We start from the raw sequence: 54,722 nt of genomic DNA on the forward strand, positions 1-54,722 counted from the left end.
CTCGGCTACCGCTCGCCCGTCGTCTACGAGCAGGAGACTGCGTCAGAACTGCCGATCGAGACCCTGCTCAGCCAAGCCCCCTGAACCGTCCACAAAAACGGGGCAATCCCAAATTGGTCCTTGCAACTCCACGGGCAGCGGATTGCCGTGCAGGTCAAGACGTTCAAGCAGGTGCACGTAGGCACCAAGAACGATGTGGTCTCTGGCGCCGCCGCCAGTTCGCCAGACTCGATCTCTCGTCATGCCAATCCAATGATCGTACGGCGAGAACCGGTTGTTGAAATCTTGGGGGCGATATGGATCGTAGAGGGCCTCTAGGGGGTCGACGAGGAGGAACCGTTCCTCTCGATTCCAGTAGCAGGGACTCCAAATCAGCGCCTCGATAGCCCCTTCTCTCGCGAACCGCACTTCCTTCAAGATGCGTTTCTGGCGGTCTGGAAGGAGCATCTGAGCGCGGATTGAATCATTTAGAGGCGCGAGTTGAAATACGGGGTGGGTAGCAAGCGCGGCGATCCCGTTGGGTACGCGGCCAACCCACATCTCACGCGTTGGCAAGCCTGCGTCAGCGTGGCGAGGCCCGGGATGGTAGTAGGCAAGGGCACGGACTTGGCGGCTGGGCATGTCCCGATCTTACCAACCTCCATTACCGCACCGTCAACGTGGCCTCGGCCGTGCCTCACGCACGGACCCTGCCAAGTCGATGTTTAACCGCGAGCCCGAACATCGCTAGGTGCGAAAAAGGCGGGGCCCAGAGTTTCCTCAACGCACCCCAGCTCCTGGTATAACCTCCACCCTCGAGTTGCGGCATCGGCCTCGCTTGCCTTCATGCCCCGCTCGACTAGGACTTTCTTGCCCTTGAGGGCGATGTCGTGAAGCTCCCGCGGCGCGCCGGTGATAGTGCTGAGGACGTGGCGCTCCTCCTGGAGCTGGAGTAAGGCGTCAACGAGGGCGCCGTCGATCGCGAACCTGCGTTCCCGGCGCTGGCGCCACTGCCGAGAGCGGGCTGCGGATTTACGGGCCCAGCGGGCGACGAGTTGGCGCTTCGTTTCGGGCGGGGGATCGGCGGTCACATGCCTGGGCATGGCGGGGGCTCCTGCGTTCGACACGCAAGGTCGTATCCCGCCATGCCAGGAACAAACCCAGCCAGACGCCCGCCCAGGCCGTTCGCCGGGCCCGGAGGAACCGAGTACCCCTCGGCCGTCCGCGAGCCCTCGCGGGACAACCTCGGCTGCCTGCGGGCCGTCACCGTCCGCCACCGGGCCCGGCGGATCCCTTTATCGTCACCTTGGCGCGAAGCGCCCCAAGGAGGCCCCCTTCACGGCACCCCCGGGATTTCGCGGACGGAGCGGCCCGCTTGCGGGACGCGACGGGAGCCGAGACGACCGACCCCTCCCCGGGGACGGCGCCCCGCGCGCGAAAGAAGGCTTCGCCTGGAAACGCATCCCCCCTATAGTCCCCCCTTCATTTCAACGACAGTCGCGCGCAAGTGGTTGATGGCGCTTCGGTAAGCTTGATTATCTCGTGTCGGAGTGGTTCCATGCCCACATGAGGCACCCGAAGCCCCGCCCGCTGCCCATCTCAAGGGAGATCGCCACCTCCCTCGTCATCGCGTCTGCCCCGAGGAAGGAGGGGGCCGACGCGACGGCCGGGGCCATCCACGCGCTGCTCGTCGTCCTGTCCCGGATCGCCACGATCGTCGACGATCGGGGGGCGATGGAGGAGCTGGCGCGCGACGAGGCCCGCGAGGAGCACGACGACGAGGTGCTGGCGAAGGGCGGCGCGGCCACCGACACGATCCACGTCGCCGGGCGCGAGCTGATGCGGGACCTCGGCGTCACCCCGGCCGGCCTGGCGGCGGCGTGGGCGCGAATTGGCAGGATCCGCGCCTTCCTTGCGGGGCGCCGCCGCGGCATGCCGATCCGGCCGGCCCAGGGCGACGTGATCCGCGGCCGGGCCAAGCCGACGATGCCGGTTCGGATCGACAGGACGCTCGCCTTCGCCGCCCATGCCTACGGCGATCCCGGCGGCGACGCCGAGAGCGCGATCGTGTGGTGGGACACCGCGGCCGTCGCCCGGATGCGGAGCCGTTACGCGCCCGTGGCCTACCTGCGCGCCCTGGCCTGGATCGGCTGGCCGGAGATGCTGCCGGAGGAGGACTGGAACGTGCGCCGGACGGCGGCCGGGGCCCTGGCCATGGACATCCCGATCGCGGAGGCGCGCGACGCGCTCGGGGTCGACGGCTACGAACACCCGAGCGAACTCGATCGGCAGGTCGTGAAGGCCGTGCGGCTGGACCTCGCCCGCGCCGGGATCCGGTGGGACGGCAGGCTCGTGCGCAACCGCCGCGGCGAGGCCCAGGCCCTGCGACTGCTGATCGCCCAGGACGAGGCGGTGATCCCGGACGCGACGAAGCGGCCCCGGGTTTCCCGAGGCCGCATGTCGCCGGAGGAGCGAGCCCGTCGCCGGGACGCGGTTAGGCCCCGACGCCTCCCGCCGGCTCCGGACGGGACGCCGGTGCCTGAGCCTGATTCTGGCTTCGGGCGGCTCGTCGTTGCGCTCGACGGGCGGCGCGAGCCTCGCGTTCCTCGGCCGCCGCGTCGCAGGCGGCCTCCGGGCTCCACCCGGCCCCGATGAGGATCGCCTCGACCTCGATGGGGTCGTAGTAGACGTCGCGCGGCGGGCGCTCGCCCTCCATCTCGAAGACCTCGCCGAGGTCCTCTCCGAGCCGGGGCGGGACCACGGCGCGGGCCTTGGCGCGGGCCTCGCGCTCGGCCTGCCGGCGCTCGTCGCGCGAGCCGATCTCCCCGTCGAGGGCGTCGGGCGCCCGGACCTGCGAGGGCACCGGGACGGCGCCTCGCAACACTAGGCGCGTCCGCTCCATCCGGATGTCGCTCCGGTCGTAGGCCTCGACCGCGGCCGAGATCGCGTCCCCGGCCGAGGCCGGGATCATGACCTCGCGCTCCTCGACCCGGCGCTCGCCGGTGCGGGGATCGTCGCGGCTGACGCGGACCACGTGCTTATCGAGGCCGCGCGCGGCCGGGGCCGCGTTGCCGTCCCGGGCGATGCCGGTCCGGCCGATCGCCTTCAGCACGTGCGGCCACAGCTCGGGGGCTTGGTCCTTGATCAGGGCCTGATCGAGCACCCCGACGCGACGCACCGCCTCGTGGATGTCCGCGGCCCCCTTGAGGGTCGCCAGGGTGTCGACGGTCGTCACCGCATCGACGACGATGCCCTCCGGGAACACCGACGACACCGCCACCCAGACCGGGGCCTCGCCGTCGCGGTAGACTGGGCGGAGGCGCCCGCCGCACTGCCGCTGCTCCTCCTCGCGCATTTGATTCTGCACCGCCCGGCCCCAAGCGCCGGGCATCTCCGGCACGCGGTAGGCCAGGTCCCGGCCGTCGCGCAGCATCAGCGTGCGGTCGACCATCTCCATCTCGACGCCGTCGCCGGTGCCGAAGACGTCAAGCGGCGGCTCCGGCTTCTCGTCGTCGTACGTCAGCGCCGCGGCGTAGGCGTCGTAAATCCAAGTAGGGAATTCCAACCGCCCGACGGTGATCACGGCGGCATGGTCCTTGGCGAAGTCGAGTCCGCGGACCGCCCCGTAATGACCGGTATCGACGTTGTCGGGCTCCTCGTGGGCCGTGCGCAGGGACCGGCGCACGCGCTTCGGCGCGAACGTGGCGACGCGGCCCCAGCCATGGACGCCGGCGATCGTGGTCTCCAGGCGCCGGATCTTCGCGATGTCGCGCGAGATCGCGGCCGCGTCCTTGTCGTCCTTGGCGCACCCGACGTCGAGGCCCGTGGACACCCATGGCCTGTCGAGGCAGACGATCGTCCGCATGTGCAGGTATGCCGAGATCTCGACGGAGCGCACCGCCCGGCCGCCCCATAGTTTGGCGATGATAGCCTCGTCGGCCGAGGCGTCGAGGAGGAGGGTTGGGACCTCAGGAAGATTCGGCGAGGTGCGCCAGGAGAGGCGGATCATGTCCTCGTCCACGCCCCAGATCGCTCCCTTCCGGAGGACCTGGACGCGGGCGTCGTGGTCGCCCCTCGCTTGCCAGGCGCGCCCCTTCGCCGTCAGCCCGCTCTCCTCGATGAGGCGGCGCTGAAGGTGGTCGGCCTTGAGCAGCTCGATCCGGTCCGCGACGAGGGACCAGAATCGATGCTCCTGGACGATGGCGGTCCGCTCGGCAACCTGGAACAGGTCGGCGAGCTTCTCCATGCTGATGTTCGGCTTGATCCCGAAGCTGCGCTGCCCCCGGCCGCAGACCCGGATGGCGCTCTCGACGCAGCCGACGAGCTGCTCGTCCCGGTAGAAGGCCTGGGCGACGTCCCGCCCTGCGGCGATCGCCTGGAGCGCCTCGCGCACGGCGTGGTCGCGCTCGATCGCCCAACCCTCGGCCTCCAGGCCCTGCGCCTTCTCCTTGGCGGTCAGCGCCGGGGCGGCGCGGTTGCCGGGGACGAGGACGGAGAGCGGCAGGAGCGAGAAGCTCATCAGCTCGAACAGGCAGCGCTCGTCGACGATGAGCCCGGAGACGGCGTCGGCGAGCCCCTCCGGCAGGGCGTTCGTCAGGAAGACCGTGGGGGCGAAGACGAGATCGGCCTGCGCGAGCTCGCGCCGGGCGAGGATCACCGGGCACGCGCCGGGGGCGCCGCCGTCGGTGGCGGGGTGGTCGGGGTGGTGCCGGCACCACGTCTCCTCGTAGACGGGCTCGGCGTCCTCGGGCGCGCCCGGGACGAACAGGCGCTCCTTCAGGTGGCACAGCGCCGAGGCCGGCTGGTTTTTCTCCCGGAGGAACGCCAACTGCGGGCCCATGAGGCAACCGCCCCTTTCCTTACCGGTCAGGATCGCGACCTTCAGGCCCCGGGCCCGGGCCTCGTTCGCGGCCGCGGTGGCCATGGCCAGGTACTCGGTTGAGGGCTTGGCCTTCCGGCCCGATCTCGCCCGGGCAACAACCTCATCGATATTGTTATACGAGGGCAGCAGGAAGAGCTTCGGGCCGCTCGGCCCGTGCCGCTCGACGTCCTGGGAGAGCAGCTCGACCGCCAGCGAGGTCTTGCCCGCACCGGTCGGCGCCTTCGCGATCGTGACCGGCGAGACGCCCTTCTTGCCGCCGTGATAGGCACGGGCCTCGGCGGCGAACCCGGTGATCGTGTCGCGTAGTGCCCGGGCGACGCGCTCCTGCCCGGCCTCGCGCGTGGCCTGGTCGGTCACGATCGCGCGCTCCCGGCGCTTGCGGTCCTGCTCGGCGACCGCGATGGAGCTGACCGAGACGCGCGACAGGGCGTCGTCGCCGAGCCAGGCGAGGGCCTCGTCCTTCGGCGCCGCGACCGCGACCTTCGTGACGAGGGAGACCCGGCCCCGCTCGTCGCGGCCGACGCGATCCGCCCAGTCGGACCGGTTCGACATCGTCGCGTAGGCCGACTCGACGCGGGCCCGCGCCGCGCTCAAGACGTCCGTGTCACCCTGGCCGCCGTGCCAGGAAACGAAGTGATCGCCGAGACCGTCGAATAGCTCGCTCGCCTCCTTCGCCAGCGCGCCCGCCAGGGCGTGGCGCCCGGTGGCGGCAAGGGCGAGGCCGGCGTTGCGGGTGACGTAGAGCCACGCTCTGTTGCGGATGAACTGCTCGCGCCCGTCGACGACCTTGCCGGCCGCGCTCCACGAGACGTCGCGGACCGACTTAACGTTGCCGGGGATCACGAGGCCGTCGGTGTCGACCCGGGCGCCCTCGACGGCGCCCTCCTCGAAGACTACCTCGCGGCCCTGGTACGACTGCAACTTGCCGAGGAGGACGATCTCCTCGGAGACGCGCTCAAGGAAGGCCTGCAGCTGCGTCTGCGTGACCGAGGCGGCGGCGGTGGGGCGGTCCCGCAGCGGATGGAGGCCCCGGTACTGGAACGACGATCCCGTCTTCCAGTGGCGGCCGAGGATCGTGAACGCGGCGCTGTTCGAGAGGATCTCGACGGCCTGGGACGTCGGCTTCCCGTCCCGGCTCAGGACCGGATAGGATCGCTTAAGGCAAACGGGGCCGGTCGCCGGGTCGGTCGAGTAGATGAGCGCGAGCTTGCCCCCGCTCTGCGTGTACTCGCGGACGAAGGGGACGCCGAGGACCTCACGCGCGAGGCGGTGAATCCGATCGGTGACCGTGACGTCCTTCACGTCGATGTCGATGACGAAGGCCCGGTTCGCCGCGCTCATCACGGCGGCGACGTTCAGGGCCGCCGCGGAGCGCGTCATGGCGACGACCTCGCGCAACGTCTGCGCGCGCTCTGCCCACTGCTTGTACCGGATGCCCTTCCCCGGCTTGCGGTTGCCGTCTCGCTCCTGCGGGAACGTCACCCAGCCGTTCCGCCAGCAGCGTTCGGCGGTGTTGCTGTACGGCCGTCTGGCCTCGGGGGTCTCGGCGATGCGGCGCTGCCCCTCAGCGAGCTCGTCCACGGGATCGACGAGGACGGCGCCGGGGAGGCGCGCCAGCACCGTCGCGATGAGCGGGGCGGCCTCGGGGAAGCGCTCCAGGACCGAGGCGGTCTCGGGGAAGAGCGCCAGAACCGCGTTGGGTGTCAGGTTGTCAGCCACGGATGCCTCGGGTCGAAAGCGATGCCAGGTGGCTGTCCGTCGTTGTGCGCCGAAAACGAATCCGACGTGCGGGCCTGCCTGACGGAATTCGAACACTCGGACTGGCGTCCCACAAGAGGAGATCGGCGGGTTTACGAACAGAACGTGAATCGCTAGGTGGGGCTTCGCCTTCGGCATCGTGCCGGTCGGATGGTCGACCTGGGTCGCCCAGAACGTCCTGGACGACGCGAAGAGCGCGGGCGGGCTCCAGGTCGCTACCGTACAGGTCGCGAACACCGTCGGCGCGGGGCTGGGCGGCCTCGTCCTCGACATCGGGGGCGCGGCGGCGCCGGTCGTGGCTGCGGGGGCGCTCCTTGGCCTGACAGGCCTGATCGTGTCCGCACTCGAAGTCGGGTATCAGCCGGTCCGTGAGCCCGATCAACTCGATGTTGCGCTGGCTCTCACTCTGCGAAAGCGCTACGCCGACGAGGGCTGAACAGCACCGAGGCCGGCGCAGACCAGCGCGCCCAGACGGCATCACGAGAGGATGACGCGCGCCCATCCCTGAGGCGCGCAACAACGGTGCGCTCTACCGGAGATGCGCCGATGGCAAAGATCCTGTGCGTCCTGTACCCGGACCCGATCGGCGGCTACCCGCGAGTCTACCCTCGCGACGAGATCCCCATCATCTCGGCCTATGACAACGGGCAATCGACTCCGACGCCGAAGGCCGTCGATTTCAAGCCCGACGAGTTGTTGGGCTGCGTCTCGGGCGAACTCGGACTACGCGGCCTCCTCGAAGGCCAAGGCCAAGAGTTCATCGTGACGTCCGATAAGGACGGTGCCGGTTCGAAGGCTGGAGGTGCCCGGCGACTACCGATAGTTCACCTGATGGACGGGTCCGGTGCGGCCGAGACGGCCGTCCGTGCGAGCTGCGCTTCCCTCGCTTTGCGCTTGCGGGATTCCCATATAGGAACATAACAGGAACAAACCTGCCAAGGGTCGTGTCGGACGAGCACTCGGATATCCGCTTCCGGGTTCATGGAAGAAGCCGACCCGGCCGGCTGGCCTCGACACGGTTCCGCCGTCATGATCCCGTGGTGCTTCAACGGCATGGGCGGTCGAGACGGCTTCCGGCAGGCGTATGTGATCGGAACCCCGTAGCCATGCAGCTTAGGATCCTTATCGCGGCAGCCATCTATCTGGGCTCCTACCTGCCCCTGAGCCTGATCCTGCTCGCGCAGGACCTCGACCTGGAGGCGGTGAAGCGGGATATCTGCCCGGTCGGGTCGATGGTCACCCTTTCCTGCGCCAGCCCCCTCAAGAACCCGTTGTGGTCGCTTGCCGCCTTCGCCGTCTGCCTCGTGGGCATGGTCGTCACCTTTGTCGCGCTTCGTATCGTGCGCACCCCGCAGCGCGTGAAGGTGTCTGAAAGCAAGCACATACCCGCGGACCTGATCAATTACGTGATCCCGTACGTCGTCTCGTTCATCAGCCTGGACTTCGAGCAAGGCACCAAGCTTATCGGATTCGCGGTCTTCCTCGTCTGGATTTTCTGGATCACGTACAGGTCTGGCCAGATCGTGCTCAATCCCATCCTTGCGGCGTTCGGCTGGAAGCTGTTTGAGGTGAAGTACACCTATCCCGCAGGAAGCGGAATTTTCGTGGGTCGGATGCTGTCGAAGCTCGATATCGAGCCTGACCGTACCTACCTTCAGGGGCACCTGCAGGACGTGATGGTCGTTCGGGGCGAAGAGGGGGATGCCAGTCGATGACCACGCTTCCGGACCTGAAGGCTTTCGATCTGGCCGGGTCGGACGTGACGGTATGGGTGTTCAGGACTTCGCCCGGCAGGGACGGCAAGCCGAGGTTCTCCGGCCGATGGGTCGGGATCACCGAGGAGCTGGCGGGCAGGCTCAAGGAAGCGGTCGGCGGCGCGCTTGGCGTGATTACCGAAGTCATCGAGTACGATGTCTTGGAGCAGAACAACGAGGGCAGCGCCCTCACGATCCAGAGCGATGAGACTTACGTGCACCTCATCGCCGCTGAGGTGGCGAACGAGACGCCTGGACGGAAGGCCCGCAACGCCAAGGACTTGGGCAATAGCAAGTTCTGCATCATCAAGTTCGTCCGCGACGACAAAGCCATGCTCGCCGTGAGCAAGACCGACACGAGCTGGTCGACCCGGAAGACGGCCGGGGTCATCCGCGCGGTCTTCTCCGACAATGAGCTGGACGTCGAGGAGGCGCCCGTCTTTACGATCCGCCCGACCTTCGATTTCTTCGTGTTCGGCGAACGCATCTTTATCAAGAGCAAGCCGAATTTCGAGTCGGTGCTGGTCTACAAGGCGGGGCACGAGCAGGCGTTCACGACCCTGAAGCAGGAGGCCAAGTTTCTCGCACTCTTCTCGGATCTCGGCCCGCTCGACGAGTTCGTTGGGTCCAACAAGATCCAGCTTCGTCGGGCCATCGCGATTCAGACGAAGGGTCATTACAAGGACGAGACTTTTATGGCTCGCCTCCAGGCGGAGTGCAAGAACATGAGCCTCAACATCGCCTTTGACGATCAGGGGCGGATCGTGCCCACCGCCGAGACTTGTCGCGACATCTTCCAGGCGCTACTGAACCATCGGCTCGAATCACGGCTCGACTCGAAATTTTACGACGTGCCAAGCACGGCACCGGTCGCCTGATTACCGTGCGCCGCTCCGCGCGCATATGATTTGGCGGTGGACGGGACCTTTACGCGCCTTTCCCCCGGGTTGCCTCAGGGCGGGGCCGCCTTCGCGGCCGGCTACGAGAGCGTACCGCAGTTCACGCGCGAGTACGGCTGCATATGTTCGGATTGTCGCCGGTCCGGGATGCGAAGGCCCCCCGAAGCCTCGCGGCGGCGGCCTGAGCAGGAAGCCCAACGGTCGGTGTGCAGCCAGCTAGGCTCGCCGCTGTACGAGCCGCTCATCGACATCCGGAGGCGCACCGATCAGGCCGCGCGCGAACTCCTGACCCAAAGCGGGCGCTGGGGAGGTACGCTTTTGGGCAGACGGATTAAAGCTGTTCGACCGAATCTGGCCGATTGCGACACGTCCGCTTCGGGGTTCCCGGCCTCGGTAAGCCGACGTTGAGGCCGCGGGAGCGCGGCTGCTCTACGTCCCGCCTTACGGCCGCGAGTCCAGCCCGGTTGAGCAAGCCTTCGCAAAGCTGAAGGTGGGACCTACGCCATGCGTCAATCCGCACGATCCCGGGTCTCCAGGCGGTAACCCGACCGACCTTCACGCGCGTTACCCTGCAAGAGTGCCGCAACTACCTCGCCGCAGCTTGGTACGCGGACGACTTGGCTGCAGCTAACTGACTGGGAACAGCGCTAGCTACCCTGAGGGAGCGCCATCGCAGTCGCGGCCGCTGCACCGACTTCGATGATTGTGCCCACCAGCGGCATGTGGACGAAGAGGCCTCCACACACCGCTCCGGTCGCCGTGGCAACAGCCTGCGCGTAGGCGGCGAGCTGAGGTGCTGCTCCGACAGCGCGATCTTCCCATTGTTCGAGGCGGCCTGGGAAGCTCTTGTGATCGATGATGGCAAACGTGTCGCCCCAGTCTAAGAGGAGGTCGATGCAGCCAACGGTGAACTGCCCCGCCACCGGAGCGAATACTGGAACCTCGCGCCGCAAACGCGCGTCGGGAAATCGGTGGGCTAAAAACTGCCAGAGGCGATCGGCACATTCGACGAGGCCTCGTGGATCGAGCTGGCCTGCCACGTTCCAACGCTCCAGTACGTGCAGGGCTCGGTGATGGCGCCTTTCGAGCTTTTGGTCCTCTCGATCCACGGCCAAGAAATTGTGCACAGCTTGGCCGAGCACGTCCATCTCTGGGTTACCCGAGAGCGGCGTGCGGCTGCCGAGAGGCGTCCGTGCGAGCACACCGAATGCAGCCGGATCGACAGCGCAACTCGGCCTCAACCTCAGTGGTGGGTGGACCATTCGCTGCCGTGCGATGCCAAGGAACGTTGTGTCTGCGACCTTCGTATCGGCTGACTCCGACGGTGTCGCGAGGAGTTCGAACCGTGCAGGATGCTTGGCTCCGGCGGCCACGACGGAGAAGCCGTCGTGCATGGGCAGGATCACTTGCGGATCCTCCCCTTCGTTGAGCGTGCCGAGCCAGGTGGCGGGTGCGACATTCCTCGCGAAGACCAAATGGTCCCGGGCGCGCGTCGCCCCCACATACAACAGACGCACCGCCTCGTCGCGAGCCTCACCAGCAGTCTTCCGGCCGATTGTGCTTGCTGCTGCTGCAGCATCGAGGGGGATGCCTGCCGATTGTGCGCCATACGGCCAAGGCCAAAATCGGATCCAGCGGCCGGCGAGCGGCGCTTGCCAGTCAAGCGTGCCGACGACTTCGGCTACCGGAGCGAATAGTTCCGTGCGCGGCGCGCTTTCGAGCTGCGCTAGGACGACGACTGGCCACTCAAGACCTTTCGCCGAATGATAGGTCATGACATGGACGGCGTCCTCATGGCTGCGCGGGCAACGCACCTCTTGACTCGGGAGCCAAGCAACAAGCCCGCCGAGCGTAGCGGGTCGACGCAATCTGGCGCACTCGCCCTCGTAAGAGCAGGCGATGCCGCGGAACGCCTCCAGAGCATGCAGCCGTGATGCGGCCTGCCCCCAGCGGCAAGCGAGATCCACCACGTCCGTCGCGAGGATCACGGCATCGACGATCTCACATGGCGTCATCGCAAGCTGGCGGGAGCGGAGGTCCTGCAGAGTGCCTGCGAAGGGGAGGCGAGATTGCAGAGCCTCATCCGGGTCGTCGACGCCCAGTGCATCGAGCCAGCCCTGGGGCTCGTCTTCGCCTCCGGCCAGCCGCACGAGTTCGGCGAGCGAGAGCCGATCGCTGGGATCCGCCGTCCAGCGCAAAGCCGCCATCGCCAGCTCAACCTCCGGTGTGGCGAACAGATTTCCGCGCTCGACTGCCACCCTGACCCCAAGCCTGGTCAGAGCCGAGGCAAGGTCCCCAACATCGGAGTTATAGCGGCAGAGAACCGCGATGTCGGAGGGACGCAGATCGCGCACGGTGGAACCCGAGCGCGACCGGACCGGCCAGCGCGCCGGTTCGGACAGGGCCGCTGCGATGCCTCCAGCCAGGCTCGCGCTGCGGTCGGCCTTGGTTTTCCCGTTCGCGTGCCAGACGGAGAGCGGCGGGTGCGTGAGGCCTGCGTCGTCGCAGGCCCAGTCGGTGAACCGGGACGCCTCAGCGGGTAGACCCATCCGCTCAAAAGCCGGCAGGAACGCATCGTTGACGAAGGCGCAGAGCCCAGGCCGGCTACGCCAGGACTTCGACAGGACCTCGGAGGTTCCCCCGGTGCCGGCCGCGATGCCCTGCGCTGCGGCAAGCGTGAGGTTCGTGTCGGTGTTGCGGAAGCCGTAGATGGCCTGCTTCGGATCGCCTACCCAAACGCTGTGGGCGGCTATGCGCGCCAGTTCGGTGAAGATGGCGACTTGTAGGGGGCTAGCGTCCTGCACCTCGTCGACCAACACGACGCCGATGCTCTCCCTCAGCCGTTCCTGTGTGTCAGGCCGCTGCAGGATCTCCAGCGCCAGCACTTCCTGGTCCGTGAAGTCGAGGAGACCGCGTTCGGCCTTGTAGGCCTGGAAAGCCGTGGCGCACTGCGCGGCACAGTCGAAGACGAGATGGATGAACCGCTCGAGTTCCTGCCGTAGCCCGGGATGGCGGGAGTGAGCCGCCGCGGCGTCGGCGACGTTTGCGAAGAGAGGAGCATCGGCTTTGGAGGCCTTCGGCTTGCTCAGCTTGGCCCAGAGCGACCAGGGCAGCAACTCGCCACGGTCCAGAATGCTGGCCGCGAGCTTCACGGCGCTGGCGGCCTTGGCTCCCTCGCCCTTCAATGACCGGCCGTCCAGGGCTTCCTGCGCCTCTTGGATCGCTGCGCGGAGGGCCGCGTCGAGGTCTTCCGCCGACCGGATGGGATCCGGCTCCGGAAGAAGGACGAGCAATCCGTCTCGTGATCGCTCCGCGGAATGGGCGAGTCCAGCCTCGTCAATGCCATTTGCGCGGACCAGTTCGATGATGCGCCGAACGAGCCCCCGCCAGTCCGTATCCTGGTCGGCGAGGCCGAACTTCTCGCTCAGTGCATTCAAGGCCGGCGCGAAGGCCGTCAGTGTCTCGTCGGTCGCGGTCGCGAAGAGCAGAGCCGCGCTGCCGTCGGGGATGACCTCGCCGCCGGGTGGGCGCCCGAGCTCGAACGCGAAGTCCTCGACCAAGCGTCCGCAGACCGCGTTGACCGTACCCATGCGTGCTCCGAGGAGCGCTGCGGCGTCCTCGCTGCGACCCAGTTCGATCAGGTGGGCGCGTGCGCGCTCGACCAGTTCCTCAGCCGCCTTCTTCGTGAACGTTGTCGCGAGAATGCGGTCCGGCGCGATACCAGCATCGAGGAAGCGCGTCAGTTGGCCAACGAGTGCGGTCGTTTTGCCAGTGCCGGCTGACGCCAGTGTGGTGTCGACCCGATTGAGGGGAGATGCGTGCATCGGGGGCCTATCCTACGGACACGGAGCGGCAGAGGCGGGTCATGTCGCAGTACGCGCAGACTTTGGGGCTTGGCGTGAGGGCGAGGTCTTCTGGCAGGTGCTCGGTCGCGCCGGGGACTCCAGCGGCGATCCCACGTCCGGACTGGGCCAGCGCGGCGAGTCGGCTGCTGTCCTGAACGACCACGTCCCAGGTCTCCGCCAAGCCGCGGGACACGCTGATTTCCTCGTGAGCCAGCGGTGAGGCCTCCTCCGCGAGAAGGCGCTGTTGTCTGAGCAGGAAGTATCCGGCGGGGGCGGCCGCTCCGTTGGGTTCGACCAAGCGACTGTAGGTGGCGAGCTGGACTGCCCTCCCCTCGGCGAGCTTGGCTTGGTGCGCGGTCGCGCCGCTCTCCGTCCATTTCAGATCGACCACGGCCCGGCCCCTATCGGGACCACGCACCACGAGGTCGATACGGCTTGCCACCTTGACGGTTCCGAAGTCGTGTTCGTGCTCGACCTCGAGGCCCTCGATCGCGAAGCCACCCCGCGCCAGGATGGCGGAGAGGCTCGCGAGCGCGTCAGGAACGCGCTGCCGCGCGAAGGCCAGCTCTCGCGCGTATCCCGGCAGCAGGAGGGGAGCGGCGATGAGCGGGAGCAAGCCGTCAAGCGCCGTCACGGCCCGCATCCTCACCACCTCGGCGTCTGGGATCTCTCCCGGCTGGAAGGCTGCCTCGGCCACTGCATGTGCGAGGTTGCCGAAGAGGCGCTCCGGCTTTGGGATCTCGCGCGTGCCGCCCTTCCTCAAACCGGCGACGTGCTGCAGGACCCAGCGCAACTGGCAGGTGAGAAGGTCCTCCAAGCTCGTCGCGCTCTCCCGGCGTTCGGTATCCTGCGCGCGTGCCGCGAGCGCGGGCGGAAGGTCCCAGGCGGATCGCGCGCGAGGTAGGTCGACAGCAACGCTCGACGAACGCACCACCTCGCGTGCGGCGAGGGGAACTCGCTCCTCGACGAAAAGGCGCTCAGCTTCGGATCGGACCGAGGGCGCATTCTGCGCCTGATTGAGGAGAGGGTGGAGCTGCTGGCTGAAGGGGTGCGGAGCGGCCTCGGTCCCGCGGTCTAGCCTGGGCCGGACAAGGAAGAGCGATCGCGCGTTCAATGCCGCGGCTTGCCAGTGCGCGGCCTCACGACGGTTCGCTGTTTGGGCAGGCTCCGGGCAGCACCCGGCCTCTTCAAGCGCGGTGCGCTCCTTCAGGCTCCACGGAAACCGTGCCGCGGATGATGCCGATCCGGCGAAGTCCCACCAGACCACGCGATGCGCGCTCCCCCATAAGCCGCCAGGACTGCTCACGGCGCGCAGGCGGCCTGCCTGCGCGTGGCAGTTCGGATCGGGCAGGCCGTCCGCGATGGCCTGATCGATCATCCGGTCGATCTGGAGGGCGGTGACCGGTGAGTGGCCGAGCGCATCCAGTGCGGACGTGAGGGCGCGCGCCGCACCGACGACGCACAGCAGCAACGGATCGCGTCCGCCCGCATCGAGTTCGACCGCCCATTCGAGAACGCGGCGGCAGAGGACGATCGCGTCCGGTGCAGGCATACCTGCCTTCCGGTCGTGTTGCCCGAGGCTGGTCCAGGCGCGCCACCGGTCGCGTGTCCGGGCGACCTCTGCCGCGGCTTGCCGGGCGTCCTTGCCCTCGTCCGCGTGCATCGATTCCTCATGCAGGCGAGCCTCGATCTGCTCCCAAGCGCGTTGCCATGCGGGCCCGCCGATACCGGGCTCCTTGGCGAGCGCGCGCGCCAACGTGCGAGCTGCCCAACGACGCATGGGCGGCCGGGGGAGAAGCAGAAGTTCGAGGAGCTTGCTCGGATCCACCGGGGTCCAAGCCAACGCGAAGCTCAGCGACAGCACCTGAAGCGCGCCGCGGAAAGAGGAGGCTGGGGAGAGACCCAGCTGCGGCAGGCCACGGCGGGAGAGGGCTTGGTCGAGGAGGCTGCTGTCACCGTCGGGCACGATCACGACCGTGTCGCCTGCAGCGCCGGCCTCATTTTCACAGGCGAGCCACTCGGCCACACATTCGGCAGCCGCGATTGCCGAGGTGGCCGAGAGGTCGCAGACGGTTCCGTCGCCGGTCAGCGGAGTGCGCAGACCGGTGCGCAGGTAGACGTGCAGCCGACCGATGTCGGAGGCGACGTCGACCGGCGTGAAGCTCTTCACGAGACGCACGACTGTTCCGGCCGTTTCCATGGCGTCGACCAGCTGGCGCCAACCGGGCGGCAGGAGCTCGGAAGGCTCCGCGAGCTCCAGGAGATCGATATCGAGCGGAGCACCGCCCTCGATGGTGGTGATCACCTCACGGAGGAGATCGGCGCGCCCGCGCGGCACGACAGGATCGGCCTGCTCAGCGGCGGCGAGGTCGGCCAAGCGTACCGGGGGATCTACGAGCCGCGTCGGTGACCAGCCCGCCTCGACCAGGACATCGCGCCACGACAGCACCTGTCGCGCCGTCGCCCACCCGTCGGACGCCAGCGAAGCCGTCCAGAACCGCGGCGCGTCTCGACCGGCGGCTTCCAACTTCCTCTGCCATGTCGCGATGCGTACGACCGGCGGCACCTGAGGGCCGCCGAGGCCCAGGCGCGTTGCGAGGATATCGAGAAGTCCGGCCGGACCGACCACCGCACCGTCAACGCAGCCTGTCTCCCCGCCAGGATGCTCGGGATAGACTCGACCGTCGGCGGTCGTCGCGAAGACGAGGTGCATGCGCGCTCCACTGCCAAGGGGGCGACCTCAAATAGATCAGGCCGACCGAGGGCAAGGATTGAACGCAATCTACAGTTAAGAACACCTTACGCGCCTCACGCGTATGCACAGGGAGCACAGTGCGCGACCGAACGCACGGCCGTCTGGGAGGGTGCGATCGTCAGCTTGACGCTTGGCTAAGCCCCCCTGTTAACGTGGGGTTGTGACAACGGGGAGCGGATCCTGCCCGGAACCCGTAGAGTAGATGCCAGGTCCCAGCGCTGGCCAGCTTCGACCCCGAGGAAGTGCATGCGGTCTGGACCAAGGCCCTCGCACGCCGGACCTCCGACCCCGAGGGCGCCATCACCGTCGCGCGCACTCTGGTTGAAGCGGTGTGCAAGCACATCCTGAATGGGCTCGGCATCTCCTACGGCCCAAAGGACGATCTGCCGAAGCTCTACGGCCTGGTCGCGGGAGGGTTGAAGCTCGCCCCCGACCAGCACCGGGACGTGCCGATCAAGGCCATCCTCGGCGGGGCCATGAGCCTGGTGAATGGACTCGGCACGCTGCGGAACCGCTTTTCCGACGCCCACGCCGACGAACCGTCGACGGAAGAGCGCTCACGCGTCCGGCCGTCGCCGCGGCACGCCAGCCTCGCGGTGAACGTGGCCGGCGCCGTCGCAACCTTCCTAGTCGAGACCTACCAAGTGCGCGGCAAGGTCTAACCTCAGGGAGATCTGCTCCGTGAGGAATCACGGCACCGGGCACGGACGCGGTCCGGTGTAGAGCCGGAACATCACGCCGTCGTGCAGCAGAGTGCCGTCCCGGCGGACCACCAGGTCGGTGTCGAGCGCGACGCTGGCGCCGCCGTTCGCGAAGCAGGCCTCGGCCCGGGCCCGGCCGCGCTCCAGGCGCACGCGCTCGCAATCCAGGAGATCGATCCCGAGGCCGCCGTCGGCGCCGACGGAGATCGGCGGGACGCCCAGGCCAACCGGGCAGTAGAGCCCGGGCGCGGGCAGACGGGGGCCGGCTTGGGCATGGCCGGAGAGCGCGGCCAGGGCCACGGCGAGGAACGCGATACGCATGGTGAGCCTCAATCGAAGGTGAGCGTGCGGGACAGCCAGAATACCTCCGAGGCCTTCCTGGCCTCGGCGAGGGTCAGCCGTTTCTGCCGGGCGTAGAAGACCGCGAAGCCAATCTCCGCGTCCCTCGCCGTCCTCTCGATGAAGTCGGCCGCCTCGTGCCAGCGGGCGTCCGTGCCGATCGGGCCGTCGGGGCGGAGGGACCGCCGCGGCGCACGGTAGCCGGCGTCGTACGCGGCGAGCTCCAGCTCCCGGGCGTGCGCCGGGAGCAGGTGCCGGCCTTCGCGGTGGAGCTCGTCGCTCGTCAGCACCAGCCGGATCCAGCCCGTCAGCGTCCGGCACCACCCGATCCCGCCGGGGCCGGTGAGCATGGCGACGACCGGCGCGCAGGTCCTGGCCTGCCCGTTGAGGAAGCCGACGAGGGCCATCGTGCCCGTGACGGGGTGGACGCCGTAGGCCCACCTGTTCAGCAGCGGGGCGTCGCCCCAGACGTGGCCCGTGGGCTCCCAGCCGCCCGCGAGGCGGTCCCGGTCCTCAAACGCGGCCTCGATGTCAGCGCGGGTCATGCTCAGGGCTCCACCGGGGGGAGGTCGTCTTCGTCGGTGTCGGGGGTGCCGGTCACGAAGCCGGGGTGCGCCGGTAACTGCCGGCCCCGGCCCCGGCGGCCGTCGAGGATCCGCGGATGCTCCGGCTCGATCATGCGGCCGAGGATGAAGAGGACGCCGTCGTCGGTCTCCATCCACGTGTCGGTCCGGTACCGGATCGGTGCCGTGATGATCGGGCCGTCCTCGCGGCTGGGATGCCCGTACGCGATCCCGGAGAGGCAGATCGCGCCCGGCACGGTCGGGGACTCGCGCAGCTCCCACCGGTCGAGGAACGGCGCCGATCGCAGGTCCGTGTGCTCGAATCTCCGGCCCTCCGCCATGCGGGATAGGGCCTCCCGGACCTGCCGCCGGTGCTCCTCGATCGCGCGGATCTCGGCGGGGTTGAGCGGGCGCAGCCTCACAGGGTCACCCCTTCGGTGGGAAGGGCATGCCGGGGCGAGCCGAGGCGGACGAGGCCGGTCCCCCAGGCCCAGGCCCACCCCTCGTCGGTGTCGAGTCCCTGCACGCAGCCGGTCTCGCGCTGCAGCCCGCGCTCGTCGACGCCGTGCAGCACGTAGCCGTCGCCGCGGCGCTCGGGCCGGAGCTCCCAATCGTCGAGCAGCCCGGCGCGGTCGAGGTGCGCTAGGTCGAAGGTCTGGTGCGGGTATCGGGTCAGCTTCACCATGTCAGGTCCCTCCGATGCGTACGTTCGCACCGGGGCAAGCAAGGCACCACGCGCTGCCATCGGCCTCGAACCAGGCGGCTGCCGCGGCGAGGAGGACCTGACCTTCGGCGAGCCTGAAGCCGGGCTCGGCGAGCCGGTAACGGAAGCGGACCGCGGCGGGAGGCCTGGGCGCGTCGGTCGGGACGCCTCGGGCCCAAGCGTGGACGTCGCGGGCCCCGAGGCGCAGGCACCGGAGCCGGGCCGCTTCCGAGGACCGGAGGACGACGTCGCGCAGTGCGATCGCCGGGAGGTGCCCGACGACTCGACGGCCGACCCGCACGGACCAGGCGCGCCTAGTCAGGTTGCGGTGCACGTCAACGCTTCCTGGCGTGTGCATCGCAGGCCGTCTTGATCCAGCCACCGGGCCGTGTCCGCCCCGGCGCGCCGCAGGTCTCGCAGACCGCCCCGGAGATCCACTCGGCCGCCTCGATGATGCGGTTGGCTTGCAGCTCATTCCCGGTAGCGCACCAGTAGAACCTGAGGGTTCCGAACTTCTCCTTGATCTGGGAGGCCACGAAACCTTCGGGAATGCCGGTCTCCTCAATCCAAGAGGCCGTCGCGGAGAGTAGCCAATGCCAGCCCGGCCCGGTTTCCGTAAAATCACCGATGACCTGCGGATGGTCGGCCGCGAGGTCCATCTGGTGGTGCTCCGAGATCGCCCGCGGCTCCGGACTGTCCTTCCAGCGCAGGGCGACCATGCGGCTGACGAGCTCCGCGATCGCCTCGCGGTCCGGGAGCCGGCGGGTGTCGCCCCGTCGCCGGCGCATGCGGGGCACGTCGAACCGGATACGGGGCCCCTCCGGGGTCGGGTCGACGCCGGTCACCCGGATGCCGACCATGGCGCCCTCGTCGAGCGCGCCGGTGAGGAAGGCCATCGCTTCGGCGGGGATCACGCGAGGCATGACGGGGCGCTCCAAATACGCGGGCGGGGGTCGGGCAGGCGGGGGACGGCGCGCAGGAATCCCGCGGCCGAGCGGGCCTCGTTCAGGGACCGGGCGGGGTCGCGGTCACCGTCTTCGACGAGGCGGATGAGGCAGCCCACGTAGCCGTAGACGCCCCGGCCCAGGTTCTCGTCGATGCGTCGGTGGTCGAGGTCCTCCTCGATCGCCTCGCGCAGGAGCCGGAGCTCTGAGAAGACCGGGCTCATTGCCGGAGCCCCGACTCGCGAGCGTCGAGCACCGTCTCGACGAGGCGCCGCAGGGCACGCAGGCTGCCGCCCTTGGCCCAATTCGCCTCCAGCGCCGCCCATTCCACGCCGTCGAAGCTGGGCGCCCAGAGCTCGTCCAGGCCCCGGTCGGCACGGACCTCGGCGAGGATCGAGGTCGCGAGCTGGCGCAGGTGTTGCGGGCCCGGCTCGTCCAGGCGCAGGATGAGGCACCGGTCGAGCAGCGGCCGCGGGATCGAGTCGAGCGAGTTCGCCGTCAGGATCCACTGCACGCGGGACAGGTCGACATCAGCCTGGAGGTAGGGGTCCCGGTACCGGGCGGCCGTCTCGACGCCCAGCATGTTGACCAGCACGTCGGCCGCGTTGCCGTTGTGTCGGCCCGTCCCGATCTTGTCGACCTCGTCGACGACGAGGAGCGGGTTGGCGACCTTCGTGCGCAGGAGATCCCGGAACGGCGCGCAGAACCCGCCGGTCGACCAGCCGCGCGGAACCCCGGCGAGCGTCAGGGCATCCGACGCGCCGGCCATGGAGTAGACGGCCGGCTGCAGGTCGAGGACCTCGCCGTACCGGCGCGCCAGCCGGGTCTTGCCGCCGCCGGGCGGTCCCCAAATGAGGACCGGCGGATTGCCGACGAACTCGCGGGAAGCCTGCGGACGGAGCAGCCGGTCGACGATCCGTTCGGCGTGCGGCGCGTCGGCCAGCAGCGTGGCGCGCGTTGCCGCGAGGTCGGCCGGGGGCGTGACGAGCGGCAGGCGGACGCCGATGATCGGCGCGGCATCCTTCAGCGGGTCGTTGTCGCCCTTGCCGGCCTTCTTCACATGGCCGACGTCGCCGACCACGATCATGCCCGGCGCGAGCGGCAGGTCGGCGCCGCTGTAGGTCTGGCCGTCCTCGTTGAACCAGAGAACCCCGTCGTCGGGCTCCGCTTCCGACACCGGGGGCGCCTGCCGCACGATGCCGGCCCGATCCTCCAGGATGGCCGCCCGGTCCTCCGGATCGTCCGGGGCCGATGCGCCCGGCTCCGGGGTATCGATCGCTTCCTGCACGAGTGAGAGCAGGTGGACGAGCCGGCGCGCGTCGCCGTCCGCTTGCCAGATCTGGAGATGCCTCGATTCCTGAACGTAGCCGCGGACGTCCACAAGGGGGATGTGGAGGTCGGCCGCGTGCAGGTAATCCAGCATCGACAGCATGAAGCCGTGCGTCACCGGGTCGGCGAAGCTCGTGGGACGCCCCCGCCAGTGCCGGGCGCAGAGCACGGCACAGCGCATGGCTGCCCGCTGGCAGCCGCAGGCCGCGGCGTAGACCAGCATTCGCTCCACGATGTCCTCGACGACCGGGACGGTCTGCCCGAGGATCGCGCCGCGCCCGGCATCGGTGTCGTCGAGGACGGTCTGCGCCGCCTCCTCGACCATGCGCATCCTGGCGACGGACGGGTCGGAGCGCAGGCCCTTCATGGCGTTCAGGAGGCGCTTCGGGATCTTGTGCGGCCACGAGGGCTCAAGCATCGGGCTCAGGTACGTGCCGATGTCGCGGACAAGGTCGCCGCCCTCGAACTCGGCCCCGCTGAGGAGCTCGATCGTGTTGTGGGGCTTCTCGCCCGGCTTCGGCCACCTCGGCTTCGTGTAGCTGGGCAGGCGCTTGAGAACGGCGGCCAGGGCCGCGCGGCGGGCGGTCTTCGACATGGGGAGATCTCGCTGGAAACGGGGGCGCGCATGCCGCCGAGCGGGGGCTCAAGGCGGCGGGGAGGTCAGGCGCGTTTCGGTTTCGACAGCGTGCTCATGAGGCCAACATGCCGGGCGGAGACTCCCGGCGCAAGAGGCCGATCCAGTATTGGTTGATGAATCCCTGGGCGGGGACCGCGTGTTACTTCCTCAGGGTGATCCGGCCGAAAGACCCTGCGAATGTAACATGTGCCCCGGCAAGGTTCGTCTCGGTGGTCGGCTCGTGTTGCCCGGATGCCTCTGTGCGAATCTTGGGAAGATGGGACCCTCAATGCAGAAGGGGTGACCCATGCTCGACTGCCCTGACGATTGCCGGCTCGTAGGCGACCGGGTCCTGCGTGAGGACCAGAAGACCGCCCGCAAGGGGCACGTCTGCGACATGTGCGGCTGCTCCGGGATCGCGCCGGGGACTGGTACGACACGCTCGTCGTCATCGACGAGGACACCGGCCGGTTCGCGATCAAGCGCTACTGCCTGAACGCCGCGGACTGCCTGCTCGAATCCGAGGCGGCCGAGCTCGCGAACGCCGAGGAGATGCGCAAGGCCTCCGACGAGTTCTGGGCCGCCTGGGTGGACGGGCGTGCAACCGCTGCGGCAACACCGGACTGCTCGGGGACGACGAGAACGCCGTCCGGTGCCCGGACTGCACGGAGAGGGCCTGATGACGATCGAGCCCACCGAATTCGACATGATCGCCCTGGCCCGCCGGGGTCTGCACGCGCACCTCGACGAGGTGATCGCCGAGATCAAGATGGCGCGCGCCCACGAGCTCTGGGACCGCCGGACGGGGCAGATGACGCCCGAGTCCGAGGAAGCCAAGGCCAAGGCGTGGGGCAACTGGTGCGAGGCTGCGCGGACCTTGGACCTCTTCAACCTGCTCCACCCGGAGCCCGTCGCGGCATGTGCCACTCCACTCCCGACGCGCCGGCCCGGCCCGCGAGGCCGTCGCCCGGTACCTGCCGGCCGACCCGGACGCGTCCCGGTTCGCCCGGGGCATAGCGGCCTACGCGCGCTGCCAGAACGCCTGCCGCGACAGGACGGTCGGCGAGCCGGAGTGCTGGGATTCCTGCAGGCGGGCCGAGGCGGCCATGAGGAGGAAGGGATGAACGATGGGAAGATGGTATCGGGGTTTCTCGGAGCGCTTCTGGCGGTGGCGACCATCGTTGCCGGGTTCGGCATCGCCGCAGTCGGCATCAACATTCCTGGCGAGGGCGAGGGCGAGGGCGGGAAGCGGCACGGGGGCGTCCTCGTCTGGACGGACCCGAAGACCGGCTGCCGGTACACTTCCGCGGAGCAGGGAATGAGCCCGCTCCTCGGACCCGACGGCAAGCCCGACTGCGCGAGGCGTCAGTGACCTGTCCCACCCCCTCGGCCGCCCTACTCGATCGGCTCGCCCGCCGGTTCCCGCAGTCCCCCGGCCACGCCCCCTGGCGCTCTCGGCAGGCGGGCCCTGATCGCGGCCTCGATGGCCGCGGCAGCGAGGTCCGCCTTGGCCCCGTGCGGGAGGACCTCATGGGCCAGGGCAAGCGCCGAGTTCGAGTCGGCCTCGATAACCGTGGATCGCTCGCTCCCGACGAGCACGCGCACGGTGAGCTCGACGCGCGCCCCGGCGCCAGGGCCGTCCTCGGACGGGTAGCGGGAGCACTCTTCGACGAAGCCGGCCGGCCGCGTCGGGGGTTCCATGCCGGGGAGGGCACGCAGGGCGGCGTTGCAGTCGTACTCGCCGTCGAGCGGCATGGCGGTCAGGACCTCCCGACCGGCGTCCGTGAGGACGTGGCCGTCCCAGACCACGTCGGTGAGCCCCGCCTCACGGGCCTCCTCGACGGCGGGGATCATGGAATGGTCGGCGATCCTTCCGGCCGGAACGCACACGTCATGGATCACGTGGAGGGCCGCGTCGGGGCGGCCCTTCCATTAGGCGATCACGAGAAGCGCGTCGGCGGAGAGGGGCGTGGCCATGCCCATGATTCTGAATCCGCCCCGGCGCGGAGGCAAGCGCTCGTGAATACCGGGGTCCCGGCCTAATGGACGGCTTACAGCTGAGAAAGGGGAGAATGCCGCGCTGGAATCGCTGCGAGAAGCCGGATCACCGCCACTTGTGGGACGTCACAGACGAGGCCGCCCTAGTGAACGCGATCCGCTCGTCGACCTACGGGGAGGGCGACGACTACCGCCTACTCTCCGGGTTCCAATCGTATCTCCGCTCCTATCGATTGGCCATCCATAAGCCTGCCTTCGGATGCGCGATACGCGGGCCGGAATGCCCTTTGCCCCAAGGACAAATCGTGCGGTTCTGCGGATATTTTTCGAGCGCCAGCGTGGGTCTAAAACGACCAATGGCGTGGGTCTAATTGGGTCTAGAACTTGGGACTTAGATTCCTAAGTCTTTGCCACCATTCGGCTTTCTTGCACGAAGAAAACCTGGTGGAGCTGAGGGGACCGTTACCCCGGTCGGAGCTAAGCCATTGAACTGGAAAAATACTCTTTCCCCTCCGTGACTTGTCGGGAGATGGCTTGGGAGGGCCATGGGATTTATGGATCCTTGGGCCTCGTCCTACCACCGCCAGGGGTTCCCCGCCTCGGATGGGGATCAGCGGCCTTCGCCGCCAGATCCCGCGGTCATGCTCGACCCGGTCCGTCGTGGTTCCATCCAGCTCGGATGCCGGAGCGGCGACGCTTCGAGAGCCCCACCCCGGAACAACGCATCGACGTGTTCGTGTGTAGGGACAGCCTCGCCCTCGTGCGAAGCGCCGCACGGGTCAAGGGAGCGGCCTTCGCCGGCGTGCCTGTTCTGCCTTGGAGCATGCGCGTTCGCGGTCCGTGATACGGCAGGGGTCCGTTCGACGCGTTTCACCGCCCCGGCCTGATCGGACCGTTCTTGGGTTGCGACAGCGCCGTCGTTCGTCCGCCTGAGGAGGGTGGCAGACCGCGAAGCCTGCCGACCGTCCTCGATCCCGGGCGCGTGCAGGTCATGCCGCCTCCGTCGTCCCCGGCGAGAACCGCAAGCCCATGTGCCGATGGCCCGTGTGACCCCGGGTCGGCAATGCCACGCCGCTCGCCCGCGACTACGGGTGAAGCCGAACGCGAAGGCCGGTTCAGGATGCCTGGCTCATCGCGCCGCGTCCGTCGCCGTAAATGAGCCAAGCTTGCTCGGCCTGGACGCGGTCGAGGAACCGGAGGGCCACGGTTCTGGTGGGAACGCCCTTGGTGCCCTGGCTGATGAGCATGAGCCGGCCTTCGCCCTTGGCCAGCATCTTGCCGACGCCACCGGGAGAGGATGGGTCCGACCAGACCGCGTGCACCACGTCGGCCCGGAGGAAAAGGTCTTCCACGGTCACCTTTCCGTCCCTCACGAGATCGCCGTTTCGGTTCGCCTCATCGACAAGGCGGCGCATCTCGGTCGTGTTCGCACGCAGCAAGGCCGCGACTTCAGGAGAGGGTTGCGCAGTTCCTGGCAAGGTGGTGGACCCGTCGCCGAAGGCATCGTTCAACGCCTCCGCCATGAAGCGGTCGATGCATGGAACCGCGGTCACCTTCCCCTTGAGGCGGCCGGACTTCTCCATACGCCGGCCCACGCGCTTCCCCTTGACGAGGATCACGTGCGGGACGCCCGATCCCTCCCCGTCCGGGAACACGGCCCAGGCACAGTCAGCCGACCCGACGAGCGAGCGCATGTATTCCATGCGTTCCCGAACGGGTAAGGCGTTCAACGCCTGAGCGTGCTTGTTGGCCATTCCGGTTAGCTGTGCCAGGAGCCGCTGGTCCATGTATCCCCCCAAGTTGCGAACAGGGTGCACGGAACAAGACTCGCAGTCGTGAACGCCCAGGCTACCCGCGCCGCAAAAGCGATGGCGTGGTTGAGAGCGCGTAACCGGACTCGGACCCTGTGGGCGCTGCTGCATACCCGCGTCGGCACGGTCGCGAGGCTTCCGGAGAAACCCACATCCATATCCCGGTGTATGAGGCGCCCCTCGGCGCGTGATGCGTCCTGCCAAAAGGGAGCAAAGCACCGGCATGACGGTCCGGTCGTGTCATCGGCCCTGCATCTCGCTGGGCATGAAGTGACATGAGCTCGCTCTCGCCGACGCGCATCGGTCCTAGCTGCGCGCCGGGCGGTGGCCATCGTTTCTTATCTACGGTATAATTATTCGCCCACGACTAGCACGGCGACCGGCTTGGGGACCGGGGCGGAGCCGGTTGGCAGCAGCACGACGCGTTAGTGTTGGATCAAGGTACTCGCCCCATCATCGACACTGCAGCGGACCGACGATTGACTGTCTGAGGTGCCCGGCATCCCGCTTGGCAGGAGTGAAGCGTCGCCGCGCTGGGCTCCGCATGGAGTACGTCTTGGCCCGCACGCCCGACCCGAAGAAGGCTTACCTGGAATTGCACGGCGGTACGTGGCGGGTCACGGTCTCGGTTCCGGTACCGGTGCGGCGCGCCCTCGGGGCCACGAAGCTCGTGCACAATCTCGGCACGGACAGCCTCAGGGAGGCGAACGTGCTCAAGAGGAAGCACGTGGAGCGCTTCAAGCGGCGGATCGCGGAGGCCATGGAGGCGGTGGGGCGCCCCGGCGTGGACGACATGAAGATCGCCGTTGAGTTCTCGAAGGTCGCCGAGGAACTCAAGCGGAACGGCAGTGCCGAGGATTGGCAGGAGTTTCAGGAGGCGGTCTACGAGCGCCATGCGGAGATCCGCTGGAAGGACGCGCGTTGGGTCAGGGTCGAAGATCCCGAGGAAGGTCCGAACGAGGTCGAGGAGGCGCTTCCCGAGCAGACCGAGAAGGCCATGCTCTTCTCGGCGATCTCGCACGGTCGGGCGACTCCCGTCGACCTGATGCACGAGGACTACCGCAAGCAGCTCTTCGTCAAGGACCGGACCCGGGCGGACGACGCCCGCGCGCTGCGTTTCCTGCAGGAATGGTGCAAGCGCGAGCGCATCCCGGCCACGCTTCAGGAGATCGACGTGAGGCGCGCGCACGCCTTCGCCGACGCGCTGGTCGAGATGACCGGCCTCCACCACGTGACGCTCAACAAGTACATCGGCCGGCTCTCCGGCTACTGGCAGTGGATGGTGCCGAGGACGGCGGCCGTGTCGGGCAACGTGTTCGCCAACGTCCGCCTCAAGGGCCCGAAGGAGAAGCACGACCAGAAGGAGAGGCCCTTCAAGGACAGTGAACTCGCGGACCTGCTCCGCGGGCCCGCCCCGCCGAAGCTGCGAGACCTGATGCTGATCGGGGCGCTGACCGGGGCGCGGCTCGACGCCATCGTCGACCTGAAGGTCCGCGACACGGCGTACAATTGCTTCCTGTTCAAGCCTCAGAAGCAGGAGGCGTCGGCCCGCTACGTCCCGATCCATGCCGACCTGGCGGAACTCGTCGCCCGGCGAACGGCCGGCAAGCAGCCCGAGGACGACCTTTTTCCGGAATGGCCCCCCGTCAAGAAGGCCGACTCGATGCGCGAGCGCAGCTTCAAGGCCTCGAACCGGTTCACGGAATACCGCCGAAGCGTCGGGGTCGACGAGGTGGTGCCCGGCAAGCGGCGGTCCCTGGTGAATTTCCACTCCTTCCGGCGCTGGTTCAGCAGCCGCATGGAGCAGGCCGGGGTGCCGGGCGAGATGATTTCCGCGATCGTCGGGCACAAGCGCAGCAGCATCACCCTGGACGTATACAGCGAGGGGCCGCACATGCGCGCGGCGCGTCGAGCCATCGCCAAGCTCAAGTTGCCCCCGCTGGACGGCAGCCCGATCCGCGATGAGATGACCCTCAGGCCGCGGGCGCATCCCAGGTAGGGCGCGGTTTCGACGGGCGGTCGGGCGCATCCGGCATCCGCACGGGCAGCCGTCCGCGCGACCGGCTTGCTCCGTCCCCCCCAGGAACCGTTACGGGCAGCGGGTCTCGCCTCGCCCATCGGCGTCGCCCTCGCGTGATGGCCTCGTCCCGGGAGCAAGCGCCTGGGCGTCGCGAGCCACGCGACGTGACCCAAGGTCATTTGTCTGCATCCTGGAGGTTTGCGGTAACCTTCATGACGGCTTCGGGTCGGCTCCGCGCCACCGCCACCTTGTCGCAGGTATTATACTGATGGTATAAATAAGCGTCGCAGGGGGCGAGGTTCGAGCGTGCACTGACGGAGGTGGCAATGGTCGTGGGGTTCTTTTCTGACGATGGTTCCGCTCTTTACGCCGCGCTGTTGGCCAGCTGCGGGCTCGCGTGCGTAGGACGGTTCATGACCGTCATCGACGGACACGAGATCGGGCGGCCGACCTGCGGTCCATCCATGGAGGACGCGGCGGCATCCCGGGCGGACATGTCCGCGATGCTCGCGCGGGCCGCGGCCGGCGGCCAAGCCGACGTCGGCTTCGTCGCCCCGCTCGGCTTCCTGCATGAGGGCGGCGTCTGGACCCACCTCGACGTGGCCGTGGTCTCCGGAGGGGACCCCCTGCAAGCCAGGCGCGCTAGGCGGTCCGCCGGTCACGCTGCCGGCGGAGAGCTCGCGTCCGGCGCGAAGCGTCGGGACGCATCCGATCGCTGCGCGCGGCGCCCGTGGCTCCTGACGTTCGGGGCGGGGCGGCCTCATGGGCCTGCCGCATCGCCCAAGCATGGCCTGCAGGGACGCGGCACCGAAGCCGCCGCGAGGACGCTGCCGGTCCGGGTGCCTTTGCCCGGCCGATCCGTGAAGGCCGCCATGGACCGCGGGCTTCCGACGCTTGAGACCCTACGCATCGGGATCCTGCTGGCGGCGACCTTTGAGGTCGCCGCTGCGGTTCCCGACGCGGCCGCTGTCGAACTCGCGACGATGTCCGACCTGATGTCCCCGGCATCCCATCCGGCTGACCAAGCCCTGGCCGGACGCCTGTCCGATCTGGCGGATCGGCTGGACGACATCGAACGGGCGCTGGGTACGCCGGCATCGCCGGCCGCCTCCAACAGGCGGGATCGGGGCATGCGGAGGATTGCCAGGTCCTGTCGCGACGCCGTCCCGGAACTGCCGGCGGCATCCTGGCCGACGGGCAGCGCATCCGCTGCCGGACCTCGATAGCCGGAATCGCTTCCCGCTACGCGACCGTGCGTCGACACCTGACCCGCCGATCCGGTCTCAAGAAACGCTCCGCCCCTGCCCGATCCGGTTCCGGTAGGGGCGCGAGCCGGCCACGCTGCGTCGGGCGCCCGCTGCGCCCCGCCCAAAGTGGCATCCGAATGGGACAACCAAGTGGGCGCGATGGGCGTCAAGGCCGACGCTCGGATGCCACGCGCGCAGGGTATCGGGTCAGCGCAACCTCATACCCGGCCTCGAAGTCGCGAAACCGCACCCCCGCGGGGCTCGCTCGCAGCGCCCGCTTAGACTCAGTCTCGGTGTTCAAAGGCGGTCCATCTCGACAAGTGCGACATCAAGTGCGCCTGCGTGGGCGGGTCGAGCAAGGTCCCGCTCGGCTTCGTCCCGCTCACCGAGAACGTGATGGTGGTCGTTATGGCCTTCTGGATGCTGGCGATGCACCGTTGAGTGTCTTGCGCACCACCCTGGGAACCACCTGCCCCGCGCGAGAACCGGGGCGTAGACCTCAAGCCGGGTCGAGTTCGTTGACCAGCGTCGAGAGGTAGAGGGCGATCCGCCGGCTCGCCGCCGGGTCGGGGGCCGCGACCGAAAAGCCCACGTCGAGGATGTCGTCGCCGTAACGCCTCATCACCGACTCGGCCATCAGCGCGACCTCGCGCTCCGCCTGCGCCGTCAGGACCCGACGTCCGTCGCGGGTCGCCAACCGCACCTCGAAGCGCCGCGTGGACGTCAACGGTTTGCTCCCCTCGGGCGAGGCCGCCCGTCAGCGCGCCCGACGATGAGGTCAAGCAATGAACGGCCTCCGGAAACCTATCCGAAAACGCTCCCGTGACATGGCCGAGACCTCGCCAGGGGACAAGCGGGGCAGGAATCCCCGGTGCCTAAATTCGGGTTCATACCGGAACGAGGGGGAGGCCGTGTTCGTCCCAGCTAGGGCTTCCCGGCTGCCCGAAGGCGTGCGGGACCTCACCCAATGCAGCGTTCCCAAGGTTCCCGATGACCCGTCCGATCCACGCCCTGGCGGCCATGCTCCTCCTGGCCTCGACCGTGCTCACACCAGCCCTGGCACGCGAGGCCGCCCCAGCCTCAACCCCCGCCAAGGCGGTCGCCCCCTCCGCCGCACAGATCCTGGCGCGCATGCAGGTCGCCCAGGAAACCACCGCGACCCAGCCCGCGGGTTCACAGGGCCCTAGCAACAAGACCGAGGGCGTTCGCCAGTCCTCGCAGACCCAGGTGACAAGCCGCCAGCCCCTCGGGGCATTCCCGACGAACGAGGTCAGCCGCCAGCCGGTCATCGACCTCGGTGCCGGCGAGGAGGGCATGAAGAAGGACGTCGCCGCCCTTCAGCAGACCCTGACCGAGTTGCAGCAACTCCAGTTGCAGACCAAGCAGGCGCACTGGAACGCATCGGGCACCCTGTACTACCCGCTGCACCTCCTGCTGCAGGAGCACTACGAGGGCCTGTCGAAGTACGCCGACACCATCGCCGAGCGCCTCCTCGCGGTCGGCGTCTCGGCCGACGGGCGCGCGAACACCATCGTGAAGACTTCCGGCGTGCCGGAGATTCCCGGCGGCTTCCTCGACGATGCGCAGATCCTCGTGTGGTTCACCAACGCCTACAAGCGCGTCGGCGAGGAGGTGCACGCGGCCATCAAGACGACCGAGGACGTCGACCCCACCACGTCGAACCTGCTGCAGGAGGTCGAGCACGGGATCGCCAAGTACCAGTGGCAGATGCGGGCGCAGCTCCAGCGGACGCACACCGACCCGAACACCGGCTGGGACCTCAACGACAACAAGCCGGTCGACCTGCAGGGCCAGCAGGCTCCGGCCCAAACACCCGCCAAGCCCTGACGACAGCCAACCCCGCGCCGTCAGGCGCGGGGTTTCCCCTTGACCCGCGATCAGTTTATATTAATTCCAAACTAGAGATGCGCCCCCGGGATCGAACGACGCCTCAGCCTCCCCTCACGCCCGGCCAGCGAGCCATGTTGCTCCGGCTCGACCGGGAGGGACCGCTTGTCTCGCCCAAGCCCTGGGAGATGCGCACGGTCCGGTCCCTGAGGGAACGCGGGTTGATCCGCCCGCGGCTGTCGAGCCGGGACCCGGAGGGTCTCTGGTTCATCAGCGCCAAGGGCAGGCGAGCCATAGCCCCGGCGGGTCCAGCCGTCGGCGACCGTCATCCCCCGGCAGCATCACCGGCGTAGGCAGGATCTCGACCATGAATGCACCCGACGATACGACACGGCCGACGGCGAGATACGACGGCGGCACCATCGCGCTGCATTGGTTGACCGCGGCGCTCGTGCTCGGCCTATGGCTGGTCGGGACGTTCCTCGAAGACCTTGTCCCAAAGAGTGCCCTGCGCTCCGGCATCTGGTCGGCCCATTTCGACCTGGGCTTCGTCCTCACCGGCCTCGTCGTAGCCTTCCTCATCTGGCGGCGGGCCCGGGGCCGCGACCTGCCGGTCGATGACCCTGGGCCCCTTCATCGCCTGGCGAAGGCGACCCACGCCGCGCTCTACGTCCTGCTGCTGGTCATCGTCGGCCTCGGCATCGCCAACGCCTTCGTGCGCGGTGTCTCCCTCGGCCCGGTCAGCCTGCCGCAGATCGGCGACCCGGAGTGGCGGCGGCCCCTGACTCACTGGCACGGGTTGGCCGCCAACGTGCTGATGGTCCTGGCCCTGTTCCACGCGGTCGCCGCCCTCGTGCACCACTACCTCTGGCACGACGCCGTCCTGCGCCGCATGCTGCCCCGGGGATCCTGACGCCCATGCGACCCGTCCACCAGGAGCGGCACCTGATCGACCGCATCGGCTGGCTGCGAGCCGCCGTCCTCGGCGCAAATGACGGCCTCGTCTCCACCGCGAGCCTGATCGTGGGTGTGGCAGCCTCGTCCGCCAACACGGGTGAAATCCTCGTCGCCGGCAGCGCGGGCCTCGTGGCAGGCGCGATGTCGATGGCGGCCGGCGAGTACGTCTCGGTGAGTTCCCAGGCCGACACCGAGCAGGCCGACCTCGCCCGCGAGCAGCGCGAGCTCGGCGACGACCCGGCCGCCGAGTGGGAGGAACTCGCGCGGATCTACGTCGACCGGGGCCTCGACCATGCGCTCGCCTTGCAGGTCGCGGAACAACTGATGGCCAAGGATGCGCTCGGCGCCCATGCCCGGGACGAGCTCGGCATCTCCGAGGTCACGACGGCTCGGCCGGTCCAGGCGGCGCTGACCTCGGCGGCGACCTTCTCGGCCGGCGCGGCCTTACCCCTGGCGACGGCGGCGCTCTCGCCCGGCAACATCGCGGTCTATACGGTGTCGGGGGCCTCGCTGGTATTCCTGGCGGTGCTTGGGGGACTCGGCGCCAAGGCGGGCGGCGCCCCCATCGCCCGGGCGACGGCGCGGGTGACCTTCTGGGGCGTACTGGCCATGGCCGTCACGGCAGGAATCGGGAGCCTGGTCGGCAAGGCCGTCTGACTACCGCTGCGGATCGTGGCAGTGCATCTTCGGCGGCGCGGTCGCGCAATCGATGGAGCACGTCTGGTCGGGCCGGCAGAACCACTGCAGGGCGCCGGTCTTCAGACACGAGCCGGAACAGTGCCGGTGGGCCGCGTTCGTTGGTTCGACGAAGGACGCCGGCGCGTCCGGTGACGCCGCAGGTTGCTGGGCGAACGCTGCAGGCACGACCGCGAGTTGAACCAGCAGGAACCAACGCAAACGTCTCGCCATCGCAGTCTCCTCGAAAAGCGGCAGGCACACGCCGCATGTCTGCGACGACGATGCAGTGTGTAGTCGAGCTGCATTTAGCAACTGAAGATGTGAATGAAATTGACTAAAATCAATTTCATCGAATGCCGGCACCGACAATAGCGAGTGGCGGCAAGCACTTCAATGCTCATGTTGGAGAAGTGCTTGCCTGGCCTTGGGCAAGCCGGAACTGCTTTACCGCAGGTGGTGTTTCCGGCGGCGCTTCCGTCCGCGCTTTTCCCGGGGCGGGCCGCGCCATTCAAGGGAGGTTCCCGTCGATGGACAAGCCAGTCGCTGCCTGATCGGGGCCGTCAACCTGCTCGCGGCCGCCGACCCAGCACAGGCCGCGATGCCTGCCCAGACCGTGCTAACCGCGGCCATGCGTGCCGAGAGCTACGCCGACCTGCCCAAGCCCATCCCCGACGCTGTGGCGCTCCTAAAGGAGCCGGACGAGGTCGCGGCGAAGGCCAAACCGCTACTTGCCGCCTCTTAGGGCGAGGCCACGGTACAGCAGGCGCAATACTACTATCATCGCCACCATCACCATCACTGCTGCGACATGCCGTACGGGTACAGAGCCTGATGCGGCGGGGTGGATGGTTCCGCACCCCGCCCAGCCTTACCGCTGGCTCTTGGCGGCGCCTAGGATGCGCCGGTAGGTTCCGCCGAACACGGTGTGGGTCGCCGAGGTCCACTGCGAGTCCGCCGCCAGCGTCTCGCGGCTGGGGTAGATGCGTCGCGATTGGAGTTCGCGCTCGGCGCCTCCTCTTCGTTCATCGCCATGAGCTCGAAATCGGCCTCAACCGAGACGACGGACACCTGCATGAACGGCTCGTCCTTCCGGAAGATATGCCTGCGGCCTTCGTCCGGGGCCTTGAACACCATGAAGTACATCGTCGGCCCCCAGTGCCGGATGAGTGCCGGCATTGCGACCGGCACTGTTCCGGTCCAGTCGGTGTAGAAGCGTGGGTGGATCTCGGTCCTGATCACCTAATTCTCCTCGACCCTTAGGTCGATGAGGATCCGATAGGCGTAGTAGGCCTCGCCGAAGCTCCAGAGCGGCGGCCTTTGCGGTCCCGGTCCGCCGGGCTCGGCGAAATTCCCTCAAAGACCAGTCTTGCGGCCCTGGTGCTCACGCCCAATTCGGCGTCGTAGGCGTAGAACAGCTCGATCCCGCCTTTGACCGCTTCCAAGAGCGGGATGCAGTGCCAGGCATAATCCTGCGAGCCTTCTGTGCGGGGCTCCGGATCGCCCGCCCAACCGGGAATTTTCAAGCGCGTCCGCCGGGGCGGCAGCCCCGGCTCGATCAGCCTGACCTTCACCTGTCGCATTCTCGACCGTCCCTTCGATGTCGCCCTGGAAGATAGGAGGTCAGAGGAACGGTTCGGCGCGAAGCAACACCATGTGATCGCCCAGTCAGGTCGCTGCGGGGCGTAGCAGTACGTTGGCGACGCCCTGGGTGTGATCCGCGTCTTACTCGACGGTGACGGATTTTGATCTAGGCCGATCCCGCTCCAAGTGCGAAAGAGCGGCCCCAAAATCTCTGCGCCTGCCGACGTGATTACTGGGACTTGTCGGCGATGACCCTCGGGCCCGCCTCCTAGACTTCAGCAATTGTCTCCTTGGCTTTAGCATCAAAGGCCCCCTTGGGCTTGACGTTTCCGGCCCAGGATACCTTCGATCCGCTCCCGTCCTTCTACACTATGAGCATGGACTTATAGCTCTACACAGGCAGCGGGCGGGAGATTATCGTGCATGTGTAGTCTATCTTCTTGTCGCCGCGGAACTGTTCTTCCTCCATGATGGTGTCACTGCCCTTCATCGACAATGTTCACTCCTGCCTGCCGCCTTTCTAAGACAGCACCCACTTCTCGATGACGAGGTGCCAGTTGCCGATGCCGCAAAACCCGCCAACCATCTTCCAGACCGCTTCGGGCGATGCAGGCACCATCACGCTCTTCGTCACTTCAATCGCAAGGGCAGGCGTGACGACGACCATGGCCAGCGCCACGGCGGGGACGGCGATTCCGAGCATTCATCGGTTCCTGTAAAACCTTGAGCGCGTCGTGTGCGCCGAGGAACCAGCTACTGCGCGACCGAAGGCGGACTACGCCAAACGCGGATGTGTGAACGGTGCACTCGATGTACCCCTGAGGCAGTCTCGCGACCAACCAATGGCTAGCCTTCGGCGACCCGGCGCGATCAAACGCGGAGATAGCTCCAACCTGCCTCCTGAAGTGCCACGAGACGGACTGCACCAGCCGAAACGATGCCGACGTGTGGCAGTAATTCCAGAGGGTGCCCCTCTGCCTTCTCCATGGCTTTGATGGTGTTGCCGCAGGCCGAGAGTACGATTCCCGGCACGCTCTCGGTGATGGAGTGGATCCTCGACGTCACGGGCGATGTGTCGGCCCGCAGCATGTGCAGACCCGGCCCATAGGCAACGATCTCGACCTCAAGCTCCTCGGCCTGATTGCTGTATTCGCGTGCGAGATTGACCGCGTTGTTGAGGGCGAGGTCGAACACGCCGTTCTCGCGAGAACTGACCTGCAGTGCGACCCGATGGGTCTTGGGGTCAGCCGATTGGGTCGCCGAGGCCCTGCTCGCCACGAGCCAAGCCATCAGCGCGGCCAGTCCGGACACGCCCCTACGCGACAGCATCATCGTGTCCACTCCGTTCGCGAACGGTCCTGTTCCGACAGGAATATTCCTGCGAAATCGTGTCGTCAGGTTTGTACGAAGCGATAACTCGCACCAACGCGCTCGACACGTCCGACGCCTGAGCTCGGGAGGTGAAAGCCGACAAGCGTCATCCGCTCATTCGCCAAGCGGTCCAGCAGGGTGAGGCGGGTACGCGCCGCGAGGTCACGGTCGAGATCGCTTCCGAAGGCCCAGGCGGGGCGGCGGAACGACACAACCGCGTGGCTCAAGGCATCCCCGCCGATCAGTACCTGCTCCCGACCGGCTTCGACAAGGACGGAGGCGTGACCGGGCGTATGCCCCGGCGTCGCGACGTAGGTGAGGCCGGGAGCGATGCTTTCGCCGGGCTTACGGCGCTCCACCTTCGCCTCAAGGCGTCGCAGGGTCCGTCGCGAGCCTACGGAGAGGCCCTTAAGCCAATCCGGTACGCGGGTCTCGACATCCTCGCGGGTCCAGAAATCCCATTCCGCGGCCGGCACGACGTAGCGGGCATTGGGAAACCGTTCGCTGTCGTCGAAATCATCGACCGCGCCCCAGAGATGATCGGGATGGGCGTGCGTGAACACCACCTGGGTGATCGCCTCACGTGAGATGTTCCGGCTCTCCAGCGTCTCGCCGAGCTTGCCGGCCGTGGGCTGGAACGAGTTGCCCGAGCCGGCATCGATCAGAATGACTTCCGAGCCGATCCGAACGAGGCTCGGGTTCGTCGGAATCGGGGTGGCCTCCGCGGGCTGACCCTCGGCCTTAAAGACGGCTTCAACTTCCGCGCGCGGCGTGTCGGGCAGCATGAAGGCGAGGGAGGAGGACAGCGTGCCGTCGCTCGCCGTCTCCACGGAGGCGGCGCCGACCCTGAGCGCCGCTGTCTGGTTCGCCGAAGCGCGGCGGACGGGCCACGCGCCCGCGAAGCCCGCTGCGAGGCCACCCAAGAACAACCGCCTGTCGCAGCGCGTTCCCGCGGAGTTGGGACGGCTCGTCATTGGACCGGCGGGGCCTTCTTCGCGGGTTCGGCAGCCTTGTCTGGCGTCACGTCGAGGATGCGAGCGCGGCTCGTGATGGACGCTTCCTTCGGCAGGCAGTTCGTCATGCAGGGCTTGGCCGTCCAGAACTCCTTCTCCGCCGTCTCGCGGTCGTCCATGAAGAAGTTTTTCTCGTTAGGCAGGCGGATGCTGGCGAGGTTCTTCTCGTTCAGCTCGAAGTCCTGATCCTTCAGAATGTCGTTGAGATAGAGGAGATAGGCGGTGACCGAGTATGTCTCGTCCGGCGTGAGGGTCTGTGCCGCGCCGAACGGCATTGCCCGGTGAATGAAATCGAAGACGGTCGAGGCGTAGGGCCAGTAGGACCCGATGGTCTTAACCGGACTGTCGGACTTCAACGTGCCGGACCCACCGGCGAGCTCCGGCCACCGTCCCGCGCCCTCGCCGAACTCGCCATGGCAGCTGGCGCAGCGCTCCTGGAAGACCGTCTCGCCGAGCGCCGCGGTTCCCTTGCCGACAGGAAGCCCCTGGCCGTCCGGCCGCACGTCAATGTCCCAGCCCTTGATCTCCTCCGGCGTCGCGACGCGGCCGATGTTCAGACGCTCCGCCGCCACCGGCGTGGCCGCGAGGAGGACGGTCGCAAGGGCGGCCGAAAGACGGTTACGCGACCTCGACATTCTCGATCTCCCCGCTGGGCAGCACGTGCCAGGTCTGGATGCCGTTGTTGTGGTAGATCGAGTTCAGGCCGCGGTGTTGGCGCAGGGCCGCCTTGGTCGGCTGGACGTAGCCGGTCTCGTCCATGGCGCGGGACTGGATCAGCAGCGGATCGCCGTTCCAGTCGAACTCATAATAGAAACGCGTCAGCGCCTTATCGAGGACCGGCCCGTCGAGCCGCGCGGCCCGCCAGTTGCGGCCGCCATCGAGCGAGACGTCCACGCCCTTGATCGCGCCCCGCCCCGACCACGCCAAGCCCGAAAGCACGGTGAAGCCCTTACCGTGGATGGGCGCCTGCGGACTCGGATTGGTGATGACGGACTTCGCGTCCATGGCCCAGGTGAAGCGCCGCGCCTGACCGTCCGGCATGAGTGCCGTGTACTTCGACGTCTCCTCGCGGGTGTGCCAGGGCTCGTCGCCGACCTTGATCCGGCGCAGCCACTTCACCCACATGTTGCCTTGCCATCCCGGCAGGACGAGGCGGAGCGGATAGCCGTGCTCGGGATAGAGCGCCTCTCCGTTCATGGCGTAGGCGACGATGGCGTCGTCGAACGCTTTCTCGATCGGCACGGAGCGGGTCATCGCCGCGGCGTCGGCGCCCTCCGGCAACAGCCACTTGGCGTTGGTCTTGAGACCGGCTTCTTCGAGCAAGCGCTTGAGCGGGACGCCCGTGTACATGACGCAGTGGATCATGCCGTGGGTGAACTGACAGCCGTTGAGCTGCGCGCCCTTCCACTCCATGCCGGAATTGGCCGCGCATTCGAGGAACGCGATCCGGTTGACGCGGGGGAAGCGCTTGATGTCCTCCAGCGTCAGCATCAGCGGCTTCTCGACGAGGCCGTGGATCATCAACCGATGCTCGGACGGATCGATCTCGGCGATGCCGCCATGGTGGCGCTCGAAGCCCAGGCCGTTCGGGGTGATGATTCCCTCCAGCTGGTGCAGCGGCGTGAAGCTGACCGAACTCTGGCGCGAGGCGGTCAGCCATTCGACGTCGCGGCGGATCACGTCCACCTCGAACTTCGACGGGCGGCCGTAGGGCCGGCTGACGACACCCTCACCGAGCGACTGCGACCATTCCGGTACGCTCGGCGGAAGGTTCTTCGCGTCCGGCGCGGCGGCTGCGCGGCCCGCAAAAGCCCCCGTGCCGACCGCTCCGCCGAGGGCGAGGCCGGTGCGCAGGAAGGATCTTCGAGAGGTTGGCCCGGACGGATCGGGGCGCGGCTTCGGTTCAGACATCGGCCTCTCCGAACTGTTTCAAGTATAGCAATGTGTGAATATATTGGAGACGACTAGGCGCCACGGACGGTGACCTGCGCGGGCGTCGGGTTCACCGTTCCCTTGGCCTTGATGTGCGAGGAGACGACGTCCCAGATCGGCGGGCCGTCGGTGCCCTCGTTGACGCTCGCCCATCCTGCCACGGTGTAGCTGGTGCCAGCCTCGATGGGTTTGCCGGTGCGCAGGAGGGTGAGGTCTGAGATGCGGCTGCCGGCCGGGCGAGCGACGTCGATGGCGTAGGACACGCCGCCCACCCGCACCATGTCGCCACCTTGCTGGTAGTACGGATCGGCGTTGAAGAGGTTGTCGGCCACGTCCTCCAGCACCTCCTTCAGCCGGGCGCCGGTCATCGGCATCCGATAAGCCGCCGGGTAGGTGATGGCGGTGGCGTTGTAGACGTCCTCGCGGGTTATCGACTGGCCGGGCAGGAGGGTCGTGCCCCAGCGGAAGCCGGGCGAGAGGGCAATCTCAGCCTCTCGCTCGGACAGGAGCGCATCGCAGATCATGTCGTCGAGCGTGCCGTTGAAGTTGCCCCGCCGGTAGAGCAGGGCCTCGGTCCGGCCGAGTTCCTCCTTCAGCATCGCCTCGTGGGGCGCACGGATCGACCGGATCTTGGCCGCCATCGTCTTCTCTGGGGCGATGATATCGGAGAAGATCGGGATGAGCTTCGAACGGTAGCCCTTCACGGCCCCGTCCCGCACGTCGAGGTCGACGCGGGTGAGGAACTTGCCGTGGCTGCCCGAGGCGATGAGTAGGGTGTTGCCGACCTTTACCGCCTGAGGCAGCGCGTCGTGCGTGTGTCCGGTGAGTACGACGTCGATTCCCTTCACCCGCGAGGCGAGCTTGCGGTCCACGTCGAAGCCGTTGTGGGAGAGCAGCACGACGAGGTCGGCGCCCTCCTTCCGGGCCTTGTCGACGCTCGCTTGCACGTCCTCCTCGCGGATGCCGAAGGACCAGCCGGGGATCATCCAGCGAGGGTTGGCGATGGGCGTGTAGGGAAAGGCCTGCCCGATCACCGCGACCTTCGCGCCGCCGCGCTCGAACATCTTCGTGGCCTCGAAGGCCGGCTCGTTCCATTCGGCGTCGCGAACGTTCTGGCCCAGGAACGGGCAGCCGAGCCCGTCCACGATCTCCTTAACCCGTTCGGTGCCGAGGGTGAACTCCCAGTGGCCCGTCATGGCGTCGGGCTTCAGCAGCGCCATGCAGTCGACCATGTCCTGGCCCTTGCTCACCATCGAGGTGTAGCTGTTCTGCCAAGTGTCGCCGCCGTCCAGGAACAGCACCTTGTCGCCTCGCTCGGCGCGGATCGCGTCGAGCACCGTGGCGATCCGGTCGAGGCCGCCCATCCGGCCATAGCTGCGGGCCAGCGCGACGTAGTCCTCCGGCGTGAGCGCATAGGCCAGCGGCGAGCCGCCGGGGATGCCGTAGAGGTCGAGGTAGGCGCGTCCGGTGACGTGGGGGACCTGACCGCGCGCCTCGCCCATCCCGAGGTTGGTCGAGGGCTCGCGGAACAGCACGGGCCGCAACTGCGCGTGGATGTCGGTGAGATGGACCAGGGTGACGTTGCCCATCGGCTCGAAGGCCAGGAGGTCGTCCTGGGTCAGGCGCTGCTGGGCGAAGGCGCGGGTCCAGCCCGTCGGCACCAGGGCCGCGGTGGCGGCGGCGATCTGCAGGAAGTCGCGGCGTGAGGTCATGGCAGGATCAGGCCCTCAGTTGCGCACGGCGGGCGTCTCGACCGGAAGGCCGAGGCCGCGCCACGCGACGTAGGTCTCCAGGGCGAGGAACTCGTCGGAGAGCGGCTTGAACGGCGTGGCCCGGACGTCCTGCATGCAACCTTCCATGCGCTCGTGGAGCGGCACCAGCCGCTGGTCGCGCAGGCGGTAGACGGGGAATCCGTTGCTCTGCCCCTGGCTGAGGAAGTCGGCCCGGAGATACTTGCCGTGGTTCTTCTCGTGGCAGCTCGCGCAAGCGAGATCGAGTTGGCCGTTCCGCTGGTAGTAGAGCGATTGTCCTCGCTCGAACCAGGGCGTCATGGGCCCGTCCACCTTCACGGCGACCGGCATCCCGCGGGACTGGTTACGGACGTAGGTGGTCATGGCCGTAAGTTCGGACGAGCCGAAGGCCCAGGGCTCGGCTTTCAGGGCGCCGCTGCGGCAGATGTTGATCCGCTGCTCCAGATTGACCGGCTTGCCGAGCTTCTCGTTCCACTTCGGATAGGCCGCCGCGACGCCCTTCATCGAGGTCGATGCCTCGTTGTGGCAGCTCGCACAGGACTTTCCCGCCGCGCCATCGACCTTCGACCAGAGTTCCTCTCCCTGCTCCACGGCGAGGAAGCCCGGATTGTTGAAGTCGTCGGCCTGCATGTCCTGCGTTTCCTTGGAGCGGAAATACAGGCCGGAGACAACTTCATCAAACGGGGAATTCGGGTTCTGGACCTTGAGGCCGTGCGCCTGCCAGGCCGGACGCTCGGACCCTTCCTTAGCGGCGGGCGCGGAGGGCATGTCCTGCGCATGGGGTGCGACGGCCAGCGCGACGAGCGCGAGCGCGGTGACGGCAAAGGGAATGGGGCGGACCATTGCGAGGGCTCCGGCGCGGCGGGGGAGGCGCTCCGGGGCAATCGGCCCCGGGCGCGCGTCAGGCGACCTTGATCTGCTCGGTGGCCTGGGTCTTCGACCCGTCGTCATCGATCCAAGTGAAGGTCAGCGTGCCGGTTTCCTCGGGTCTGATCTTGAACTGGAAGTAGGGGTTGGCGGAGACCGCGCTCTCTATGTCGGCGCTGAAGATCGTCTTGCCATTCAGGTCGCAGGTGAACTTATTCAGGATCTTGCGCGGGATCGTCTTCCCGTCCTTGTCCTTGCGCTGGCCGGATTCCATCGTGTGTGAGACGAGCGTCTTCACCTCGATGATGTCTCCCTTTGCGACATCCTTCTTGTCCAGTTTGATCCGCGGCTTCACGTCGGCCATGTGGTCCTCCCGTCCTCGTTCGATGCTGTTGCGTGTGGGTTAGCCGCCGCAGCCGCCGATGGTGACCTTCACCTGGCGGACGTCGCTGAAGACCGAGCCGTCGTTCATGCGGGCGACCGCGATGACGTTCTGCGTCTCGGCAAGACGGATGCGCGTGTTCGCCTCGGCGACGCTCGACGGCGTGAAGTGGAAGCTGATGACGCCGGGGTTCGGATTGCCCTCGGCAACGATCATCACCTCCTCGACATAGCTCTCCGGCGTCATCGGCACGTCGACGCTCACCGTCATCGGTACGGTGTTGCCGTTCTCGGCGATCTCGGGGAGTTCGAGCTTGACCTTGCCCCTCACGGGCTCCTTGCCGCGGGTGAAGGCCTTGATGGCCTCATCGGTCGCAGGCTTCGCGGCCAGGGCCGGTCCAGCGCGGAAGGCGAAGGCGGTTGCCACGACGGCTCCGGTGCCGAAGGCCAGGGCTTGGCGGCGGTTCAATGCGGGGATCTTGGCAGAGGTCATGGGAAGCGGCTCCTTCAGCCCGCGAGATCACTTCAGGGTCGTGAGGTAGGCGACGACGTCCTCGACCTGCTGCGCGGTCAGGATCGGCTTGCCCTGGAACTCGGGACGCACGCGATGAAGGCCCTCGATCCGGTAGAAGGCAGGCATCACGGTCGCCTCGGTGAAGACGTGCTTCGGGTTGACGACGATCATGCGCAGATGCGCCGCGTCCCACCGTTCGGCGACGCCGTCGAGGGAGGGTCCGATCTCGCCGTGAAAGGACTCGGTGCTCAGCGAAGAGACCTGATGGCAGCCGAGGCAGTTGCCCTGGCGGCGGTTCACCACGACCTTGGCGCCGGCCGCCGCATTCCCCGGCTTGTCGGTAAGCGGCTCGGGGATCGCGTCGCTGCCGTCGACGGCCACGACCTTGAACGGTGCAAGCCCGGTTGAAGCCGTCTCGGCTCCGGCGGCGGTCGCGAGGACGCAAAGTCCTGCGAGCGCAAAGGCTGTGATCGGCCTACGCATCTGGCGTTTCCTCGGTGCGCCGTCATTGCGGCGGGTGCGGTCGTTTCGAACCGCACGCACTGCCGATGGGCGAACCAATCGACATATGCGAATATTTGCAAGTTTGACGCTTATCGCTTTCGAGTCAAGCGTTAATCAGGAGGCCACCGATCATCGCGGCCGAACTGTTAGCCCCGCCGCGCCGCCTCCGGGGAGCGCAGGTAGTCCTGCAGGTTCGTACGCTCGTAGGCTCGCTCGGCCACGAAGGCGAAGGTTCGCCGGAACTCCTCAGGCGCGACATAACCCCGAAGGCGCAGGACCTCGCGCTGCTGAGGCGGCTTGTCCGCGAGCGTCGATTCTTCCGCCGGGAAAAACTGTATGCTCGGCGTGGAGTAGATCCCGTATTTCTCCGCGAAGCCCTTTTCGGAAAGGGTCTGCCCGTCAAAATCGGTGACTTCGCGCGAACCGATGAAGTTCAACTGCAGGATATCGAAACGCTCGCGGATATACGTGCTCGTCGCCCGATCCGCGAAGTTCACGAGGTGGATCTGCTTGCAGTAGGGACAGCCCTTCAACTCCCAAAGGACGGCAAGACGTTTGCCGTGGTCCCGGGCCGCCCTCAGATCGTCCGACAGGTCGAGGAAGCTTTCGAGGAACCAGGGCTCCCGGTAGAGACCGTCATCGCCCTGGATCGCCTGGGCCATGGCTTTGGAAGGCAGGCCAAGCGCGAGGGCACCCGCAAGGAACCGGCGCCGGGTCGACATGACGTCCCCTCCAAATATTCTTGTTCGTGCATGTGTAGTGCGAATTTCCCGCATCTGGCAATCCGTTGCCCCTGATACCCGCTGCTGCTGTGGCTTTGAGAGGAGGCGAGGTGAAGGGGCGATTGAGTCCGCTGTTCCGGGGCCAATCACAATCCCGGCGGCCACGTCGCTTCCACTCGAACACATTCGATTTTTGCTATATCAAAGTGATGGTCTTGAGCTTGGGAAGGTCGATGCGGGAAACGAGGCGGGCAGTCATGGCGGGGGCTTGGGGGGGCGCCCTATGGCCTTGCTCCGTCGAGGCCGCCGAAATGGTCAAATTCGAGCGGCGCGGCTGCCCGTGGTGCAAGGTGTGGGACAAGGAGATCGGGCCGATCTATCCGAAGACGGATATCGGGAAGCGGGCGCCGTTGCGCCGTGTCGATCTCGACGCAGGCATCCCTCCCGGACTCACGCTCAAGCGCCCGATCCTCTACACACCGACATTCGTCCTCATCGAAGGCGGCGCCGAGGTCGACCGGATCGAGGGCTATCCGGGCGAGGAGTTTTTCTGGGGGCGGGCCGAGCGGTTGCTGAAACAGCTACCGGCTTCCCCGTGACGGGTTTTAGACGGCAAGGAAAAGGGTGAGATGATGCCGTTGCAGCAAGCGCAGCCGGTGACGAGCGCCGAGGCCCCGGGCAGCCTCGACCTGGAACTGTTGCTGGCCAATGCACGTGATGCCAGCGAGCTGCTGAAGGCTCTCGGCCACGAGGCGCGCCTTGTTATCCTTTGCCTGTTGGTCGAGGGCGAGCGCTCAGTCTCGGAACTGGAGCAACTGCTGAACCTGCGCCAGCCCGCCGTGTCCCAGCAGTTGGCGCGGTTGCGGGCCGACGATCTCGTCGAGGCCCGCCGCGACGGCAAGAACATCTACTATGCGCTGGCCCGGCCCGAGGTTCGCGAAATCATCGCTGCCTTGCACCGCGCCTTCTGCAACGGACGTACGCCGTAACCTTTGAAGCCCCTCACGTATGTCGGTCTACGAGAAAGTAGAGACCCGCTCGGGCTCCGACGAGGATCGCGCCGAGGGCGAGCATCGAGCCGACCGACAGCGTCGAGAGACCGCTCAACCCCTGGCCGATGGTGCAGCCGAGGGCAGTGACGCCGCCCGTGCCCATTAGGAACGCGCCGAGAAGGTGGCGCTTCACCTCCCGGGCATCGTCGGGCGCTTCCCAATAGAATTCGCCCGCTTGGCGTGCCGACGCGAAAGATCCGACCAGGACGCCGAAGACCGAGGCCACGCCGAAATCGATCTTCGTGCCGCTCGCGAGCATGGCGTAGAGCAACGTATCGCCGACAGGTCGAGCGAAGCTGAAGGAGCCGACCGCCTGGGTCTCGAACTCGTCGAAGCCCGCGCTTCCGTTGGCCCACCATCCGGCGACGATCACACATCCGATCACGATAGCGCCGACCAGCAGCCGCTTCGTCTCCCGGAAGGCGCCGCTCGTGAGCGCCGCGATACAGAAGCCGACGCCTACCACGACGCTCACGACAATGCGGCCCGCCTGATCGAGCCGCAGGAGAGCGCCGAGGCGCTGGCTTCCGAGATCGACGCTTAACGGCTCAGTAATCGTCACGCGCATGAGCGCCGTCACGCCGCTGATTGCCATATAGGCTGAGAGGCCGAGCACAAGCAGGACGAGGAGGGCTCGTAGGTCTCCCCCGCCGAGCCGAATGAGAGCCCCAAAGCTACAGGTCCCTACGAGCGCCATCCCAAAGCCGAACATCGCCCCGCCGAGGATCATCGCGCCCCATTCCAAGCGCGGCCCCGTGTAGATCGACCGGGAGAGGTCGAGACCGGCAGCGGCTTCCAAAAGTTGGGTGCCGAGGATGGCGATGCCAATCGCCAGCAGCCAAGCACGCGCGCGGCGGGTGTCACGCGCGTAGACGGCATCCTCGATGGCGCCGAGCGTGCAGAAGCGACCCCGCCGTGCGACCGTGCCGAGCAGTGCTCCAAGGGCGAGGCCGAGCGCCGCCCGGAGAAGGTAAGCAGGCAGCGTGTCCAACATCAGCCTAGATTCGTTCACCCTTGAAAGGCCTTGTCAAACGGCCGTGTGAGAATCGTAGCGTCTCGTGACGCACAGCGACGGAACAGTCTGCGTCAGGCTGGCGACAAGTTGGCTCCGTGCGCGGCTCACCCGGCTCTTGACGGTCCCTACCTGGCAGCCGAGGCGGGCTGCCGCCTCTTCGTAGGTGAAGCCTTCGGCCCCCACGAGCAGCAGCGCCTGGCGTTGCGGGAGCGGCAGCGTCCCGATGAGGTTCATCACGGCCCCGAGCGCCACGACGTGGTCCTGGTCCGGTGCCGCCGTAAGCGTCGCGGCGTGCGCGCCCTCGGCGTCCTCGACCTCGCGCCTGGCCTTGCGCATCTCGGTGTAGAACTGGTTGCGCAGGATCGTGAAGCTCCAGGCCGTGAAGTTGGTGCCGGGCACGAACTTCTCCCGGTTGGCCCATGCCCGGACCATCATCTCCTGCACGAGGTCGTCGGCGCGGGCCGCATTCGCGCAGAGGGACATCGCGAACGTCCGAAGCATCGGCAGCGCCCGGAGGAGATCGTCGCGGAACGTGACCCCGAGACGCTCGCCGGATGCGACCAGCGACGCCTCGAACCGCTCGACGAGGAGCGAGAGCCTCTCCGGGATGGCCGCGTGCTCGGCAACCGAGAAGTAATCCCGCAACGGACCCGTAAGATGGGCAGCGATGCCCGCCTTGGAGCAATCGCCGCTGGGCAAAGCCGTTGGATCGGCGGCATGCAAGGTGTCGGTCACGGTCGGATGCCTTTTCGAGTGAGGGTAAGGTGCGACGACCGCACGATGCATTCGTTGTGATGCGGAACCCCGAGCTTGACCGCCCGAACGGTCCTCAGGCGGGGTCGACCGAGGCCCCCGCCTTGACCAGTGCCGGAAAGCCCCCGGCAACGTGGGCGACCGGTCCGAGGCCCATGTCGTTGAGCACCTTGGCGGCCAGGGCCGACCGGTTGCCGGAGGCGCAGTAGAGTACCAGGCGCCTACCGCCGCCGAGCTCGGCCTTGTGGGTCGGGCTCTCCGGGTCGGCCTGGAACTCCAGGAAGCCGCGGGGCACATGGACCGCGCCGGCGATCCTGCCGGTCTTGGCCAATTCCTCGCCTTCGCGCACGTCGACGAGCATCGTGTCGGGCTGGCCGAGGCGTGCGAGCGCCTCCTCGGCCGACAGGGTCTCAACCTCGCGGTTGGCTTCCGCCACCAAATCCTTCGCGCTTCTCATGGTCATGGCTTCCTCCGTCACTCGCCCCAGGCCGCGCCGTCGAGGGCGTCCAGCGGGATCTTCAGGTAACGCTTGCCGTTCGCCTCGGGCTCGGGCAGGCGGCCGCCTCGGATGTTCACCTGCAGGGAATGCAGGATGAGCTTGGGCATCGGCAGTTCGCGGTCGCGTGCCTCGCGCATGCGGACGAACGCCTCCTCGGTCGGGGCCTCGACGAGGTGCGGGTTCTCGGCCCGCTGCCGGGCGACCGTGCTCTCCCAGGCCGCCTCGCGCCCGCCCGGGCGGTAATCGTGCCCAGTGAACAGCCGTGTCTCGTCCGGCAGGGCCATGATGCGCTGGATGCTGCGCCAGAGCGCGTGCGCGCTGCCGCCTGGGAAGTCGGCCCGCGCCGAGCCGCTGTCGGGCATGAACAGCGTGTCGTGGATGAAGGCGGCGTCGCCGATCCGGTAGGCGATGGAGGCCATGGTGTGGCCGGGCGTGAACATCACCTCGACGTCGAGGTCGCCGATCCGGAAGCGCTCGCCGTCGGCGAAGAGCCGCGACCACTGCGAACCGTCCGTCCGGAACGTGTCGGGCAGGTTGTAGAGCCCCTTCCAAAGCCGCTGCACGTCGACGACCTTCTCGCCGATGGCGGTCGGGACGCCGGTCTTGTCGTGCAGGTAGCCGGCCGCCGAAAAGTGGTCGGCGTGCGGATGGGTGTCGAGGATCCACTCCAGCTCGTAGCCCTCGCGCTCGATGTGGGCGAGCAGGGCATCGGCGGAGCGGGTCGCGGTCGCGCCGGACTTCGGATCGAAGTCGAGCACCGGGTCGATGATGGCGCAGCGCTTCGTCCCGGGATCGGCGACGACGTACTGGATGCTGCCGGTCGGCTCGTCATGGAAGCCGGTCACGATGGGACGCCCGCGCAGGGCTGCGATGGTCTGGTCCGACATGAAACGCCTCCTTTTTCGGGTTCAGGTGTTGGCGCCGAGGAGCGGCAGGGCTCCGCGGGCGACGACGTACAGGCCGACCAGGATGACGAGGCCGGCGAAGGTGACGGTCAGGGCTCGCTTGCGCCCGGCGAGCCTCTGGCCGAGGCGCGTGCCGGCGAGGCCGCCGAGCACGCCTCCCAGGATGAACAGGCCGGCCAACGGCCAGTCGATCAGGCCGGAGGCGGCGTAGCTCGCGGCGGTCGCCGCCCCGAAGGCGCTGACCGCGACCAGCGAGGTGCCGATGGCCATCGGCAGCGGCATCGACGTCGCCAGCATCAGGCCCGGCACGATGAGGAATCCCCCGCCGATGCCGAAGAAGCCGGAGAACAGGCCGACCGCGAACCCGATGCCGAGCAGCCAGGGCAGGAGTACCGGGGCGTTGGCCTTCGTCAGGCGCACCTCGGGGTCGCCGTCACCGCGCCGCTTGCGCAGCATCAGGCCCCCGACCACGAGCATCACGACACCGAACAGGGCCAGGAGGCTCTGCCCGTCGACCGCCTTCGCAGCGACCGAGCCGGCCAGCGCGCCGAGGACGCCGGCGACCGAGAATGCCGCCGCGCAGCGCCACTTCACGTTCCCCGCCCGCCATTGCGGGACGAGGTTGCCGGCCGCGCTGACCGACACCGCCAGGGCGCTGGTGCCGATCGCCACGTGTGGCGAGGACACGCCGACGACGTAGGTCAGGAGCGGGACCGCCAGGATCGAGCCGCCCCCGCCGACGAGACCGAGGATCAGGCCGACGACCCCGCCCGAGCCGGCCGCGAGGCCGGATGTCAGCAGGCCGGGCGTCATGCGTCGGCTCCCTGGACCGCCGGCTTCGGGGCTGCCGCCGGAAGAAGGTGAAACGCCAGCATCCCGACGACCATGGCGACGACGAAGGTCACAGCTTGCGCCGGTGCGACCGTCAGCAGGGTGAGGGCGGGCCCCGGGCACAGGCCGGCGAGGCCCCAGCCGAGACCGAACACCGCGGCGCCGGCGATCAGGCGCGGGTCGAGGTCGCGCCGGGTCGGGATCTCAAGCCGGGAGGCGAGCAACGGCCGCCCACGGCGCCGCGCCACGAAATAGCCCGTCGCCGAGACCGCGACGGCGCCAGCCATCACGAAGGCGAGGCTCGGGTCCCAGCGCCCGGTCACGTCGAGGAAGGCGAGAACCTTGGCCGGATCAGCCATGCCGGAGACGAGGAGGCCGAGGCCGAACAGGAGACCGACGGCGAAGGCGGAGGCGGTCTTGGCCATGGCTCAGGCTCCGACGAGATGGCGCACGACGAGGACGGTCAGGATGGCGACGGCCATGAAGGTGCCGGTGGCGACCACGGAGCGGGGCGAGCCACGGCCGATGCCGCAGACACCGTGGCCGCTCGTGCAGCCGGCACCGAGGCGCGATCCGAACCCGACCAGCAGACCGGCGACCACGAGCAGCGGGAACGAGGCATCCACCGTCAGCGGCGGCAGGCTGCCACCCAGGCCGGCGTAGGCGAACGGCGCCAGGACGAGTCCTGCCACGAAGGCGGCGCGCCAGCCCGTCTCGCGAGATGGCGGGGTTAGGAGGCCGCCGAGAATGCCGCTGATGCCGGCGATCCGTCCGTTGAGGAGCAGGAACAGGGCCGCGGAGGTGCCGATCAAGGCACCGCCGGCGAGGGCGCTGACAGGCGTGAAGCCGTCCATGGTGGTCGCTCCCAAACGGTGGTCCGGGGGATGCCCGGCGGGGCGCAAGGGACGTCCTCCCCTGCCAAACCAGAACATTAGATAACTCTTATTTAGCATCATCTAATGGAATGGCAAGCGTGAAACCGACGGCCTGGATTGGGACGCGCAGAGGGGGTGCGGTGGCGCACGGGCGCCTTCGCCTTTGGGCGGACGCCATCGTTGGCGTGGCATCGATGCCGACGGGAGGCTCGCCGTCTCCCGTTCGACCAACTCAGGGATGGATGTAGGCGAACCCCATGCCCTGCAGCCGCGCCAGTTCGGCGACACCGCTCGGCACCACTTCGTCCTCGGTGACGCCGTAGAGCGTGTTGCGGTCGATCTTCCGCTCGCGCAGGGTATGGCCGCAGACGAGGAACCGAACGCCCATCCCCTTGAGGGCATCGATACGGGCGGCGAGCTCCCTGTCGCTCGCGGCCGACTGGAAGAGCCCGACCCCGTCGCCGTGGCTCACCACGCGGATCTCAACGTGGGTCTTGCCCACGGTCTCGACGTGGTTGCGCAGATTGCCGAGCAGGCGCTTGAAGTAGGCGGCTCCGTCGGGGCCGCCGTCGTTGTGGTAGACCACCTTCTGGTCGGCGTAGTACCCGGCCGGCGCTTCCGGGCCGGCATGGGCGGCCCCTACGCCCAGGGTCGCAAGCACGACCGCGATCATCAGGCTCCTAAAGACCGTCATCGTCCGCCTCCCCGTCATAGGCCGGAGGCTCGGGTGCTTCCGACGCGCTGCGCGATAGGTTGTCGAGCCCCGCATGATCGAGGCCGTCGTCCGGCTTCGGTCCGGAGGATGCGCCGTTCCCGAGGCTGCCCGTCGTCTCCGGCGCTTTTGGCCGTGCGGCGTGGACGGTGCCTCGGGACCCGAGCACCACCACCTTCGTGCCGGTGGGGACGCGCCGGTGCAGGTCGATCACGTCCTGGTTCAGCATGCGGATGCATCCCGAGGACACCGCCTCGCCGATGCTCGATGGTTCCGTCGTGCCGTGGATACGGTACAGCGTGTCCTTGCCGTCCTTGAACAGGTAGAGCGCCCTGGCGCCGAGCGGGTTCCTGTCGCCGCCCGGCATGCCGCCGGCCCAGCGCCCGTTCCGCTCCGGATCACGCCGGAGCATGTCGGGCGTCGGCGTCCAGCGCGGCCAGGACGCCTTGCGGGCAACGGTCGCCTCGCCGGTGAACTCGAATCCGGCCTTGCCCACCCCGACCGCGTAGCGCATCGCCTTGCCGCCCTCCATGACGAGGAAGAGGAAGCGTTTGTATGGATCGACGACGAGGGTGCCGGGCAGCTCCTTTGACGGGTAGTCGACCAACTGGCGGACGTTGCGAGCCTTGAGGTCGCGCGGGTCGACCGCCTCGACCGGGAAGGGTTCGTCCGTGACGGCGGCGTACCGGCGCAAGACCTCCGGGGTGATCTGCGGCCGGGCTTCCGCGACGGGGGCCGGAGCCCCCTGCGAGGTCGAGCAGGCGCCGAGCGCCGAGGCGAGCGCGATCAACGTCGTAAGGCGGAGGGGCCGCGGCATCACGAGCGACCCCGCGCTCGGGCCTGGGCGACTGCCTGCCTGAAGCCGTCGTAATCGAGCGCCGCCGCGACCTTGAGTTGGCCAATCAGGAAGACCGGCGTTCCCTGGAGCCCCAGGGCGTCCGCCTGGTCGAGGTTGCGCTGGAGCAGGGCCGCGATCTCGGCCTGGTGCGCCTTCCGGTCCTCTTCCAGGCGGGCGACGTCGACGCCCGAGGCGGCCACCGCCTCCAGCATCCGCTCCTTCGGGATCTTGCGGCCCGGAATCCCCATGAGCGCGCGGTGCACTTCGTCGTAGCGGCCCTGGTACTTCGCCGCGAGGGCGAGTTGGGCGCCGTAGACGGAGGCGTCGCCGAGGATCGGCCAGTCCTTGTGGACGAGGCGGATGCGCCCGTCCGCCTTCACCAGACGGATGAGGTCGGGCTCGGCCTTCTTGCAGAAGGGGCAGTTGTAATCGAGGAAGGCGACGATGGTCAGGTCGCCCTTCGGGTTGCCCGAGACCGGCACCTCCGGGTCGTTGAGGATGGCGTTGGGGTCGACGCCCTGGGCGAAGGCCTCCTCGATGGGGGGCGCCAGCGACAACAGGGCAGGCGCGAGCGCGACGGCGGGCATAAGGGCGAGCAGGGTCCTGCGGTCCATGGTGGTCTCCGTGAAACTTGGTTTGTCGAAAAGGGGGGCTCAGGCGCCGACGAGGGCGAGGCGGCGCTTCAGGTCCTCGACCGTGAGTTCGCCCTCGGTGCGGGCCTCGCGGACCTCGCCGCCGTCGGGGCGCATCAGGATGAGGGTCGGCGGTCCGACCACCTCGAAGCGCCGCATCAGGGCGCGGGTGGCGTCGTCGTCGCGGGTGACGTCGGCGCGGATGACCGAGACGGCCCTCAGCCTCGCCCGGATGCCGGGGTCAGCCAGGACCGTCCGTTCGTTGGTCTTGCAGACGCTGCACCAGTCGGCGGCGAACTCGACGAGCACCGGCTTGCCCGCGGCACGGGCCGCCGCGAGGGCGGCCTCGAAAGCCGGGACGGAGGAGACAGACCGGCTCTCCTCGACGTGAACCGCTCGCGACGGGCCGAAGCCTGCGAGCGGCCGGAGCGGGTCGGTCCCGCCGCCCGCGGCGCCGACGACGAGGGCGCAGCCGTAGGTCACGGCAACGATACCGGCGACCTTGCTTAGCCGGCCCGCGGCACCCGCCCTGAGGACGTCGAACGCCCCGACGAACACGCCGACGCCGATCGCCAGCGCGCCCCAGAGCACGAGGGAGACCTCGGACGGCACGAGGCGCGAAACCATGGTGATGGCCAACGCGAGGAAGACTACGCCGAAGGCCTGCTTGGCCGCGACCAGCCAAGGGCCTGACTTCGGCAGGATACCCGCCCCGAACGTCCCGAATGCGATCAGCGGCAGGCCCATGCCGAGGCCGAGCGCGAACAGGGCGGCGGCGCCGCGCGCCACGTCGCCGGTCTGGGCGACATAGAGGAGGGCCGCGGCGAGTGGCGGCGTCACGCAGGGCCCGACGATCAGGGCGGAGGTGAAGCCCATGACAGCGGCGGCGCCGAGCGCGCCAAGCTTGCCTCCGTTCAGGCGTGACAGCCGGCCGGCGACGCCGGACGGCAGCGCCAGGTCGAACACGCCGAACATCGACAGGGCCAGGGCGGCGAAGGCTGCGGCGAGCAGTCCAAGCGCGGCGGGAGTCTGGAGTGCGTTTTGAAGGTTGCGCCCGGACCATGCCGCCGCCACGCCGAGCGTCCCGTAGGCCAGCGCCATCGCGATCACGTATGTGCCGGAGAGTACGAAACCTCGTCCGGCCGAGAGCCGCTCCCCGGACCGGGCCAGCATGCCGGCCAGCACCGGGACCATCGGGAGCAGGCACGGGGTGAAGGCCAGGAGCAGGCCGAGCCCGAGGAAGGTCGCCAGGACGCCCGCGAGATGGCCCGAGAGCAGGCCGCTCGCGGGCTCGGCCTGCGCGTCCGTGGCCGGCGTCGCGGCGGTCGCGGTCGCCTGCGGACCTAGCGCGGGGACCTCGATGACCTTGTTGATCGGCGGGTAGCAGATGCCCTTCTCGGCACAGCCCTGATAGGTGACGCGCACCTCGCGCACCCCCGCGAGAGCCGCACCCGGCACGATGGCCTCCGTCGCGCCGTGATAGACTTCCGTCGGCCCGAAGTTGGGGTCATCCTTGGTCTCGCCGAGCTGGGTGCTGACAGGAAGCTCCCTGCCGCTCGCGTCGGTGGCGGCGATCTTGTCACGGTAGAGGTAGGTGCCGGGGGCGATGGTCCATCGCAGGCGCAGCGAGAGGTCTGGGTCGCGAGCCGCATCGACGGTGAAGGGCGTCGGCCGCGCACCGGGCTCGCGGCACTGCCCCGGTGACCACAGCGAGGAGCCGGTCCAGAGCAGGGCAGCGAGGATAAGGTGGGTGAAAACGTTCGGCATGGGCAGGGTCCGGGATCGGATCGGCCCGCCGCGGGTCGGAAACGCAGCTTAAGCCAGGCTTAAGCGGGGCCCGGAGGATGGGGGCCGTAAAGGGAGACACGCATGCGCATCCTCGTCGTCGAGGACGACACCATCCTGTCGGACGGTCTCAGGGCTGGTTTGGGCCTGGGCGGGGCGACGGTCGATTGCGTCGCAACCTGCGCCGACGCCGAGGCGGCGCTCGCCACGAGCGCGTTCTCGGCCATCGTGCTCGACCTGATGCTGCCCGACGGCTCCGGCCTCGACGTGTTGCGGGGGCTTCGCCGCCGGAACGACCGGACGCCGGTCGTCCTGCTGACGGCCCGGGACGCCGTGACCGACCGGATCGCCGGGCTCGACGATGGCGCCGACGACTACCTCGGCAAGCCCTTCGACCTCGACGAGCTCTCCGCCCGCATCCGTGCCGTCGTCCGGAGGGCCTCGGGTCGGGCCGCCGCGCTCCTGGAGCACGGCGGAATTCGGCTCGACCCCGGCAGCCTTGCCGTCACCGTCGACGGTGTGCCGGTCGCCGTCTCCCGGCGCGAGGTCATGGTTCTGGCGGCCCTCATGGAACGACCTAACGTGCTTCGCTCCAAGGTCGAACTGGAGGAGCGGCTCTACGGCTGGCAGGAGGAGGTCGAGAGCAACGCGGTCGAGGTCCACGTGCACAACCTGCGTGCCAAGATCGGCAAGCACGCCATCGAGACGGTCCGAGGTCTCGGATACCGGATGAGGGCACTCGCATGAGGTCGCTACGCGTCAGGCTTTTCGCCATCCTCGTCCTCGCCACCGGCCTGATCTGGCTCAGCGCGGTCGCCTGGATCTATCTCGGCTCGAAGCGCGAGGTGGAGCAGGTCCTCGACAACCGCCTGCAGGAAGCCGCCCGCATGGTCAGTTCCCTGGTGGGTGCGGTTGGGAGCGCTGGCCCGGACGGGGCACCCCGAACCTTCCCGGCCCCGACGGCCTACGAGCGGCAGCTTTCTTGCCAGATCTGGTCGCTCGACGGGCGCATGGTAGCGCGGTCGACCGGGGCCCCGGAGCGCCGCCTGACCGACGCGCCGGCCGGCTTCTCGCAGCGCGAGGTCGACGGCGAGACCTGGCGGGTGTTCACCGTGGAGGATGCCGAGAGAGGTGTGCGGGTCATGGTGGGTGATCGTCTTGGCCTCCGCGAGCGCCTCGTCACTGACCTCATCATGGGCCTGGTCACACCCGCCATCCTGATGGTTCCGTTGCTCGGCATGCTGATCTGGGCGAGCCTCGGTCGGGGCTTGCGTCCCTTGCGGCTGATGGCGCGGGACCTCGCGGGTCGCGGCGCCGACGACATGAGTGCGATCGACACAAATCGGACGCCGGCGGAGGTGCGTCCCCTGGCAGACGCCCTGAACGGGCTGTTCCTCAAGGTCGAATCGGCCCGCCGGCACGAACGGGAAGTGACGGCCTTCGCCGCGCATGAACTGCGAACACCGCTCGCCGGCCTCAAGGTCCAGGCCCAGGTCGCCATGGCCGCCACCGACCCGGACGTGGCGAAGGCGGCGCTGAGACAGATCCTTGCGGCCGTCGACCGGACCACGCGCCTCGTCCGCCAGTTGCTCGACGCCGCCCAGCTCGATGCCGCAGGGGAGGCGCCCTCCCTGGCGGAGGTCGACGTCGGCGCACTGGTGACGGAGACCGTGGAGGGGATGCGGACGCCTCCCGGGGTCCGGACCCAAATCGATCCGGGGCTACGGGGCTACACGCTGCTGGCCGACCCGGAAGGCCTGCGCCTCGCAGTCCGAAATCTGCACGAGAACGCCGTGCAGCACATGGTGACCGGCACGGTGGCTTGGGGCGCGCGGCCGCATGGCGAGGGCATCGTCGTTCGCGACGAGGGACCGGGCATTCCGGAGGAGGAACTGCCCCACGTCACGACACGGTTCTTCCGTGGGCGACACAAGAGCGAGACGGGTAGCGGTCTCGGCCTCGCCATCGCCGAGATGGCGTCCCGCCGGAGTGGCCTGAGCCTGCGGCTGCGCAACCGGACGGATCGCCCGGGGCTTGAGGCGGAGATCCTCCCGGGCTGAGACCGGTCAGCCGAGCTCCGGGCAGAAGATGTCCTTGAGGGTCGCCAGCACCCGCGCGGCCCTGGGGTCCTCAAGGCGGTAGTGGATCGTCTGGCTCTCGCGCCGGAACGCGACCAACCCATCCTCGCGCAGCTTGGCGAGGTGCTGCGACAGGGCCGATTGGCTGAGCTCGACCTCCCCGGCGAGGCTGGTCACGTCCATCTCGCCGCGGGCGACCAGCAGGCACAGGATGAGCAACCGCTTCTCGTTGGCGAGGAGGCGGAGCAGGCGGGCCGCGTCGGCGGCCTTGTCCTGCAGGCGCATCAGGTCGGTCGGAGTCGCTACGTCCATCGGTCCGTATCCCAGAATGTCAGCCTTATCTTATTTAGGCGATCCTAATATAAAATCAGGGGCTGTGCTCCTTCTTTGCCCACTCCGCGGCTTCGCCCAGGAGGTCATCAAAGGCTTTTCCTGGTGCCGCCTTGCTGCCATCGTCCCCGAGGTAATCGGGCGCAGGCGCGGAA

General features: G+C 68.1%; 55 protein-coding genes and 4 pseudogenes. 19 read left to right on the forward strand and 40 right to left on the reverse strand.

From position 1 onward, the window contains the following. Positions 1–42: 42 nt before the first annotated feature. A complete protein-coding gene (locus MFF24_RS23130) occupies positions 43–621 on the reverse strand; it encodes a hypothetical protein (protein WP_238228297.1) in 579 nt (192 codons plus the stop codon). Positions 622–1,545: 924 nt separating this feature from the next. Here MFF24_RS23130 and MFF24_RS23135 point away from each other — a divergent pair. Continuing rightward, positions 1,546–2,634, forward strand: a complete 1,089-nt coding sequence (locus tag MFF24_RS23135; RefSeq protein ID WP_238228299.1) for a hypothetical protein — start codon at positions 1,546–1,548, stop codon at positions 2,632–2,634. Positions 2,635–6,049: 3,415 nt separating this feature from the next. On the opposite strand, the pseudogene MFF24_RS29100 reads toward MFF24_RS23135, so the two are convergent. After that, positions 6,050–6,757, reverse strand: a pseudogene (locus MFF24_RS29100) (bifunctional DNA primase/polymerase); the annotation flags it as partial. A 1-nt stretch (position 6,758) separates the two neighbouring features. Here MFF24_RS29100 and MFF24_RS23140 point away from each other — a divergent pair. The 5 genes and pseudogenes from MFF24_RS23140 to MFF24_RS23160 all read left to right on the forward strand — a co-directional run. Continuing rightward, the gene (locus MFF24_RS23140) at positions 6,759–7,055 is read left to right on the forward strand and encodes a hypothetical protein (protein WP_238228301.1); all 297 of its coding nucleotides are present in this window, start codon (positions 6,759–6,761) and stop codon (positions 7,053–7,055) included. Between the two features lie 110 nt (positions 7,056–7,165). Next, complete coding sequence (locus tag MFF24_RS23145) at positions 7,166–7,540, forward strand: hypothetical protein (RefSeq protein ID WP_506302354.1); 375 nt, start codon at positions 7,166–7,168, stop codon at positions 7,538–7,540. 185 nt (positions 7,541–7,725) lie between these two features. Further along, positions 7,726–8,334, forward strand: a complete 609-nt coding sequence (locus MFF24_RS23150) for a KwaA family protein (RefSeq protein ID WP_238228310.1) — start codon at positions 7,726–7,728, stop codon at positions 8,332–8,334. Further along, positions 8,331–9,251, forward strand: a complete 921-nt coding sequence (locus MFF24_RS23155; RefSeq protein ID WP_238228312.1) for a Kiwa anti-phage protein KwaB-like domain-containing protein — start codon at positions 8,331–8,333, stop codon at positions 9,249–9,251. The genes MFF24_RS23150 and MFF24_RS23155 overlap by 4 nt, the downstream gene beginning before the upstream one ends. A gap of 424 nt (positions 9,252–9,675) precedes the next feature. Further along, positions 9,676–9,907, forward strand: a pseudogene (locus tag MFF24_RS23160) (IS630 family transposase); the annotation flags it as partial. A 12-nt stretch (positions 9,908–9,919) separates the two neighbouring features. Here the strand turns inward: MFF24_RS23160 and MFF24_RS23165 are convergent. Further along, entirely contained in the window at positions 9,920–13,096 is a 3,177-nt protein-coding gene (locus tag MFF24_RS23165) for a UvrD-helicase domain-containing protein (protein WP_238228314.1), read from the reverse strand. 7 nt (positions 13,097–13,103) lie between these two features. After that, positions 13,104–15,830 carry a PD-(D/E)XK nuclease family protein gene (locus MFF24_RS23170; RefSeq protein WP_238228316.1) on the reverse strand — a complete coding sequence of 909 codons (2,727 nt, stop codon included), beginning with the start codon at positions 15,828–15,830 and terminating at the stop codon, positions 13,104–13,106. A 284-nt stretch (positions 15,831–16,114) separates the two neighbouring features. On the opposite strand from MFF24_RS23170, the gene MFF24_RS23175 reads away from it, so the two are divergent. After that, positions 16,115–16,534: an abortive infection family protein gene (locus MFF24_RS23175; protein ID WP_238228324.1), complete on the forward strand. Its 420-nt coding sequence runs from the start codon at positions 16,115–16,117 to the stop codon at positions 16,532–16,534. Between the two features lie 27 nt (positions 16,535–16,561). Here the strand turns inward: MFF24_RS23175 and MFF24_RS23180 are convergent, their stop codons facing one another. The 8 genes from MFF24_RS23180 to MFF24_RS23210 are packed head-to-tail and all read right to left on the reverse strand — an operon-like array spanning position 16,562 to position 21,046. Beyond that, positions 16,562–16,894 carry a hypothetical protein gene (locus tag MFF24_RS23180; RefSeq protein WP_238228326.1) on the reverse strand — a complete coding sequence of 111 codons (333 nt, stop codon included), beginning with the start codon at positions 16,892–16,894 and terminating at the stop codon, positions 16,562–16,564. 8 nt (positions 16,895–16,902) lie between these two features. Then, a complete protein-coding gene (locus MFF24_RS23185; protein WP_238228328.1) occupies positions 16,903–17,457 on the reverse strand; it encodes a hypothetical protein in 555 nt (184 codons plus the stop codon). 2 nt (positions 17,458–17,459) lie between these two features. Further along, complete coding sequence (locus MFF24_RS23190; protein WP_238228330.1) at positions 17,460–17,897, reverse strand: hypothetical protein; 438 nt, start codon at positions 17,895–17,897, stop codon at positions 17,460–17,462. Beyond that, a complete protein-coding gene (locus MFF24_RS23195; RefSeq protein ID WP_162940674.1) occupies positions 17,894–18,160 on the reverse strand; it encodes a hypothetical protein in 267 nt (88 codons plus the stop codon). The genes MFF24_RS23190 and MFF24_RS23195 overlap by 4 nt, the downstream gene beginning before the upstream one ends. Position 18,161: 1 nt before the next feature. Continuing rightward, positions 18,162–18,536 (reverse strand): L5-gp82 domain-containing phage-derived protein, encoded by a 375-nt coding sequence (locus MFF24_RS29160; protein WP_444543586.1) that lies wholly within the window; start codon positions 18,534–18,536, stop codon positions 18,162–18,164. Further along, positions 18,514–19,101 carry a hypothetical protein gene (locus MFF24_RS23200; protein WP_238228339.1) on the reverse strand — a complete coding sequence of 196 codons (588 nt, stop codon included), beginning with the start codon at positions 19,099–19,101 and terminating at the stop codon, positions 18,514–18,516. The genes MFF24_RS29160 and MFF24_RS23200 overlap by 23 nt, the downstream gene beginning before the upstream one ends. Further along, on the reverse strand, positions 19,089–19,346 hold the full coding sequence (locus MFF24_RS23205; RefSeq protein ID WP_108943185.1) for a hypothetical protein: 258 nt from the start codon (positions 19,344–19,346) through the stop codon (positions 19,089–19,091). Before MFF24_RS23205 ends, MFF24_RS23200 begins: the two co-directional genes overlap by 13 nt. Beyond that, positions 19,343–21,046 carry an AAA family ATPase gene (locus MFF24_RS23210; RefSeq protein WP_238228341.1) on the reverse strand — a complete coding sequence of 568 codons (1,704 nt, stop codon included), beginning with the start codon at positions 21,044–21,046 and terminating at the stop codon, positions 19,343–19,345. Before MFF24_RS23210 ends, MFF24_RS23205 begins: the two co-directional genes overlap by 4 nt. A 700-nt stretch (positions 21,047–21,746) precedes the next feature. Between MFF24_RS23210 and MFF24_RS23215 the strand changes: the two genes are divergently transcribed. Continuing rightward, on the forward strand, positions 21,747–22,439 hold the full coding sequence (locus MFF24_RS23215) for a hypothetical protein (RefSeq protein WP_238228343.1): 693 nt from the start codon (positions 21,747–21,749) through the stop codon (positions 22,437–22,439). Positions 22,440–22,462: 23 nt separating this feature from the next. Here the strand turns inward: MFF24_RS23215 and MFF24_RS23220 are convergent, their stop codons facing one another. Continuing rightward, positions 22,463–22,921, reverse strand: a complete 459-nt coding sequence (locus MFF24_RS23220; protein WP_108943189.1) for a hypothetical protein — start codon at positions 22,919–22,921, stop codon at positions 22,463–22,465. A 1,259-nt stretch (positions 22,922–24,180) separates the two neighbouring features. After that, on the reverse strand, positions 24,181–24,852 hold the full coding sequence (locus tag MFF24_RS23225; protein ID WP_012455900.1) for a hypothetical protein: 672 nt from the start codon (positions 24,850–24,852) through the stop codon (positions 24,181–24,183). A 568-nt stretch (positions 24,853–25,420) separates the two neighbouring features. Here MFF24_RS23225 and MFF24_RS23230 point away from each other — a divergent pair. The 3 genes and pseudogenes from MFF24_RS23230 to MFF24_RS23240 form a co-directional block, all read left to right on the forward strand. Next, positions 25,421–26,875, forward strand: coding sequence for a tyrosine-type recombinase/integrase (locus MFF24_RS23230; protein WP_017484323.1), 1,455 nt, complete (start codon positions 25,421–25,423; stop codon positions 26,873–26,875). A 434-nt stretch (positions 26,876–27,309) separates the two neighbouring features. Beyond that, on the forward strand, positions 27,310–28,122 hold the full coding sequence (locus MFF24_RS23235; RefSeq protein WP_231343950.1) for a hypothetical protein: 813 nt from the start codon (positions 27,310–27,312) through the stop codon (positions 28,120–28,122). A gap of 321 nt (positions 28,123–28,443) precedes the next feature. Further along, a pseudogene (locus MFF24_RS23240) lies at positions 28,444–28,584 on the forward strand (glutaredoxin); the annotation flags it as partial. 58 nt (positions 28,585–28,642) lie between these two features. On the opposite strand, the gene MFF24_RS23245 reads toward MFF24_RS23240, so the two are convergent. Then, positions 28,643–28,870, reverse strand: coding sequence for a hypothetical protein (locus tag MFF24_RS23245; protein ID WP_012455897.1), 228 nt, complete (start codon positions 28,868–28,870; stop codon positions 28,643–28,645). Between the two features lie 263 nt (positions 28,871–29,133). Here MFF24_RS23245 and MFF24_RS23250 point away from each other — a divergent pair, with 263 nt between their 5' ends. From MFF24_RS23250 to MFF24_RS23260, 3 genes are all read left to right on the forward strand, one after another. Next, positions 29,134–29,991 carry a Dps family protein gene (locus MFF24_RS23250; RefSeq protein ID WP_012455896.1) on the forward strand — a complete coding sequence of 286 codons (858 nt, stop codon included), beginning with the start codon at positions 29,134–29,136 and terminating at the stop codon, positions 29,989–29,991. Positions 29,992–30,358: 367 nt separating this feature from the next. Continuing rightward, the gene (locus tag MFF24_RS23255) at positions 30,359–30,904 is read left to right on the forward strand and encodes a cytochrome b (RefSeq protein WP_012455895.1); all 546 of its coding nucleotides are present in this window, start codon (positions 30,359–30,361) and stop codon (positions 30,902–30,904) included. Positions 30,905–30,909: 5 nt separating this feature from the next. Next, a complete protein-coding gene (locus MFF24_RS23260; protein ID WP_012455894.1) occupies positions 30,910–31,605 on the forward strand; it encodes a VIT1/CCC1 transporter family protein in 696 nt (231 codons plus the stop codon). Here the strand turns inward: MFF24_RS23260 and MFF24_RS23265 are convergent, their stop codons facing one another. Further along, positions 31,606–31,857 carry a hypothetical protein gene (locus MFF24_RS23265; protein ID WP_012455893.1) on the reverse strand — a complete coding sequence of 84 codons (252 nt, stop codon included), beginning with the start codon at positions 31,855–31,857 and terminating at the stop codon, positions 31,606–31,608. 367 nt (positions 31,858–32,224) lie between these two features. On the opposite strand from MFF24_RS23265, the gene MFF24_RS23270 reads away from it, so the two are divergent. Next, the gene (locus MFF24_RS23270) at positions 32,225–32,368 is read left to right on the forward strand and encodes a hypothetical protein (protein WP_017484325.1); all 144 of its coding nucleotides are present in this window, start codon (positions 32,225–32,227) and stop codon (positions 32,366–32,368) included. 126 nt (positions 32,369–32,494) lie between these two features. Here MFF24_RS23270 and MFF24_RS29105 read toward each other — a convergent pair. From MFF24_RS29105 to MFF24_RS23330, 12 genes and pseudogenes are all read right to left on the reverse strand, one after another. Continuing rightward, positions 32,495–33,206, reverse strand: a pseudogene (locus MFF24_RS29105) (hypothetical protein). Between the two features lie 521 nt (positions 33,207–33,727). Next, positions 33,728–33,910 carry an SRPBCC family protein gene (locus MFF24_RS23280; protein WP_017484328.1) on the reverse strand — a complete coding sequence of 61 codons (183 nt, stop codon included), beginning with the start codon at positions 33,908–33,910 and terminating at the stop codon, positions 33,728–33,730. A gap of 167 nt (positions 33,911–34,077) precedes the next feature. Continuing rightward, a complete protein-coding gene (locus MFF24_RS23285; RefSeq protein WP_003597852.1) occupies positions 34,078–34,539 on the reverse strand; it encodes a DsrE family protein in 462 nt (153 codons plus the stop codon). A 62-nt stretch (positions 34,540–34,601) separates the two neighbouring features. Then, positions 34,602–35,552, reverse strand: coding sequence for an MBL fold metallo-hydrolase (locus MFF24_RS23290; RefSeq protein WP_012455892.1), 951 nt, complete (start codon positions 35,550–35,552; stop codon positions 34,602–34,604). Continuing rightward, positions 35,549–36,226 carry a c-type cytochrome gene (locus MFF24_RS23295; protein ID WP_012455891.1) on the reverse strand — a complete coding sequence of 226 codons (678 nt, stop codon included), beginning with the start codon at positions 36,224–36,226 and terminating at the stop codon, positions 35,549–35,551. The genes MFF24_RS23290 and MFF24_RS23295 overlap by 4 nt, the downstream gene beginning before the upstream one ends. Beyond that, the gene (soxC, locus tag MFF24_RS23300; protein ID WP_003597857.1) at positions 36,210–37,502 is read right to left on the reverse strand and encodes a sulfite dehydrogenase; all 1,293 of its coding nucleotides are present in this window, start codon (positions 37,500–37,502) and stop codon (positions 36,210–36,212) included. Before soxC ends, MFF24_RS23295 begins: the two co-directional genes overlap by 17 nt. 53 nt (positions 37,503–37,555) lie before the next feature. Further along, the gene (soxB, locus tag MFF24_RS23305; protein WP_003597858.1) at positions 37,556–39,235 is read right to left on the reverse strand and encodes a thiosulfohydrolase SoxB; all 1,680 of its coding nucleotides are present in this window, start codon (positions 39,233–39,235) and stop codon (positions 37,556–37,558) included. Between the two features lie 15 nt (positions 39,236–39,250). Beyond that, the gene (soxA, locus tag MFF24_RS23310; protein ID WP_003597860.1) at positions 39,251–40,117 is read right to left on the reverse strand and encodes a sulfur oxidation c-type cytochrome SoxA; all 867 of its coding nucleotides are present in this window, start codon (positions 40,115–40,117) and stop codon (positions 39,251–39,253) included. 58 nt (positions 40,118–40,175) lie between these two features. Beyond that, a complete protein-coding gene (gene soxZ / locus MFF24_RS23315; protein WP_003597861.1) occupies positions 40,176–40,505 on the reverse strand; it encodes a thiosulfate oxidation carrier complex protein SoxZ in 330 nt (109 codons plus the stop codon). Between the two features lie 39 nt (positions 40,506–40,544). Then, positions 40,545–41,015: a thiosulfate oxidation carrier protein SoxY gene (soxY, locus tag MFF24_RS23320; protein WP_003597863.1), complete on the reverse strand. Its 471-nt coding sequence runs from the start codon at positions 41,013–41,015 to the stop codon at positions 40,545–40,547. A 27-nt stretch (positions 41,016–41,042) separates the two neighbouring features. Further along, on the reverse strand, positions 41,043–41,519 hold the full coding sequence (gene soxX / locus MFF24_RS23325; protein WP_003597865.1) for a sulfur oxidation c-type cytochrome SoxX: 477 nt from the start codon (positions 41,517–41,519) through the stop codon (positions 41,043–41,045). A 167-nt stretch (positions 41,520–41,686) separates the two neighbouring features. After that, positions 41,687–42,262: a thioredoxin family protein gene (locus MFF24_RS23330; protein WP_003597867.1), complete on the reverse strand. Its 576-nt coding sequence runs from the start codon at positions 42,260–42,262 to the stop codon at positions 41,687–41,689. A gap of 350 nt (positions 42,263–42,612) precedes the next feature. Here MFF24_RS23330 and MFF24_RS23335 point away from each other — a divergent pair, with 350 nt between their 5' ends. Both MFF24_RS23335 and MFF24_RS23340 read left to right on the forward strand, forming a co-directional pair. Further along, positions 42,613–42,861: a YbbN family protein gene (locus MFF24_RS23335; protein WP_231343948.1), complete on the forward strand. Its 249-nt coding sequence runs from the start codon at positions 42,613–42,615 to the stop codon at positions 42,859–42,861. Positions 42,862–42,894: 33 nt separating this feature from the next. Further along, positions 42,895–43,251 carry an ArsR/SmtB family transcription factor gene (locus MFF24_RS23340; protein WP_026105494.1) on the forward strand — a complete coding sequence of 119 codons (357 nt, stop codon included), beginning with the start codon at positions 42,895–42,897 and terminating at the stop codon, positions 43,249–43,251. Between the two features lie 13 nt (positions 43,252–43,264). On the opposite strand, the gene MFF24_RS23345 is transcribed toward MFF24_RS23340, so the two are convergent. From MFF24_RS23345 to dsbD, 11 genes are all read right to left on the reverse strand, one after another. Next, a complete protein-coding gene (locus tag MFF24_RS23345) occupies positions 43,265–44,308 on the reverse strand; it encodes a YeeE/YedE family protein (protein ID WP_012455889.1) in 1,044 nt (347 codons plus the stop codon). A gap of 33 nt (positions 44,309–44,341) precedes the next feature. Further along, on the reverse strand, positions 44,342–45,064 hold the full coding sequence (locus tag MFF24_RS23350; RefSeq protein ID WP_238228345.1) for a sigma-70 family RNA polymerase sigma factor: 723 nt from the start codon (positions 45,062–45,064) through the stop codon (positions 44,342–44,344). A gap of 94 nt (positions 45,065–45,158) precedes the next feature. Continuing rightward, the gene (locus MFF24_RS23355; protein WP_003597873.1) at positions 45,159–45,545 is read right to left on the reverse strand and encodes a rhodanese-like domain-containing protein; all 387 of its coding nucleotides are present in this window, start codon (positions 45,543–45,545) and stop codon (positions 45,159–45,161) included. An 11-nt stretch (positions 45,546–45,556) separates the two neighbouring features. Continuing rightward, positions 45,557–46,468 carry an MBL fold metallo-hydrolase gene (locus tag MFF24_RS23360; RefSeq protein ID WP_003597874.1) on the reverse strand — a complete coding sequence of 304 codons (912 nt, stop codon included), beginning with the start codon at positions 46,466–46,468 and terminating at the stop codon, positions 45,557–45,559. Positions 46,469–46,489: 21 nt separating this feature from the next. After that, the gene (locus MFF24_RS23365) at positions 46,490–47,299 is read right to left on the reverse strand and encodes a sulfite exporter TauE/SafE family protein (protein WP_003597009.1); all 810 of its coding nucleotides are present in this window, start codon (positions 47,297–47,299) and stop codon (positions 46,490–46,492) included. Then, entirely contained in the window at positions 47,296–47,742 is a 447-nt protein-coding gene (locus tag MFF24_RS23370; RefSeq protein WP_003597007.1) for a YeeE/YedE family protein, read from the reverse strand. Before MFF24_RS23370 ends, MFF24_RS23365 begins: the two co-directional genes overlap by 4 nt. A 3-nt stretch (positions 47,743–47,745) precedes the next feature. Beyond that, positions 47,746–48,171 (reverse strand): YeeE/YedE family protein, encoded by a 426-nt coding sequence (locus MFF24_RS23375; protein WP_003597005.1) that lies wholly within the window; start codon positions 48,169–48,171, stop codon positions 47,746–47,748. A gap of 253 nt (positions 48,172–48,424) precedes the next feature. Beyond that, a complete protein-coding gene (locus MFF24_RS23380) occupies positions 48,425–48,886 on the reverse strand; it encodes a DsrE family protein (RefSeq protein WP_003597002.1) in 462 nt (153 codons plus the stop codon). Then, the gene (locus MFF24_RS23385; protein WP_003597001.1) at positions 48,873–49,721 is read right to left on the reverse strand and encodes a L,D-transpeptidase; all 849 of its coding nucleotides are present in this window, start codon (positions 49,719–49,721) and stop codon (positions 48,873–48,875) included. Before MFF24_RS23385 ends, MFF24_RS23380 begins: the two co-directional genes overlap by 14 nt. Further along, positions 49,721–50,356, reverse strand: coding sequence for a DsbA family protein (locus MFF24_RS23390; RefSeq protein ID WP_003596999.1), 636 nt, complete (start codon positions 50,354–50,356; stop codon positions 49,721–49,723). The genes MFF24_RS23385 and MFF24_RS23390 overlap by 1 nt, the downstream gene beginning before the upstream one ends. Positions 50,357–50,395: 39 nt before the next feature. Next, positions 50,396–52,141 (reverse strand): protein-disulfide reductase DsbD, encoded by a 1,746-nt coding sequence (gene dsbD / locus MFF24_RS23395; protein ID WP_003596998.1) that lies wholly within the window; start codon positions 52,139–52,141, stop codon positions 50,396–50,398. A 102-nt stretch (positions 52,142–52,243) separates the two neighbouring features. On the opposite strand from dsbD, the gene MFF24_RS23400 reads away from it, so the two are divergent. Then, a complete protein-coding gene (locus MFF24_RS23400; RefSeq protein WP_003596996.1) occupies positions 52,244–52,906 on the forward strand; it encodes a response regulator in 663 nt (220 codons plus the stop codon). Next, a complete protein-coding gene (locus MFF24_RS23405; protein ID WP_003596994.1) occupies positions 52,903–54,219 on the forward strand; it encodes an ATP-binding protein in 1,317 nt (438 codons plus the stop codon). Before MFF24_RS23400 ends, MFF24_RS23405 begins: the two co-directional genes overlap by 4 nt. Before the next feature lie 6 nt (positions 54,220–54,225). Here MFF24_RS23405 and MFF24_RS23410 read toward each other — a convergent pair whose 3' ends face one another. Continuing rightward, positions 54,226–54,549, reverse strand: coding sequence for an ArsR/SmtB family transcription factor (locus tag MFF24_RS23410; RefSeq protein ID WP_003596992.1), 324 nt, complete (start codon positions 54,547–54,549; stop codon positions 54,226–54,228). Positions 54,550–54,722: the final 173 nt, after the last annotated feature.

The organism is Methylorubrum aminovorans, assembly GCF_022179725.1.
Taxonomy (GTDB): Bacteria; Pseudomonadota; Alphaproteobacteria; order Rhizobiales; family Beijerinckiaceae; genus Methylobacterium; species Methylobacterium aminovorans.

What these genes read in the sequence shown, in the direction of transcription:
- MFF24_RS23220 (WP_108943189.1), bottom strand. Translation starts at nt 22,921, where the DNA reads ATGATCCCCGCCGTCGAGGAGGCCCGTGAGGCGGGGCTCACCGACGTG.
- MFF24_RS23225 (WP_012455900.1), bottom strand. Translation starts at nt 24,852, where the DNA reads ATGGACCAGCGGCTCCTGGCACAGCTAACCGGAATGGCCAACAAGCAC.
- MFF24_RS23360 (WP_003597874.1), bottom strand. Translation starts at nt 46,468, where the DNA reads ATGTCGGACCAGACCATCGCAGCCCTGCGCGGGCGTCCCATCGTGACC.
- MFF24_RS23380 (WP_003597002.1), bottom strand. Translation starts at nt 48,886, where the DNA reads ATGACGGTCTTTAGGAGCCTGATGATCGCGGTCGTGCTTGCGACCCTG.
- soxZ (WP_003597861.1), bottom strand. Translation starts at nt 40,505, where the DNA reads ATGGCCGACGTGAAGCCGCGGATCAAACTGGACAAGAAGGATGTCGCA.
- MFF24_RS23385 (WP_003597001.1), bottom strand. Translation starts at nt 49,721, where the DNA reads ATGCCGCGGCCCCTCCGCCTTACGACGTTGATCGCGCTCGCCTCGGCG.
- MFF24_RS23195 (WP_162940674.1), bottom strand. Translation starts at nt 18,160, where the DNA reads ATGGTGAAGCTGACCCGATACCCGCACCAGACCTTCGACCTAGCGCAC.
- MFF24_RS23285 (WP_003597852.1), bottom strand. Translation starts at nt 34,539, where the DNA reads ATGATGCTGTCGCGTAGGGGCGTGTCCGGACTGGCCGCGCTGATGGCT.
- MFF24_RS23180 (WP_238228326.1), bottom strand. Translation starts at nt 16,894, where the DNA reads ATGCGTATCGCGTTCCTCGCCGTGGCCCTGGCCGCGCTCTCCGGCCAT.
- MFF24_RS23150 (WP_238228310.1), top strand. Translation starts at nt 7,726, where the DNA reads ATGCAGCTTAGGATCCTTATCGCGGCAGCCATCTATCTGGGCTCCTAC.
- soxY (WP_003597863.1), bottom strand. Translation starts at nt 41,015, where the DNA reads ATGACCTCTGCCAAGATCCCCGCATTGAACCGCCGCCAAGCCCTGGCC.
- soxC (WP_003597857.1), bottom strand. Translation starts at nt 37,502, where the DNA reads ATGTCTGAACCGAAGCCGCGCCCCGATCCGTCCGGGCCAACCTCTCGA.
- MFF24_RS23205 (WP_108943185.1), bottom strand. Translation starts at nt 19,346, where the DNA reads ATGAGCCCGGTCTTCTCAGAGCTCCGGCTCCTGCGCGAGGCGATCGAG.
- MFF24_RS23170 (WP_238228316.1), bottom strand. Translation starts at nt 15,830, where the DNA reads ATGCACCTCGTCTTCGCGACGACCGCCGACGGTCGAGTCTATCCCGAG.
- MFF24_RS23200 (WP_238228339.1), bottom strand. Translation starts at nt 19,101, where the DNA reads ATGCCTCGCGTGATCCCCGCCGAAGCGATGGCCTTCCTCACCGGCGCG.
- MFF24_RS23185 (WP_238228328.1), bottom strand. Translation starts at nt 17,457, where the DNA reads ATGACCCGCGCTGACATCGAGGCCGCGTTTGAGGACCGGGACCGCCTC.
- MFF24_RS23155 (WP_238228312.1), top strand. Translation starts at nt 8,331, where the DNA reads ATGACCACGCTTCCGGACCTGAAGGCTTTCGATCTGGCCGGGTCGGAC.
- MFF24_RS23355 (WP_003597873.1), bottom strand. Translation starts at nt 45,545, where the DNA reads ATGACCATGAGAAGCGCGAAGGATTTGGTGGCGGAAGCCAACCGCGAG.
- MFF24_RS23290 (WP_012455892.1), bottom strand. Translation starts at nt 35,552, where the DNA reads ATGACGAGCCGTCCCAACTCCGCGGGAACGCGCTGCGACAGGCGGTTG.
- MFF24_RS23410 (WP_003596992.1), bottom strand. Translation starts at nt 54,549, where the DNA reads ATGGACGTAGCGACTCCGACCGACCTGATGCGCCTGCAGGACAAGGCC.
- MFF24_RS23235 (WP_231343950.1), top strand. Translation starts at nt 27,310, where the DNA reads ATGACCGTCATCGACGGACACGAGATCGGGCGGCCGACCTGCGGTCCA.
- dsbD (WP_003596998.1), bottom strand. Translation starts at nt 52,141, where the DNA reads ATGCCGAACGTTTTCACCCACCTTATCCTCGCTGCCCTGCTCTGGACC.
- MFF24_RS23260 (WP_012455894.1), top strand. Translation starts at nt 30,910, where the DNA reads ATGCGACCCGTCCACCAGGAGCGGCACCTGATCGACCGCATCGGCTGG.
- MFF24_RS29160 (WP_444543586.1), bottom strand. Translation starts at nt 18,536, where the DNA reads ATGCACACGCCAGGAAGCGTTGACGTGCACCGCAACCTGACTAGGCGC.
- MFF24_RS23265 (WP_012455893.1), bottom strand. Translation starts at nt 31,857, where the DNA reads ATGGCGAGACGTTTGCGTTGGTTCCTGCTGGTTCAACTCGCGGTCGTG.
- MFF24_RS23255 (WP_012455895.1), top strand. Translation starts at nt 30,359, where the DNA reads ATGAATGCACCCGACGATACGACACGGCCGACGGCGAGATACGACGGC.
- MFF24_RS23230 (WP_017484323.1), top strand. Translation starts at nt 25,421, where the DNA reads ATGGAGTACGTCTTGGCCCGCACGCCCGACCCGAAGAAGGCTTACCTG.
- soxB (WP_003597858.1), bottom strand. Translation starts at nt 39,235, where the DNA reads ATGACCTCACGCCGCGACTTCCTGCAGATCGCCGCCGCCACCGCGGCC.
- MFF24_RS23295 (WP_012455891.1), bottom strand. Translation starts at nt 36,226, where the DNA reads ATGTCGAGGTCGCGTAACCGTCTTTCGGCCGCCCTTGCGACCGTCCTC.
- MFF24_RS23215 (WP_238228343.1), top strand. Translation starts at nt 21,747, where the DNA reads ATGACGATCGAGCCCACCGAATTCGACATGATCGCCCTGGCCCGCCGG.
- MFF24_RS23400 (WP_003596996.1), top strand. Translation starts at nt 52,244, where the DNA reads ATGCGCATCCTCGTCGTCGAGGACGACACCATCCTGTCGGACGGTCTC.
- soxA (WP_003597860.1), bottom strand. Translation starts at nt 40,117, where the DNA reads ATGGTCCGCCCCATTCCCTTTGCCGTCACCGCGCTCGCGCTCGTCGCG.
- MFF24_RS23270 (WP_017484325.1), top strand. Translation starts at nt 32,225, where the DNA reads ATGCCTGCCCAGACCGTGCTAACCGCGGCCATGCGTGCCGAGAGCTAC.
- MFF24_RS23250 (WP_012455896.1), top strand. Translation starts at nt 29,134, where the DNA reads ATGACCCGTCCGATCCACGCCCTGGCGGCCATGCTCCTCCTGGCCTCG.
- MFF24_RS23405 (WP_003596994.1), top strand. Translation starts at nt 52,903, where the DNA reads ATGAGGTCGCTACGCGTCAGGCTTTTCGCCATCCTCGTCCTCGCCACC.
- MFF24_RS23340 (WP_026105494.1), top strand. Translation starts at nt 42,895, where the DNA reads ATGCCGTTGCAGCAAGCGCAGCCGGTGACGAGCGCCGAGGCCCCGGGC.
- MFF24_RS23345 (WP_012455889.1), bottom strand. Translation starts at nt 44,308, where the DNA reads ATGTTGGACACGCTGCCTGCTTACCTTCTCCGGGCGGCGCTCGGCCTC.
- MFF24_RS23375 (WP_003597005.1), bottom strand. Translation starts at nt 48,171, where the DNA reads ATGGACGGCTTCACGCCTGTCAGCGCCCTCGCCGGCGGTGCCTTGATC.
- MFF24_RS23165 (WP_238228314.1), bottom strand. Translation starts at nt 13,096, where the DNA reads ATGCACGCATCTCCCCTCAATCGGGTCGACACCACACTGGCGTCAGCC.
- MFF24_RS23390 (WP_003596999.1), bottom strand. Translation starts at nt 50,356, where the DNA reads ATGGACCGCAGGACCCTGCTCGCCCTTATGCCCGCCGTCGCGCTCGCG.
- MFF24_RS23145 (WP_506302354.1), top strand. Translation starts at nt 7,166, where the DNA reads ATGGCAAAGATCCTGTGCGTCCTGTACCCGGACCCGATCGGCGGCTAC.
- MFF24_RS23280 (WP_017484328.1), bottom strand. Translation starts at nt 33,910, where the DNA reads ATGCTCGGAATCGCCGTCCCCGCCGTGGCGCTGGCCATGGTCGTCGTC.
- MFF24_RS23210 (WP_238228341.1), bottom strand. Translation starts at nt 21,046, where the DNA reads ATGTCGAAGACCGCCCGCCGCGCGGCCCTGGCCGCCGTTCTCAAGCGC.
- MFF24_RS23130 (WP_238228297.1), bottom strand. Translation starts at nt 621, where the DNA reads ATGCCCAGCCGCCAAGTCCGTGCCCTTGCCTACTACCATCCCGGGCCT.
- soxX (WP_003597865.1), bottom strand. Translation starts at nt 41,519, where the DNA reads ATGCGTAGGCCGATCACAGCCTTTGCGCTCGCAGGACTTTGCGTCCTC.
- MFF24_RS23370 (WP_003597007.1), bottom strand. Translation starts at nt 47,742, where the DNA reads ATGGCCAAGACCGCCTCCGCCTTCGCCGTCGGTCTCCTGTTCGGCCTC.
- MFF24_RS23330 (WP_003597867.1), bottom strand. Translation starts at nt 42,262, where the DNA reads ATGTCGACCCGGCGCCGGTTCCTTGCGGGTGCCCTCGCGCTTGGCCTG.
- MFF24_RS23135 (WP_238228299.1), top strand. Translation starts at nt 1,546, where the DNA reads ATGAGGCACCCGAAGCCCCGCCCGCTGCCCATCTCAAGGGAGATCGCC.
- MFF24_RS23365 (WP_003597009.1), bottom strand. Translation starts at nt 47,299, where the DNA reads ATGACGCCCGGCCTGCTGACATCCGGCCTCGCGGCCGGCTCGGGCGGG.